The organism is Leucobacter viscericola (assembly GCF_011299575.1).
Lineage (GTDB): Bacteria > Actinomycetota > Actinomycetes > Actinomycetales > Microbacteriaceae > Leucobacter > Leucobacter viscericola.
This window is the reverse complement of record NZ_CP049863.1, coordinates 1,781,569-1,838,450: the sequence shown is the minus strand read 5'-3', so window position 1 is coordinate 1,838,450 and position 56,882 is coordinate 1,781,569. Positions and strand designations below refer to the sequence as shown.

Below are 56,882 nucleotides of genomic sequence, written 5' to 3'. Positions count from 1 at the left end.
CATTGCTGATGCGGCTGTAGTGTCCGAATTTGCCGAGGGGGTGAGCGCGACTGCCGAGGCTATACGGGTTGAGGCTGAGGCTGCCAGGAACGCGGCGAGCTTGGCGCAGCGAGAAGCTGCTGAAGCGACACAATCCGCCATTGATCGGGCCGCCGAAGCTGAGAGGGCGGCTAAAGAATTTGCCGAGGCTCAAGCAGAGCAAGCAAGGTCAGATGCAAATGATGAGACCGCACGAGCTGTAGCTGAGGCGAAGGCCGCTGCGGCCGCTGACGCGAAAGCGAAAGCCGATACGGCAGAGTTGGCGGCAAAGACTAAAGCTGCTGAAGCTCTGGCCGCGGCGGATGCGGCGGCCCTGGCCGCAGCGCAGGCAGATTCGAAAGCGACTCAGGCTCGTGAGGATGCACTGCGTAATGCGCGTTATCGGATGGGTCCGGATGCAGTTTACGCACCTCCGATGCCAGAAGGAGGGTTTCGTCTCGGAGCGCAGCTTGTTCGAGTGGACGAGGGAGGGCGCCCATTTCAGGTAGATCGCTGGAATGGAATGTCGTGGGTACGCGATCAGATACTTGCAGATCAAGTTCTAGTCGCTGGTGAAGGAGGCACCGTTCAAATTGCTGACGGAATGGTGACTGCTGAAGCTCTTGCTTCATCAGCTATTGATGGCAAGGTCATCACCGGAGCAACAATTCGAACTGCCGAATCTGGACAGCGTCTCCAGCTTGACGTCACTGGACTAAGAGTGTTTAAGGCAAAGGATATTGTGACCGCGGCACTCTCCTCTGAAGAGGGAGGCTTGGCGCTTACGGGCGCTCTTTCTAGCACGAATGGCAAGAACACGACCACTTTAGACAGCGGTCTAATTTCGGTCAATGAAACGATCAATAAGAAGACTGTAGAAACGCAATACAACTCAAGCGGAATAGTTCGGTTTGTTGGGCTAGGTGCTGCGAACAGTAACATCACTTTCGACATTGCGACGCCTCGGGGAGCATCAAATCGAATCAAGCTGGACTCGGAAGCAATCGTGCTCGACTCGACTGGAATCTCGTCAACTCGCGGTTTGAAGAGTCTCTGGACCGGTGCGTCGTACATGAGCGGGACGCAAGCGGTAAATCTTTTGGAGAACATAAACGCTCAACTCACCGGCGTCGTGCTCGCTTGGTCTGCATATGCGGACGGTGTGGCAGCAAATTCATCATGGAACTATGTATTCGTGCCAAAGTCGCATGTTGTGGACGCAGCTGGTTCTGGTGTGCTGCAAACGATCTACGGCTGGAAATCACCGGTTTGGAAATACGTATATATCAGCAACAACAGGATCACTGGGCACGCGGACAATACTGTCGCACCCGCAAACACCCAGGTGCTTCGTGCGGTCTACGGGATCTAGGAAGGAAAAGTAGAATGAGTTATCTTGCACAGGCACGTCTCACCGAGGACAGTTTTCTGATTGACCGAGTGGGAGCGTGCGCTGCCGGTCTTGGGGTCCACGATGCAAGGTTATGGGCGGTGGGCCACATGTGGGCGCTTTCGGCGCAGCCGGGTTGGAGCGACTCCTACGGGAAAGTGCTCGACGGAGAAACAGTCACTGATCCCGCAGCATGGGCAGGCTCGGCAGGCGCGGATCCGGCAGTTATCACCGATCGGATGATTCTCCATGGAGTGACTGCTGTACTTGCGGAAAACGCCGCCAAAACCGAGACCGAAGCCACACAGGAGGCGTCTGAAACTCTGAAACTTCGGACTCAATTGCACGAGACACGAACTCAAGTGCAGCTACTTACTGAGGCGATGAATCAGGTCATCGTCACTGAATAGGGTAGTTCCCAACTTTTTCTTAAGCCTCGCCCCAACCGGCGGAGCTTTCGCGCTTAAGGAGGCCCATGCCCTACAAAACGCTGGTAATCCCGAGCTACGCCCACCACGAGTACGCGGGTAACTGCCTCCCGATGGCACAAAAGGCCGTGGGTGCCCCTGGAGGCCCGCACAGCGCTACCGCCGCCGCCAACGCGACCAGGCACCAGCACCACGACCGGGCGCTTCCCGGCGACGCACCCGCCGTGGTGTGGCTGTCTCACTGGGGCACCTACACCGATTACCGTGACGGGCAACACAAGTATGAGGACTGGGGGCACGTCGTCATCTGGGAGCCCACCGCGTTCGGCGGGGCGGGTGGGCTCTTCTCATCACGGCGCAGCGGCTATGGAGTGGGGGAGTGGTTCCGCACCATCGCAGACATAGAACGCGCATTTGCCGCGAGCTATCGGTTCTGGTCTGAAGACATTAACGGGGTCAGGATCATCCAACCCGTCCCCAAACACGCCGCACCCGCAAAACCCGCGGCGCAAAACAGAAAGGAGCACAACTTGTTGATGGCATTTTACGAGCATGCAGCGGGCAAAGGTCAGGGCCGCTGGCTCATCTTTGGCCCCAAGTTCCAGATGGAGCTCACGACGCAGCGGGCGGCCGATGCGTTTGCAAAACAGCTGGGCGTCACCCCGTTCGTCACTGACGGAGGAGGCTGGGCGAAATTCAAACGAGTCTCGAAATGATTGCGGCCCCGCCCGGAGACGTCGGCATGGCTGATCTCTGGAAGCAAGGCCAGAACACCCAGGAGCGGCTTGCGAAGCTTGAAGTGATCGTGGAACGTCTCGCTAAGGTCGACGAACGGCTTGACTCGCACTCCAGCAGGTTGCGCAACATCGAGGGGGCAACGATTCGGCAGGAGGGCGACGCTGCTGACATTCGCTCGCTCGATGCTCGCGTGACGGCGCTCGAGACGCAGCAGGGTGCACTCGGCAACCAGGTCTCGCGGTTGACCTGGTTGCCGCCCATCATCGTCGGCGTCATTGGCGCTGGCGGTGCAACCCTCGTTGGACGACTCATTAACGGAGGCTGACAGTGTTTACGAAACTGTTCTGGAAGGACGCCGGGGAGCGGGCCGTGAAGACCTTCGCGCAAGCCGCGGTTGCGCTGCTCACAGCGGGAGCCACCGGGTTGCTCGGGATCGACTGGCCGCAATTGCTCTCGGTCGCTGGGCTTGCGGCGCTCGTGTCGATCCTCACCTCTGTGGGATCAGACTCTGTCGGTGATCGCGGCACCGCCTCACTTCTGGTGCTGAGCGCTGAAGACAGTGTGTGACGGCTAGAAAATGAAAGCGGCGGGTGGATCCAAATCTCATGGATCCACCCGCCGCTTTTGTCATGCGCGCTGGTTATTCAGCCGCTGCGCGCCTCCGACGCAGGAACACAATGCTGCCCGCAATCATCAGCCCCGCGAGGAGAAGAGCACCGGTGATGGCCGAGCCTGTCACCGCGAGCGCGGGTACCTTGACCCCGCCAATCTCGATCACTGCGGCTTTTGACTGCAGCGTGACCGTGGCGTCGTCCGAGGCCTTGAGTTCTTTCCCGCTCAGCGAGGTTCCCGTCACTGTTGCCACGTTCGTGAAGGCTTCGGTGGTCGCCTTCTGCGTGAAGACGAAGGTCTTGCTCGCGCCCGCGGCGAGGTTGTCGATGTCGACTGACTGGTTGATCTTCGGATCCTTCAGCTTCACTCCGGTCAGCGGCGCATTGCCGGTGTTCGTGACGGTGATCTGCCAGTAGGAGGCACTACCGTCAGCGACCTGAGTGGTTTCCTTCCAGGGCCCGTTCTTCGACGCGCTCACCTTCTTGTCAACCGAGAGGCCAGGAACCTCACCGAAGTACCAGGAGTCGTCAGCGGCGGTCAACGCTTGCGAGGCGCCGGCAGGATCTGCCGCAGTTGCGGTGACGGTGTTGTGGTACTGGCCGGTGATTGCGGTTCCCGTTGCCGAAAGCTCCACGGACTCACCGGGTGCAAGCGACGGAATCGTGTGACTGTACACGGTGTTTCCGCTGGAATCCACGTCGGTCACGAGCACATCGGTCAACGCGAGCGTGCCGGTGTTGGTGACCTTGTACTGCCAGGAGACGTCTGCACCAGGGGTGAGGGGCAGTCCGGGAGCGCTATCGACGTCCTCATTATTCGTCGTTTTCACAACGGTGAGGCCGCTGTCTCCCGCGAAGTACCACGAGTCGTCAGTTGCAGACGCTGGCTGGGTTGGCAGGGCCGTTCCCGAGTCGTCGACCGCGGTTGCGGTTGCGGTTGCGGTGTTTGCGTATTGACCCGCGACTGCGGTTCCGGTCGCAGTGAAGGTGCGGGTTTCCCCTGGCTCCAGTGGGCCCGAAGTGCTCGACGAGGGGGTGAGGGAACCAGAGGTGCCAGCGCCATCAACAAACGCGTCACTGACCTGAACCGAATCCAGTGCAGTGTTTCCGGTGTTCGTGACGTCGTAGGTCCAGGTCACGGGAGAGCCGACGGCGACGGTTGCGCCGGGGGCCGCAGCGTATTCAACACCGTTGGTCTTCTTAACGAGCGTGAACGCCGGGGCAGCGAGGGGAGTGATGCTCGCCTCGTTCGACTGGAAGCTCACCGCATTTCCCTCGTAGGTCGCGGTTGCGGAGACCTGGTTCACATCGGTAGTGCCAAAGCGTGTGTTGCCCGAGGAGGCGGTGGGCACGATAAGCGTGAAGTTCTGGCCAACGCTCATGCTCGGCGAGACTACACGGAACGCGGTTGCGCCGGCAGGATCAGCCGACCAGTCTCCGCTCGTCGCGCTTGTGGCATTGCTTGAGTACTCCGCGGTTGCGCCAGCGGGCAAACCGGTCACCGCACCGGTGAGGTGCGTGTCAAAGCCATCACCATCGGCAATGCTCGGGAGCTTGTCGAAGAAGGTGATGCCGCTCACGGGGTTCGGCAGAATATCGCTGACATAGATCTGCCAGAACGCGTCTGTGTCAACCTGCGAGGAAAGTGCCCAGGGGCCGGTGGCTGAGGCGCTCGAGAGCTTCGAGATCAAGAGACCGCCCGCTGTGTTCACGCTCGTTTGCGCCTGCGCCACAGCAACTGTTGTGCGGGCCGGATCAAAATCGTGATCGTCGTCGCCAAAGAAGACGGGGTTGCCGGTCATCTGAATGGTGTCAGACGCGGTGCCACCATCCGCAGTGGAGAGGAAGCGGGGGTCGGAAACCGTGGCGTAAGACTTGGTTGCAACCGAGGTTGTGTTCGGGTCGAATGATTGCGCGAGAGCCATTACCGGAATCTCATAGTTCCAACCGTTCCATTCCGCCCAACGGTAGTTTGCCGTTGCAGGTGCTCGCATTGGAGGCAGGCTATCGAAGGAGAATTTCAGCACCTGCTGTTCACACCCGTTTGCGTCGGTCACTCGAAGTGACGCGTCGACGGTGGCACCCGCACCTAGTGCAGGCGCTGTGGGCAGACCGGCATCCGTTGGCATTGGCGTAATTGGCTGCGAAGTATCGTAGAAGATACCGCAGGGCAACACCACCGAAAGGGCCGAATCAGAGTAGGTCTCGGAGGGGTTTTGATTGACAATCCCAGCGTGAACCGTTCCCGTTGATCCAACCGAGATCGAGCTTGGAGCGTCTACGCGGGTTGTGACATAGATCCCATCCTGCGGCGTGTAGCTATGCGAAGCGCTCTCATTCAGGGCGCCGCCCGTTACGGTGGCCGTGTTCGTCAGTGGGCCGGGAGATACAGCAGCCGGGGCAGAGGTCGGTTGAACCCCTGCGGTTACCTCACGGAAGACGGGCTGAAAACCCATTCTCATGTTGGCTTGAACTCCCGCAGGAACCGTCTCGGCTCCCGGAGCGATGGTGAGTCTCCAGCCCGTCAGAGTTGAGCCCACCGGAAGATTCAGCACGTCTTGTTCCGTGGAGCTCTGCCAGCCCCTTGAGCCCGTGTTTTGCACGGCAACGATAATGTACCTGCCAGTGCGCCCGGTTGCGGCCGTGTAGTTGGTGAACTCGTTCCAGGTGGACTCTCCGTTGATCTGGTACTCCAGTTTGTACGGGAGATTCATCGCCGTCAGACCCGTTGAGAAGGTGGCGTAGAGCTGCGTGATATCGGCGTGGTTAAACCAGGAAGCGTTAGGCCCACCTGTTGCGCCGGAGTCGGTGACGACGAGCTCGTCAATGTTGGGGGTGCTCGTATCTCCAACATACGAAGCGGCAACGGAGGTGTAGTGCATGAGATAGCCGGGAGTAACGGCACCAGAATCCCACTTGAGAACCGAAACAGCCGGATCGCCTGGAGCACCGAAGACGGGACTCTGCGTCGTCGCGGGGGCACCGGGATGTGTTACCGCATTTGCGTCTTTAGTTTCAAGAGTCACGGTGTTTGCGGGTGGTCGCTGACCTGTCTCCCAGCCCGGGACGCTTGCGGGATAGCGCACGGTGAGCCAGATTTGGGTTCCGGTGGGGTCCACTGAGTAGAAACCTGAACCCAGTGCACCGGTCCGCGTCCAGACGGCCTTTGGCCACGCCGAGGTGTCCCAGCTGCCCCCAGAAAATGCTGGCGATGCGGCCACAAGTTCAGCGCCCGCAGGAAGCATGTCCGTGAGCTGCTGGCCCGCAGTCGTAAACGTGGTGGAAGAACCCATGCGTTCAGGTGAGACGTTGAATCGATAGGTCACCAGGCGGTTATCGCTACCGGTGATGACCTCATAAGACTTGTTGGCGACGTAGTCGTTGTCGCCCTCTACGACGGTGGTCACGTCGGCAGACGTGACAGTTCCGCTTGGTGCGCCGGTCCCAACGATGTTGGTCGTGAGGGGCATGCCCTCGTACTTTGATTCGTTGCTCACCTGCTTGACCGAATACACGATCGTGAGAAGCGCCTGCGTTGTGTCTTTCAGCGTGAGAGTCAGCGTGCGGGTAGCTGCGTCGTAGGTGTAGGTGCTTACGGGCGAGCTTGGCCCGGTTGGTACCGAGTCGAAGCTGATGCCCGCGGGAAGCACCGTTGTGAGCTGCACGCCACTGGCTGGTTGGGAACTGTCGACCCCTTCAAACTCGAGTGTTGCTGAGTAGTTGTAGGTCTGGCCGAGCCCAATTGTGGCCGGTGCTGACAGCGAGAGCTTGAAGTCGCCGGTGGCAGCCTGCGCGGCTAGCGGTGTGGCTAAGAAGCCAACCAGCGCCACAAATATGGTGAGCACCCCCGCTAAGAACGGTTTGATCCGTCCTTTGTTATGTTGAGGTTTCGTGAATCGCACTTAATTGCCTCCCAAGGCAGATGTCCAGTCGTTGTCATCTCATTGCGGGAGAGCGGTGTGTCACGGCACCCCTCAGCCGCGAACAGTTGACCCGAGTTTTTCATCTGATGATGTGATTGGGAGAGCATACGTACCGATGTACGTACCTGGGTTGCTTAAAGTAAGCGTTGGCCAAATGGTAGTAAGTGGAATTCCTTCCACTGTGAAGTGGACGACCCGAAAATCAGTACGCGAGCGCCTCGAGATCCCGTCCCGCGTACTCGCCAGTCAGCAAAGTGGCAGCCGCATCATCAATAAACCAGTGCACGTTGGGGTGACCCTGCAGCAGGCTGGCCGGCAAATCTTCGGTGACTGGGCCCTCAAGCGCGGCGGCAACGGCCGCGGCCTTGGCCGATCCTGTAGCGATCACCACAAGCTCGCGTGCCTCAAGGATCGTGCCGAGGCCCTGGGTAATCGCCGTCGTGGGAACCTCTGCAGAACTCGAGAAGAACCGCGCGTTGTCGGCAATCGTCTCGGCCGTGAGATCGATCACGTGCGTGCGCGAGTCGGCAGCCGTTCCCGGCTCGTTGAACCCGATGTGGCCATTGCGGCCGAGGCCGAGGATCTGCACGTCAATGCCGCCGGCCTCGCGGATCGCAACGTCGTATTCATCGGCGGCTGAAGCAGCGCCGCCGCCGTTTGGAACGCGCACAAGACGAGGATCAAGCCCAACGACGTCAACCGCATCGTGTCGGATGACGCTGTGGTAGCTGCGGGGATCCTCCGGGCTCAGCCCAATGTATTCGTCAAGCGCGAACCCGCGCACGCGGCTCTGATCCAGTCCAAGCTGGGCCGCGCGGCGCCCCCAGGCCTCGTAGGCAACAAGGGGGGAAGAGCCGGTGGCGAGACCAATGACGGCCTCAGGTTTTGCCTGTATCGCAGCGACGATTCGCTGGGCAAGAGCGTCACCGAGCACCTCGGCATCTGGGGAGATGTGGATCTGCACGGGAGAACCTCTTCCGTCTGTTGCGAAGGAGCGGGGAGAACCTTCCCCTAGAGAATAACCCGAATCTCTTTGCTCCCAGTCCACACTCACTAGACTGGAGCCTTGTGGATCGTGCCAAACGGCAGTGATCCCAATGCCCAAGATCCCCGCTTGCACCTTGGAGTGAATGCAAACATGGCTGAACAATCCCGACTCGACAAAGTCATCGCCCTCGCCCGCCACCGCGGCTTCGTGTTTCAAGCGGGTGAGATTTATGGCGGATCGCGATCCGCGTGGGATTACGGCCCCCTCGGCACCGCGCTGAAAGAGAACATCAAGCGCCAGTGGTGGAAGACCATGGTGCAGAAGCGCGACGACGTTGTGGGCATCGACTCCAGCGTCATCCTGCCGAAGCAGGTCTGGGAGGCCTCCGGCCACGTTGAGGTCTTCAGCGATCCGCTCGTTGAGTGCACGCAGTGCCACAAGCGCTACCGCGAAGACCACCTGATCGAGGCCTTCGAAGAGAAGAAGGGCCGTGCGCCCAAGGACGGCCTCGCCGAGATCGTCTGCGCCAACTGCGGCACCCGCGGCCAGTGGACCGAGCCGCGCGCGTTCTCGGGCCTGCTGAAGACCTTCCTCGGCCCGGTCGACGACGAGGCCGGCATGCACTACCTGCGCCCCGAGACCGCGCAGGGCATCTTCGTGAACTTCGCGAACGTGCTGCAGGCAGCTCGGATGAAGCCGCCGTTTGGCATCGGCCAGATCGGCAAGAGCTTCCGCAACGAGATCACCCCCGGCAACTTCATTTTCCGCACCCGCGAGTTCGAGCAGATGGAGATGGAGTTCTTCGTCGAGCCCGGCACTGACGAGGAGTGGCAAGAGTACTGGATGGCCGAGCGCATGCGCTGGTACACCGACCTCGGCATTGACCCCGAGAACCTGCGCTTCTTCGAACACCCGCAAGAGAAGCTGTCGCACTACTCGAAGCGCACCGCCGACATCGAGTACCGCTTCGGCTTCACCGGCAGCGAGTGGGGCGAGCTTGAGGGCATCGCGAACCGCACGAACTTCGACCTGTCGACGCACTCCGAGAAGTCGGGCAAAGACCTGAGCTTCTTCGACCAGACGAAGAACGAGCGCTACACGCCCTATGTCATCGAGCCGGCCGCTGGCCTGACTCGCTCGCTGATGGCGTTCCTCGTTGATGCCTACCGCGAAGAAGAGGTGCCGAACGCCAAGGGTGGCACCGACAAGCGCACGCTGCTCGCACTTGACCCGCGCCTCGCCCCAATCAAGGCCGCGGTGCTGCCGCTGTCGCGTAACGAGGCGCTGTCTCCGCTCGCTCGCGAGATTGCTCAGGATCTTCGCGACGATTGGAACGTCGACTTCGACGACTCGGGGGCCATCGGCCGTCGCTACCGTCGCCAAGACGAGATCGGCACCCCGTTCTGCGTGACCGTTGACTTCGACTCACTCGACGACAACGCCGTGACCGTGCGTGAGCGCGACACGATGCAGCAGGAGCGCGTACCCCGCGCTGAGCTGCACGCCTACCTCGCTGAGCGACTGCGCGGATCCTAACCGCCCACTACCCAGCCACCCAACATGTCAGCCGGTTCTGGCAAGCCAGCCGGTTCAGATGCCCACAAAGCGTCCGGCTAAGCTGCCAGCACCGGCTGATGTGATTTTGGAAGGACCTCAAGTTGACGAGCAACACTCCCGAACAGCCCGAGGGCCACGCGACTGAGCAGCCTGCGCAGGTGCCGGCGGCTCAGGATCCGCAGATTGCTCCGCAGGCTCAGCCACCAATGCCTGCGGCCCCACCCGCCTGGGCATGGGCGTCACAACCGCAGCCCACACAAACGGTCGAGACCGAACCGCTTGAGTACCACCGGCTGCTCCGCGGAGCGCAGGGGTACAAGTGGTGGAAACCGCTGTTGGTAGTGCTCATCGCCGCTGGCATCTACATTGTGCTGTCGATCATTATCAGTGTGATCTGGTTCGCGATCATGGCCGTGGGCAACCCCGACCTCTTCACGAGCAGCGATGCGACCGCCATGAGTCAAACCCTGGTTGATCAGCTCGCGCTCGACACCCAGAACCCCCTCTCGGTGTTCATGAATCTGCTCACCATCGCGCTGATGATTCCCTCGGTGATCCTCGCGATGCTTGTCATGGGCATGCGGCCGGTTGGTCGAGTGTGGTCGGTTGCGACGCGGATTCGCTGGGGTGCGCTCGGACGGTTTACCGGGATTGCGGTGCTCGGGGTTGTTGTGATGAACGTGACCGGCACTCTGCTTGAGATGCTGTTCAGCCTCGCTGTGCCTGTAGAAGCTGTCGCGCCCGCTGTGTCGAAGGATTTCGATGGCAATGCAGCGCTGCTCTCGTTTGTCTTTGTGTTGATCCTCGTGCCGATTCAGGCAACCGCTGAAGAGGTCGTGTTCCGCGGGCTCTTCATGCAGGTGCTCGGTTCGTGGTTGAAAAACCCTTGGTTCGCGATCCTGATTCCGACGGTGGCGTTTGCCGGGGCACACATCTACGACATGTGGGGGCTCGCGGCGGTTGGCTTTATGGGCCTCACCGCTGCCTGGCTGACTTGGCGCACGGGTGGCCTTGAAGCCGCGATCGCAATTCACGTCATCAATAACATCGCAGCCTTCGGCGTGATGGCCTCGGGGATCGGCGGCTCCACGGCACAAACGGAGTCTGCTGGCGGCCCCGGATCCCTAATCGGTGAGGTCATCGGCCTTTCCCTCTTCACCTGGCTGGTGGTGCGCTCCTTCAAGAAGCGCGGCTACGGCCGCACGCGCATCGATCTGTTGCGTGTGCCGGTTGCCCCGCTACAGGCGCAACCACTTCAGTAGACCGAACAACAGGAACCTCACGTGATCGACGCGTATGTCATAGGAACCACTCTCCCCGCCCTCGCGGCGGCTCTCGAGCTGGCGGAAGTAGGGCTTAGCGTTCGTGTGTCAGTTGACGTGCCTGCCCCCGCTCTCACCGAGCTGGATCGGGGTGGTGAGCTCGATCCTGAGAGCACTCTCGCGGAGTTTCTCGAGCACCTCGCGCAGCCGATCGGCGAGCATGGCACGGGCAACCCCGGCGCCGAGCCGGTGCGGCGTGACCCGCGCCCCGTTCAATTGCGCGGCACAAAGGGGGACTGGACACTGCAGCCGACCCCGTCTGTGTGGGGCATTCCATCGGTTCCCATGGCAGCGCAGTCGCTCGCCATTCTCGGCGGGGGTGCTGCAACACGCGCCTCTCTCGACCGGGTGAAGCCCGTGCTCACGATTGGCAAGACCCACGAGCTTGGTGCGCTGGTGCGCAACCGGATGGGTAAGGGCGTCGAGACGCTGCTTGTCGATCCTCTCGTGCGCGAGCGCTACGGGGTTGCGCCGGATGCGGTCGACGTTGCGCTGGTTGCGCCGGGGCTGAACGAGGCGCTCACACGAGCCGGTTCGCTCTCCGGGGCGGCGCTCGCCTACAGCGAGCGGTACGTTGCACGTGAAACCCGGGTTGCCCCGGCAGGCGGGTGGCCCGAGCTGCAAGCGATACTCGTCGAGCGGCTGAAACTCTACGGAGTGGAGTTCAGTGAGCTGCCGGTGCAGGAGGTTCGTGCCGACGAGACGCAGCAAGACACCTGGCTCGTCAGCGAGTTCGGCGACGAGCAATTCGCTACACGAGCAGTGGTGCTGGATCCGGCGACCCATCTTCCCGCTGCGTTCGAAGCGGATCTTTTGCCGCTTGCTCCCGAAGTTTGGCGGGCCCAGGCTCGTGTGCGGGTTGAAAGCCCCGAAGCACTCGACGAAGACCACCCAGCCTTGCGAACAGTGGAGGTTGCGGGGCAGGATCCTTGGAGCTTGCGGCTCGACCGCGACGCGAACTCCCAGTGGTTCGCCCTGCTCCGAGGGCCGCGTTTTGTCGCTGAGGGGTGGGCTCAGGATCGCGGCGCCGACCTCGCGGAAGCCGCTCGGATTGCCGGTCAGGTGCTCGAAGTGGCTGGCCTGCGTGCGACCTCGGAGTGCGAGGTGACGGTGGCTGTTGCCCCCTACATCTCTACTGCGCGCCGAGACGCCGAGTCTGATCGTCTTATTGAGCAGCGGGACAGGGATCACACGCTTTTGCCCGTTGGCGTCTCCTTTCACGGTGGTGAACTCTCTTCTGCGGTCGCTGACGCCCGTGATGCCGCGATCGCGCTGCGGCGCAGGCTTACCGGTATCGCGGAGTAGTCGCTCTACCGGGGCAATCTGGGAGATATATAACTGAAGGGGTATGTAGGCGAGGCTGAGCGGAGTAGGCTTAGCGAGGATCAAGAGAACGCCATTGGCTGGAGGCAAGATGAAGGGCAAGATCGCATTCGTGCTTGGTGCCGCGGTTGGCTACGTGCTGGGCACGCGGGCCGGTCGGGAACGCTACGAGCAGATCAAGAGCGGAGCCCAGAAGGTGTGGAACACCGAGCCCGTGCAGCGCGGTGTTGAGGCTGTTCGCGGCGCGGCGCAGGGTCGTGTTGACGATCTGAAGGAGTCGGTCTTGCGAGCGGGCAAGGAAGCGTACACGGCTTTCACTCGCGCGCCAGAGACGCGGACGCAGCCGACACCCAGCACCGAAACGGGAAGTGTCACGCTGGCGGGTCAGGGGCCCGACGAGGTCGTTGAGAAACCGGACACTGCGTCATGAGCAAAAAGCGGGATCAGGCCGGCACGTTTGAGCTACTGACTCGACTGCCTCAGCAGATCGTCACCCTCGCGAAGCTTGAGTACGACAACGCGAAGCGTGAGATCGTCTCAAAGGCAAAGAAGGCGGGGATCGGCGCTGGTGCGATTCTCATCGCGCTCTTTTTCCTCTTCTTCATGCTTGAGGCCCTGGTCATTGCTGCAATAGCCGCCCTCGCGCTCGTCTGGCCATGGTGGCTGGCTGCTCTGGTGGTCGCGGCGGCGCTGTTGCTGCTTGCGGCGGGCGCAATCTTTGCGGGAATCAGGTTGATTAAGCGCGGAAACCCCGTTCCCGAGGAGACGCTTGAGCGCGTCGGTGGTGACATCGCGGCTATGAGCGAGGTTCGAGTGAACGCGGAGACACCCCGCCCGGGTGGCACGCAGATGCCGCAGGCCGGAGAAGAAGGGAACTGGCGATGACCCTCAATGAGAAACAGCAGGGGGTCGCAGACGCCGCGAAGGCCCGCGCAGAGCTCTACGGCACGCTGTCGCAGCTCAAGGACCGCCTGAACTACGCGCAGCGCATTGACGATGCCGTAGACGACGCGCGGCATAAGATCGCTGAGCAGAAGCGGCAGAACCCCGTTGCCTTCGTGGCCGGGGTTGTGGGTGCCGCTGCTGTTGCTGGTGCTATCGTCTGGGGTATCGCTTCCGCGGCGGCAAAACGGCTTCGTTGATCCGTCCGCGGCGGCAAAACGTCGTTTTTTGTACATCACATTTCGGTTTCGTTCTGACGCTGCGCCCCTCTCGTTTTGCGTACGAGGGCCAGCAGGGTAAGAATAGGGGAACCGGGTTTACCGTCAGGAGCCAGACAGTGCAACACGTGAGTGTTGAGAGGGCTGGCCTTTTGTGTTGTCGAGTGAGTGGGGTATATGTCGGCTGAGTCGAAACCGCTCAGTGGCCTGCGCGTGCTCATCCCTAGGGGAGGCACCTGGGGTGACTTGGTTGCACAGGCTCTACGCGAGCAGGGCGCGCACACTGTGATCGCGCCACTTGTTGACTTTGCTCACACGAGCGAAGAAGACAAGCTTGTTGAGGCGCTCAAAGATCTTGAGGCTGGACGCTTTGACTGGATGACGGCGACAAGCTCAACCGTCGCTGACGTCCTGACGCATCACAATGCAGTGATCAATGAACGAACACAGGTTGCCCTCGTGGGCGAGGCAACCGCTGTTGCCTTCCGTAACGCCGGGTATCCGGTGACTCGCACGCCGAGCCAGGAGAACAGCACACACGCGCTGCTCGAAGAGTGGACCGAGACTGACACCCCCGAGGTGCTGAAGGTGCTTACCCTTCGCTCGGATGTGGCCGTGCCGGTGCTCACCGAGGGGCTGATTGGCCGCGGGCACAACGTGACCCAGGTGCTCGCGTTCCGAACCGTCGGGGTTCCCGCCTCAGTGCACATTCGTGAAGACATCGAGTCGGGTCGTATCAACGCGATTCTGGTGGCGTCGACGAAGATCGCAGAAGAGGTCGCCTCGCAGTTCTCGAACCTGCCTGATTCGACTCTCGTTGCCTGCGTCGGTGCCAACGCTCGAAAGGCTGCCGCCGATGTCGGGCTGCGTGACGACCAAGATTCACCGCTTACGCAGGCGTTGATTGACACGGTCGAATCAGTCATCGATCAGAGTGACATGCTGGACTAAGACCATGGCTAGAGTCGAGATTCACGGTGAGCGGATCGTCATCCGGCTCACACCCGCGGAAAAACTTGCTGCGATGCATCGCCGCGACCTCACCCTGAGCAGGGATGCGATCACGTCGGCCATCATCACTGATGATCCCTGGGTGTGGATCCGAGGAGTACGCTCTCCCGGCACCCACGTGCCGGGCAAGCTTGCCCTGGGCACCTGGCGCAGCCTGGGCGGCAGAGACTTTGTGCTTGCACGGGCTGGCCGCGATGCGGTTGTGCTCGACTTTGAGACGCAGGAACACGCAGCTGAGGATCGTGGCTGGGTGGGCGAGTTCGAGCACTACTCACGCGTGATCATTTCTACCGTACACGCGGCCGAGCTCGTTCGGGCCCTGCGTCTCGATGGCCCCCAAGAAGACGTCGTTACGGTGGACACCGCCTCCTAGTCGGTAACCTCGCCGGTCGCCGGTCGCCGGTCGCCGGTCGCCGGTCGCCGGTCGCCGATCGACTCCTGGCCCGCTAGCGCCCACGTAAACACCGAATGCCCACCTTCCGCGCATGCAGCGAAGGTGGGCATTCGTCAATGAGGTGGGCACTCGCCGGGGGCGGGGCAGTATCCCCGAGCCCGACGCGCGCGAGGCGAACTAGTCGCGCAGTAGCACGAGGTCTTCGAGCGGCATCCGAACGCGAGGGGCCGCCTCGCGTTCGCGCAGTGCCTCGGGAAGCTGCTCGAGCGAGCCAATGGCGCCGATGGCGGTGACCGAAACCGGCAAGAAGCGAGCTTCGAGCTCGAAGGCCGTGCGGATCGCCTCGCGGTCGAAGCCGCCCATCTGGTGCAGGTGGAGACCCTCACTCTGCGCCTGAACGCTGAGGTGCGCGACTGCCTGGCCGAGGTCGTACTCGGCCCAGGGGCGAGCCTTGCCCTCTGCATCCTCGGTCTCGGCGATGTTCACCACGAGGGCCGCAGCGTTGCCCGCCCAGGTCTGGTTGAAACCGAGCAGGGAGGACTCGATCTTTGCGAAGCTCTCGCTGCCGCGACGGGCAATGATGAAGCGCCAGGGCTGTGAGTTGTTCGCGCTCGGCGCCCAACGCGCCGCTTCAAAAATGCCACGGAGCGCGCCCTCGGGGAGCGAGTGCTCGGTGTCGAAGGATCGCGGGCTCCAGCGTTCTGCGAGCGTGTCGATGAGCGGGGCGCTGGTCTGGGCAATGCGCGGATTCACGGGGTGGTCTCCTACTTTAATGTTGTGCGGGACGTGCTGTCCGCAGGGGTAAAACGGCGTGAACGGAACAAATATTCCCGCGCATCTACCCGCCGAGCAACCAGGCAACACCGGCAATAACCGGGATCGAGGCAAATGTCGTCAAAAACACCGTGTCGCGCACCATCGTTTCGGCACGGCGGTAGGTCGCGGCGTAGTTGTAAACGTTCTGGGCCGTCGGCAGAGCTGCGATGGTGGTCGCCACGAAAACCTCGTGCGGGCCGAGCCCAAACGCGGTGCCGATGCTCCACGCCAGGAGCGGCATTAGCAGCACCTTGATGCCCGACGCCGTGAACACCGCCCCGCGACCCGACCCGGGCTGCAGTGCGCGCTGCCCGCGAAGCGAGATACCGAAACTCATGAGCACCATCGGAATCGCAGCCTGGCCCAGCATGTCGATCGGGCCCATGACAATACTCGGAATCGGCAGCTGCACGAGCGCGACCAAAAACCCCAAGACCGAAGCCACGATGATGGGGTTGCGGGCCGCGCGACCGAGGGCAACCAGGCCGCCACGCGCGACGCCGCCTCGATCGGCACGGTTCGGCTTTGCGTCACCCCGCGTGGTTTCAAGAATGGCGAGGATCGCCGGCGCAAAGACAACGAGCTGCACGAGCAGCAGGGGAGCGACGTACGCGGCGTCGCCGAGAATGTAGACGGCGACCGGCAGGCCTAGATTATTGGAGTTGACGTAGCCCGAGGTGGTCGCGCCGAGGGTGGTGCTCGCGAGGTCGCGTTTGAACCAGAGTCGCGAGGCAATAATAAACACAGCGGCGGCGAGCAGGGCCGCCGTGCTGGTCACGAGGATCACCGGTGACAGCAGCACACTCGGGTCACTCGTGTGAAGCACTGAGAACAGCAGCGCGGGGGTTGCGACGTAAAACGCCATGTTGTTCAGTACGCGGCGCTGATCCCCCTCGACAATGCCAAACCGCGCGGCAAGGTATCCCGCCCCGATGATTCCGAGGATCAGGGTGAAGCCCTGCAGCACGCCCCACATCAGTGTTCGCCCGAGTCGGAGACGGCGGCCGCCGCACGGAGGCCGGCAATGAGAGCGTGAAGCCCAAATTCAAATGAGCTCTCGGCGACGGTTTCACCCCGCGCCGCAGCGTGGTCGCGAGCGGCGCTCTCGGCCGCGGCCAGGGTCTCTGCCTCCGCGGGTTCCCGTGAGGGGCGCAGGTTATCCTGTGGCGCGAGGGCGTCAAGAGCCGACCCGATGATGAAGGATTCGAGCGCGATGATGGCGGGCACGATGCGGTGCTCTGGATAGTTGTCTCGACGAAAGGCTGCCGCGATGCGGTTGTAGTCGGCTATGGACTCGGGCTCGCCGTCGACGGGGAGCGTTGCGAGCGCTGCGATGATGCCGGGGTGTTGACCGAGGGTTTCGCGATACGCCCGGGCCCAGGGAATCATTGCCTCGTGCCAGCTCAGCGAGTTGAAGCCGTGCTCGCCAACCCGCAGGGTGAGCTGCCCGCGCATGCCCGCGATGAGGTCTTCGCGGCTCGAAAAGTAGTGGTGCAGTGCCGAGGCTCGCACGCCGAGGGAACGCGCGAGCGCGGCAAGTGTGAAGTCGGATCCTCGCTCATCTGAGAGCGCAAACGCGGCTTCGAGGATGCGCTCGCGAGACAGAACGGCGGATCGGGGGCGGCCCGCAGAACGTCCTGTGGGCTGAGGCGTCTCGATTGCTGAGGACATGGGCCTTCCTGGGCGTTTTGCAATAATAATTGAATGAGCGTAAATTAACAGCTGGTCCGTGGGGATCGTCGCGGTATGAGGGGAGCGCGCCAATGACGTCAGCCGACATCATTTTAGAGGGGGCCCGGGTTCGGAGTCTCGTTCCGGGCGACGATTGCCTCGAAGTGCGCTCCATTGCGATCGCTGGTGGCCGGGTCGTCGGGCTGGGTGACCGGGCAGAAGTCGCCCAGGCCTTTGCCGGGCCGCACACCCGTGTCGATGATGTCAGCGGTGCCACGATGACGCCCGGGCTGATTGACGCGCACCTCCACCCCATTCAGGGGGTGGAGCTCACGCAGGGTGTTGACCTTGGCGGCGTTCTGGATCTGCGCGAACTGCTGAATCTGCTCCGGCAAGAAGCGGGACGAGTGCGCCGCGAAACCACCGACGGTTGGGTGCGCGCTTGGAATCTCGACTACGCCGCGTTTGACGGCGAACGCCTTCGCGCCGAGCTCATTGACGACGCGGTCGACGGGCTGCCAGCCCTGCTGTTCTTCTTCGACTTTCACACGGCGCTCGCGAGTTCCGAGGGCCTGCGCAGGGGCGGCGTCACCGGCGCCCGCGGCTTTGAAGACACCTCTGAGATTGTGGTGGACGATCTGGGGCGCCCAACCGGGGAGCTGCGCGAAGACAGCGCGTACCAGCCGCTACTCGCGACGATGCCCGAGCTGAGCCGCCGCGAGACTCTCGACTCGGCACGCCGCACGCTTGCGCGCATGCGGCGATCCGGCCTCACCGGCGGCATGATTATGGACGGCAACTCGGGCACGCTTGATCTGCTCGAAGAACTCGATAGCTCGGGATCGGGCCTGCCTGTGCGCATCGTCAGTGCCATGGACGTGAAGCCCTCGTACACCCCCGAGGAGCGGGCCGCGATTCGTGCCCAGCGTGATCGCGCGGGCGCGCGCTGGCGGGGTGGCGTGATCAAGCTCTACGCCGACGGTGTGATCGACACCGGAGCCGGTTGGCTGTACGAGCCCGATGCTGACGGCGACGGCACCACCGGGTTCTGGGGTGAGCAGGCGGCGTTTGTAGAGGCGGTGCGCGAATTCACCCAGGCCGGGTTTCAGATCGCGACGCACGCCATCGGTGACCGTGCCGTCGGCGAGACGATCACGGCGTATGAGACCGCGGGATGTAGGGCAACCGGTCTTCCGACCCACCGCATCGAACATCTCGAGTGCCTCGACCCGAGTGACATCGTGAGGCTGTTTGCGAACGGCATCACGGCGTCGATGCAGCTGCCGCACATGCAGTGGCGCATTGCCGATGGCAGTGACGAGTGGGCGCGACGGCTTGGCCCCGAGCGCGCGGCACGCGGTTGGAACGCCGGTTCGGTGCTGCGGGCGGGAGCGTCGCTCGCTCTCGGCTCTGACTGGCCGATTGCCGACCTCGACGCGCGCCTCGGGCTTGCGTGGTCGGTGCTGCGGCGAAACCCCCGCGATCCAAACGGCTTTGTCTACGAACCACACGAACGGCTCACCGCCGCGGAAGCGCTCCACGGCTACACCCGCGGCGCTGCGCTCGCCCAGGGTGACACCGACCAGGGAGTGATTCGCGAGGGATCGCGCGCCGACCTGGCGGTCTGGGCAGCAGACCCTGCTACCGCTTCTGGTGACGAGCTGCTTGACCTGCCCGTGCTCGCAACATACCTCGGCGGCATCCGCGAGGATCACGCCGCCTAGCTTCACCTCAATCCGACCCTCACGACCCGGTGCCGCGCTGACGCAGCACCCCGCCCGAAGGAAACCAATGATAGAAAACACCGCGCTGGCACTGCTGCCGGTTCTCACCGTTCTGCTTGTATCTGTTTTCACGAAGCGCGCTCTGCTTGGCCTCTTTGCGGGCACCATCGTCGGTGCGATTCTGCTGGGCGGCTGGGGGTTCTTCGACACCCTCGTCTCGACGTTTGGTGCATCGCTGTCGAACGAGACCGTGCACTGGCTGGCGCTTGTGGTGGTGCTGTTTGGGATCCTCATCGCGTACTTCAACGTCTCGGGAGCGGTGAGCGACTTCGCGAAGTGGACCGAGCGCTTCGTGAACTCGCGGCGCAAGTCGCTGGTGCTGACCTGGCTGCTCACGGTTGCGCTGTTTATCGATGACTACCTCAACGCGCTCACCGTCGGTACCTCGATGAAGCGCGTTACCGATCGCTACGGTGTGCCGCGCACGCTGCTCGGCTCGATCGTGAAGCTGACTTCTGCGCCGATCGCCGTCATCATCCCGTTCTCGACCTGGGCGGTCTTCTTCGCCGCACTGCTCGAGCAAGACGGCGTGACTGTCAACGGTTCTGGCTTCGGGGCCTACGTACAGGGCCTGCCGTTTGTGTTCTTTGGCTGGTTCGCGCTGATTATCGGCCTGCTACTCGCGCTCGGTGTGCTGCCGCTGGTGGGGCCGCTGCGCCGCGAGCAGCTGCGCGTGGATCGCACGGAAGACACACTGCCCGAGGGGCTCACCCCCGAGGAGCGCGCGTTTGAGCTCGCCGATTCAGACACCGAGGGTCGGCGACCGCTGCCCTACAACTTCTTGATCCCGATCATCACGCTCGTGACCGTCACGATCCTGACCGAGGTCGACATCGTGAAGGGCTCCGCTGCAGCGGTTGTCGTGGCCATCATCCTGTACCTGGCGCAAAAACGCATGCGCATCCGTGACGTGTTCGAGCAGGCCTTCGAGGGCATCATGAGCATGGGCTACGTCATCATCCTGTTTGTGCTGGCTTTTATGGTGCAGCAGATCAACACGGACCTGAAGCTCGCCGAGTGGGTCATCGGTGCCACCGAGCCGGTCATGCACGGCGCGCTGCTGCCCGCGATCGTCTTCCTGGTGTGTGGCGTCTACGCCTACGCGACCGGTGCGTTCTGGGACCTCGCCGCAGTCATCACGCCCGTTGTGCTGCCGCTCGCGATTGCGGTCGGGGTGGATCCGGTGCTCGCCGGCACTGCGGTGTTCTCTGGCGCCGCACTCGGTTCAACGACCTGCCTCTACGGTGACGGCATCATTCTGGCCTCGAAGTCGGTCGGCGTGAAGCCGCTCAACCTCATGCTGTCGATCCTGCCCTACGCGGCGACCGCCGGTGTGCTGTCGTTTATCGCGTACCTGATCGCCGGGTTCGCGATGGCGAGCTAGCGCTCAGGGTCTGGCGCTCGCCGCCGTCGCGCTAACCGAGCGCGGCGGCCGCTTCCTCCGCGATGATTGCGGAGAGTTGGTCGAGCACGGGGGAGCGCAGGTTCCAGCGCTGCCAGTAGAGCGGCAGCTCGATCGGGGCGCCGGATCCGAGCGCGACGAGGGTACCGGCCTCGAGGCACGGCGCTCCCTGTAGCCGCGGAACCATGCCCCAGCCCATGCCGAGCTCGATCGCGCGCACAAACTCCGCTGATGACGGGATGAAGTGGCGGGGCGGGTCGATCCTTGCCCGGGTAACTCTGCGAATGAAGCGCGCCTGAAAATCGTCGTGGCGGTCGAACTCGACGACGGGCGCTTGGGCGAGGGTCTCGGCCGAGAGTCCTTTGGCAAAGTAACGCTCCACAAACTCGGGGCTCGCGACAGCCTGGTAACGATCCACGCCGATGCGCGTCGAGGTGCAGCCGGGCACCGCCTCGGCGGTTGCGGTGAGTGCCGCCATCGATTCGCCGCTGCGCAGTCGCTCGGTCGAGACGGACTCGTCGGCGCGCAGCACCTCAAAGCGCGCGCCGGTCTCGCGACTAGCGCGGGCGAGCGCGGGCACAAACCAGGTCGCCAGGGAATCAGCGTTCACCACGATCGGGATCAGTGCGCCACCAGACGGACCCTGCTCAAGCTCGGTGGCGAGATCCCCAACCACTCGCTGCACCTGCCGTGCGGCGCGCAGCACATTCGCGCCAGCGCTGGTGGTTGTAACCGGGCGACTTCGGCGCAGCAGCACGGATCCTGCGCGTTCCTCCATCGCGCGCACGCGCTGGCTGACGGCCGACGGCGTGATGTGGAGACGGCGCGCGGCGCCCTCGAAGCTGCCCTCTTCGATGATGGCCGCGAAGGTCTGCAGGTGCTCGACAGGAAGGTCCATGTTTATAAGTTAAGCACTACTAATGAAGCTGAAGAATAATTAGCCCCTCTGAACTCGCAATTGTGTGCCCGCTGGCCGTAATGTCGGAGAAATGATCCTCCCCTTTCTTGTTGGCATTGGCAGCGGCCTCTCGCTCATCGTTGCGATCGGCGCGCAGAACGCGTTTGTGCTGCGACAGGGGATCCGGCGCGAGCACGTGTTCTGGGTGGCGCTGATCTGTGGGCTCACGGACGCGGTGCTGGAGTTGCTCGGGGTGGCCGGGATCGGCTTCGTCGTGCAGAAGGCCCCCGTGGTGCTCGAGATCGTGCGCTGGGGTGGTGTTGCCTTCTTGCTCTGGTACGCGTGGTCGGCCGCGCGGCGGGCGATGAAGCCGGAGGTGCTGGTTGCCGGAGACGGGTCGGGTGGTTCACTGAAGCGCACGATCCTCGCCTGCCTCGCCATCACGTACCTGAACCCGCACGTCTACCTCGACACGATGGTGCTGATGGGTTCCATCGGCAACGCGCAGGGCGACCCGGGTCGCTGGTGGTTTGTGGCGGGAGGCGCGCTCGCGAGTATCGTGTGGTTCTTCGTGCTGGGCTACGGAGCGCGGATGCTCACGCGGTTCTTCGCGACACCGCGCTCCTGGCAGATTCTCGACGGGGTGGTCGCCGCGGTGATGCTGGTGATCGCTGCGCGGCTGGTGTTTGGGGGAGTGGGGGTCTAGTTGCGCCGGCTGTCAGCCGGTACTGGCACGTCAACCGGTGAAAAATCTGCCGGTTTCACCGGCTGAGTTCTAGGCACCGGCCGACACGCGAGGGAAGACAATGCTGCGCCAGCCTACTTTTGGGATCAGCTCCAAAGGGCCGCTCAACCTTTCATCGCGACACCCTGCCGCCAATAGCCCATAAAGGCCACCTGCGCGCGGGCGATGCCGAGGTCTTTGACGAGGTGCCTGCGCAGTGTGGTGACCACACGACTCTCGCCTGCGATCCAGTAGTAGCAGTCGGCGGAGTGACCTTCGTCGTCCGCAACAATTTCCTCGCCCGATCCCGAGAACCCAGGGGTCTCCCACACCAGGTTCTCCGTGCCGTCATCGGCAATGTGCACGTGCGACTGCGCACCCAGGTGGCCGAGCACCCGTGGGATCAGCTCGGCGCCATGAGTGCTGGCCGAGCGGGGTAGCCAGTGCACCTCAACGCCCGGAGGCACCCGGATATCGAGCACGTCAGACGGGTCAGGTACCTCGATGAATGCAACCCCTCTGGTTGAAGGGTCAACATCCTCAAGGATCCGCGCGATCGCCGGTGCCGCCGTCTCGTCACCAGCGAGCAGAATCGTCTTCGCCGATCCCGGATCGAACTCAATGCCACCGCCATCAAACCGCCCGCGGCGAGGCCCCACCAGCAGCAGCTCGTCTCCGACCTTCGCTTGGCTCGCCCAGAGCGAGGCCGGTCCCGTCTTTCCGGGCGCGAGGTGGAGCACAAAGTCGATAATGAGCCGCGTGTGGCCGCCGATCACCTGCAGCTCGCGGATCGAATACGTGCGCATCGCGCCGCGCCGGGTCGACGGCACGGCGAGCCAGGCCTGGTACCAGTCGCCGTCTGCCCCGACGATGTCGGGAAGGGTGCCGTGGTCGCTTGGAAAGATGAGCTTGACCCGCTGGTCGAGGGTTTTGCCGGGGGTGCCGACCCCGTTAATGCCGGGGCCGACGAAGTGCACCCGCACGAAGTTGGGGCAGGGTCTCTCAACAAGATCCACCCGTGCGGTGACCACGGTAAACGGCGCCTCTAATGCGGTGTCCGAGGAATCTGCACCCTTGATTGCGGTCTCCTGCGACTTACTCAGCATGGTGCCTCCCGACCGGAATGACGAGCGGGGTGCCAGACACGGGATCCGGAATCACCCGACTCTCTAGACCAAACACGTCGCGCACCAGCTCCGGGGTGAGAATCGCTCCGGGCGATCCCACCGCTTGCACCGCTCCGTCGCGCAGCGCAACAAGCACATCGGCGTACCTTGCCGCGAGATTGAGGTCGTGCAGCACCATGACGATCGTCGTGCCGCGGTCGCGGTTGAGATCGGTGAGTAGGTCGAGCACCTCGATCTGGTGGGCGACGTCCAAGAACGTTGTCGGCTCGTCGAGCAGCAGCACACTCGTCTCCTGTGCGAGCGCCATGGCGATCCACACCCGCTGCCGCTGCCCGCCCGAGAGTTCATCGACGGGGCGATCCGCAAACTCGCTCATGCCGGTTGCCTCAAGCGCCGAGGCGACAACCTCGTAGTCGCGGGGGCTCCAAGAGCTCAGCAGTCCCTGGTGGGGGTGACGACCGCGGCCCACCAGATCGGCGACGGCGATGCCTTCTGGCGCAATTGGGCTCTGCGGCAGCAGGCCCAGCACGCGGGCGACCTTCTTCGACGAGGTATCTTGCAGGGCGACGCCGTCGAGGGTGACGCGACCGGCCCGCGGCTTGAGTAGGCGCGCGAGCGCTCGCAGCAGGGTTGATTTGCCGCAGCCGTTGGCACCCACGATCGCGGTGATGGCGCCAGGCGCGATGTTGAGGGAGAAGTCCTCAACGATCGTGCGATCGCCGTAGCTGAGCGTGACAGACTCCGCCGCCAGTTGGTGAGTGAGAGTCATCGTTTGCTTCCGGTGCGGTTCATGCGAATAAGGAGGAGGAGTAGGTAGGGGGCGCCCAGCACACCCGTGATCACGCCAACAGGGTATCTTGTGTCAACAAGAAACTGCCCCGCAAAGTCAGAGACGATAACGAGCAGCGCTCCCACGCACCCCGCTGGAAACAATAGCGAACCGCTCGAGCCCACCAGGCGTGCCGCGATCGGGCCCGCCATAAACGCCACAAACGCTATGGGGCCGGTGGCTGCGGTCGCAAACGCGAGCAACACAACGGCGGCGAGGATCAGGGCAATGCGCGCTAGCTGCACAGGCACACCTAGCCCGCGCGCAGTGTCGTCGCCCAGGCGAAGCGTGCCGAGGCTGGAGCTGCCGAGCAGGAGAAGTGGCACACACACGGCGCACGCGAGCAGGAGCGGCAGCACTCGCTCCCAGCTCGCCCCGTTGAGGCTGCCCGAGAGCCACTGCATGGCCGATTGAATGTTCCAGTCAGACGCGCGAGACAGCACGTACGAGGTCACGCTGTGCAGCATCGCGCCGATCCCGATGCCGATCAGAATGAAGCGGATGCCCGAGAAGCCGCCGCGGTGCGACAGCAGCGCGATCGCTCCGGCCGTCACGAGTGCGCCGAGCAGGGCCAAGAACGAAACCGCGGTCTCGTTGAGTGAGAGGGTGACCACACCGACGACAGCCGCGGCGCTCGCGCCGGCTGAGATGCCGATGACGTCGGGGGAGGCGAGCGGGTTGCGCAGCATGGTCTGGAACGTCGAGCCGGCGGCGCCAAACGCGAACCCAGCCAGCACACCGAGCACCATGCGGGGGAGTCGAAGTTCTCCGATGGTAAAGGATGCGCCGGGTACGGTGTCGCCCATGATGACCGAGAACACGTCCGCTGGGCTGTAAATCGTGCGGCCCAGCATGAGGGTGGCCATGCACGCCGCGAGCGTGATGACCACAAGTGCGAGCATAATGAGCGTGCGGCGGCGCTGACGCTGGCGGCGGCCCCGGAGGATGTGGGAGGCCGCGGCGGTTGGTGCCGCGGGGCTTGGGGTCTTGGGGCCGCGCTTTGCGGTGCCGCGCTCAATCGTGCTCACAGCTCACGCACCTTCTGTCGCCGCACGATCCAGATGAAGAACGGTGCACCGAGCAGCGCCACGACGATGCCCACCTCAATCTCTTCCGGGCGAGCAACGATGCGCCCGAGAACATCGGACGCCAGCAGCAGCGCTGCGCCAACGATCGCCGAGAAGGGGAGCAGCCAGCGGTGATCCGGACCCACAAGCAAACGGCACAGGTGGGGGATCACGAGTCCAACGAACCCGATCGGTCCGGCAACCGCCGTTGCGGCGCCGCACAAGATCACGGCGCCGAGCGACGACACGAGGCGCGCGCGACCGACCCGCACGCCGAGTCCGACCGCGAGGCTGTCACCCAGTGCGAGCGAGTTGAGGCTTCGTGCGCAGAGGATGCACACGAGGGCCCCGATTCCGAGCAGCGGCAACACGGCGCCGATGCTCTCCCAGTCTGCGCCGCCCACGCCGCCGATGATCCAAAACTGGAAGGTGCGCAGCAGGTCAACCCGGGGCAGCATGATCGCGCTGGTGAGCGAAATAAACGCGGCGGAGGTGGCGGCACCCGCGAGTGCGAGTCGCAGGGGGGTCGCGCCGCTCCTGCCGATCGAGCCGATGGCGTAGACAAAGACGGCTGCGAGGGCGGCTCCCACGATTGCCACCGCCATGAAGCTCATGGGCTGAGCCAGCCCGAAGAAGCAGATGCCAATAACGACCGCCAGGGATGCCCCGCTCGATACTCCCAGCAAGCCGGGGTCTGCGAGAGGATTGCGCGTGACGCCCTGCATTACCGTGCCCGACATCGCGAGCGCAGCGCCCACGAGCAGGGCGAGAACGGTGCGCGGGATCCGCTTCGCAACCGCCGCCTCGCCGATTGAATCGTGAGATCCCTGCAGCGCAGAAACAACGTCCGAAAACGACACCTCGCGCGCACCGAGCACCACCGAAGCGACGATCAACACCACAACGACCGCGACACCGCAGCCGATCCACACGCTTTTGCGTAGCGCGGAGCGGCGCAGCCGGTCAATGTGGGGCGATGCGCTCGGTGGGCTCAGTAGGGTCACGCCGCGGGAATGGCGCTCGCGAGCACCGCGAAGTAGTCGTCGATGCCCCAGCCGATGGAGAGCGGCGACGGGTTCGCGGAGGCAGCGAGCGGGGTTGCGTCTGGCAGGATCGCGATCTGTCCCTTTTTGACCGCGGGGATCTGCGAGAGCAGCGGGTCTGCCTGGGCCTGTTTGATCAGATCGCCGTCGGGATCGCCGTAGGTTACGAGAATGTCGACGTCGTCAAAGCGGTCGGCCGATTCTGCACTGACCTCTGTATAGAACTCGTCGGTTTTTGCTGACGCCTCTTCGACCGCCTTTGGCTGTGGCAGGCCAAGGCTCGCGAGGAAGCCAGGGCGGGTGTCGTGCACCGTGTAGAACCCGATCTTCGAGAAGTCGGAAGGATCGAGGAAGGTGAACAGTATCTTCTTGTCTTTGAGGCCTGCGTGCGCGTTGAGGGCGGTATCGATCTCGCCGTGAAGCTCTTCAATGAGCTTCTTAGCTTCCGCGTCTTTGCCCAGTGCCTTCGCGTTGATGGTGATCATGTCGTCGAGTGAGGTGCCCCAGGGGGTGCCTGGGTAGGCCACAACCGGAGCGATCTTCGAGAGAGTGGTGTACTCCTCTTTGGTGAGTCCTGAGTAGCCGGCGAGGATCACATCGGGTTGCGTCTCGGCGACGGCCTCAAAGTCGATGCCGTCGGTCTCGTCGAAGAGCACGGGGGTCTTGGCTCCAAGGTCTTTGAGCTTGTCTTCGACCCAGGGCAGAACGCCGTTGTCGTTGTCGTCGCCCCAGGTTGCCTTCGCCATGCCGACCGGCACGATGCCGAGCGCGAGCGGCACCTCGTGGTTCGCCCAGGCGACGGTCGCGACGCGTTCCGGCTTCTTCTGAATGACGGTCTCGCCGTAGGCGTGTTTGATGGTGACGGGGAACCCGGCGTCCGAGCTCGTGGTGTCGGGTTTGTCTCCGCCAGTGTTGGGTGCGCATGCAATGAGGGACGCGGCGAGAATGGCGGCGACGGCAGCGCCGAAGATGCGGGAGGAGCGCAAGCGAGTTCCTTTGGGTTAGGCGGGCAGGCATGCCAGGGTGTTCTCGCTTGAACACCTCATCACACGTTAGTAAGGCTAGCCTAAGTTAGAAGGTGGTGTGAGTGCAAGCGCGAGTGCCATCGCTGCGTCCCCTGAGTCGAGCTACGCGTTGCAAGAACCACGAAACCCATCAACGGCCAATTTCTCTACCAGCCAGTCTGCAGCAGGCTCTGTAAAAGAATCGCAAAGACAACCTGCACAACAAGCAACCACCGAAGCGTGCGCTCGCTGAACACAGTCGCGCCGAGCAACACCCAGGGGGCAAAAGGTAACCAAATGCGCTCAACTTCCGCGCGGCTCATGTTCGAAACGTCGGCGAGAGCGATCATCATCCAGCCGGCGGCTGCGAGCAGCAGCACGACCCGCATCGAAGTGCCAGCACTTTTTCGTCCAGCTTCACCCTGAAGCGTGGCACTGAGCGGAGCAAACCGAGGCCGCTTGCGGAAGGTTGCAATTCCTCCACTCACCACGCCCATCAATGAGGCGCCTATTGCCGGGCCGGCACTCATCGCGAATGCGGCCAGGTTTCCCCACATCCAGTACTCAGGAGGCCGCCTCGAGGCGATGCCGTCCCAGTAGCGCTGGTGCACCACCGGAAACGCCTCCCACCAAGCGAATCCATTCGCGGCGAAGACGCCGACGACTCCCAACCCAAAAACCGCCGCTACAGGGAGCGGCCACCAGCTACGAGCAACAACAAGTACCGTGACCGCCAATACTCCGAGAAGCAACAGTCCATACGAGAGCATGACGCAATAGCCAAACAGCAGCCCTGCAACCGCCGCCCAAACCACCATGCGGACCCAGGGGCGACGAATGCCAACCTTGGTCTGGCGAGAACGCGCAGTTGCTGATCGGGCCAGCGCGTAGGCTCCCCAGGCGGCAAACGCGCTAAACATTCCGTCCCCCGAGACCGCGATCCAGATTGCAGCAGGCGAGAACACGAGGAGCGGGGCCGCCTTGCGTGCGAAATCCTCCGCTCCCAGTAGCCGCACGGTCCCGAGCACGGCGACGGGGATCGTCGCCCCGAGTACGGTCACCACAAGACCGGCGGCAAGACCACTTCCCAACCCGAGCCGCACCAGAACATAGAAAAACAGCAATGCGCCCGGCGGGTGGCCAGCGATATGCACGGGCCAGTTGTTCTCGTGCTGGAAGGGGATGCGCGCGACGTACTCATTCAGTGTTGCCCCAAAGTCCGTGACTTCACGCGCCGTTCCGAGGTATTCGTAGCGGTGGTTGAGGATCGTCCCGATCCCGTTCCAGCCGTCGACGAGCGCGAGTGACAGGAGCCACCCAAGCGCAACCACAAACACCACGATCTGCAGACGCCGCCAGGTCAGCTGCTTCGCAACGCGTTGCCCGCGCCAGATGACGAGCGCTCCCAGCAGCACCGCCGCGGGCAATCCGAGCCCGACTCGAGGCGTCCACTCAGCGTGCAGGGGAGGAAACGACCGAACGTGCACATTCCAACCGGTGAGTGCGGGGATCGCGATGGCCGCGGCTATCAGCGCAAACGCTCCCAGCACACCACCTACTGCCCAGGTTCCCGACGGAGTCCATGTTCTGCGAGTGTGTTGAGGCGTCATCGATCGCTCACTCGCTTGCGCATTGTTTCTCGCGCGAACTGGGCAACGCCGCCTTGAAATGGAATGCGCGGCATCCAGCCGAGCTCATTCCGAGCACGGTCAGAAGCGGCGGTGATGTGCCGAACGTCGCCGAGCCGATACTCGCCCGTAATGCGGGGAGCGGGGCCCGACATTGCCGCGGCAAGTGCGGTCGCGAACTCTCCAATCGAGCGCACCGTTCCGCTGCCGATATTGAAGGCTCGCACCGTCCCCGGGATACTCGTACGACACCAGTTCAGTGCGGCCAAGTTGGCGGAGGCAATGTCTGCTACGTGGATGAAGTCGCGGCGCTGCTTCCCGTCTTCGAAGACTCGCGGGGCCTCTCCTCGCTCCAGTGCCGAGCGAAACAGTGATGCGACTCCCGCGTAGGGAGTGCCCTGCGGCATTCCGGGACCGTACACGTTGTGATACCTCAGGAGCGCCGCGTGACCCCCTGTGCTGCGGGCCCATTCACGCGCGAGCAATTCCTGCTCAAGCTTCGTAGCGGCGTATGTGTTGCGCGGGTCGCACGGCTGGTCCTCGGTGATGAGTACCGGAGGCAGCGGGATTCCGGTGCGTTCCGAACGCGGCTCAAACTGGCCCGCTTCTAGGTCGTCGGCTCGACGCTGCGGAGGCTGCACGAGGCTACCCCCGTCGTCATAGAGACCTTCGCCATAGACAACCATCGAAGATGCGAGGCAGAGGCGAGTAATCGCGCGGTCTCGCATCGCCGAAAGAAGCACGGCAGTACCCAGGGAGTTTGAGGCAACATAGTCTGGTGCGTCACCGATGTCGACGCCAAGACCGACCTTGGCGGCCAGGTGGCAGACGGCATCCACACCATCGAGACTCGCTGCAACAGCTTCCGAATCTCGCACATCCCCGATCAGAACTTCGACACCGCTGCGTTCGAACTCTGAGACCGTATCCGGCTCGCAGGCGTGCACATCCGTGCGTAACGAGTCCAGCACACGAACCGACCAGCCAGCGCTGAGCGCTTGCCGCACCGTAACCGTTCCAATGAACCCCAAGCCGCCAGTGACCAATAGTTTGGGGGCTGAATCTCTACTCACCCTTTCAGTTTCCACGGACGGACCTGCCGCAGGAGGCGGAAATTGTTACGACCCGGTGACGCAAGTGATCCGTCATGACTCTGTAATGTCATCGCAGCGTGTGACGGCCGAGCGGTTTGCATACTGGGTACATGAGTGACCACGGAACTCGCAGCCGGTTCACCGACCGGGTCGCAGCGTATGTGCAGCCGCGAGCGGACTCGCTGCAACGAGCGCTCGGCTCTCCGGTGCGCAACACACGCATGACTGTTGTGCTGGGCCGGATTCTTGGTGTCGCACTACTCGTTTGTTTTGCCACTGGCCTGTACAGTCACCTGCTGCAGAGTCCGGTTGGATGGTTGGTGACTTCACCCGAACCGAGCTACCTGTATGCGTGGACACAGGGCAGTCACGTTGTCATCGGCAGCATGCTGATCCCGCTGGTATTAGCGAAGCTCTGGACGGTATATCCCCGGCTTTTCAAGTGGCCCCCGGTTACCGGGCCCGTGAACTTCTTGGAGCGAGTCTCCGTGGCGGCAATGGTTGCCTGTGCGCTCATCGTGCCGGTTTCAGGGGTGCTGAACGAGTTGCAGTGGTACCCATGGGAATTTTCGTTCCGGCGCACTCACTTCGCGCTGTCGTGGGTGCTTATCGGCGCCATGGTGCTACATATTTCCGTGCATCTCCCCTCGATCTGCAAACACTGGCGACGCCAGGTATCTGAAATGGCCGAAGCAGAGACGGCCGAAGCGGGGATGGAGAAATCGCAGATGGACAAAGCGCAGGCCAACGAGGCTCAGGGGGTTCGAAATGACAAACAGTGACCATCTGGCACGGCGTCGATTCTTAACCGGTGTTGGCGTGGGGTCTGCCCTTCTCGGTGTCGCTGCGCTCACACACAGTGCCCTGCAGCCGGGGCCATACAGCCTGGCGCACCCGCGAAGCAGGCTCGATAGCCCACAAGATGTTCCTGTGAACCGGTCAGCGCGGCAGGCTGGAGTCGTCGATATGGCCACCGACTCGAGGTGGCGGCTCCGCGTTCGAAATGATGCGGACTTCGAAGAGCTAACGCTCACCGACCTGGACGCCATGCCGCAACGACGCGAAGTTCTACCGATTGCTTGCGTCGAGGGGTGGACGGTCAGTGCAAGCTGGGAGGGGGTGCGGCTTCGAGATCTGCTCGACCGGGTCAACGTCCCGGCCGATGCGACTGTACGACTGCGCAGTATGCAGCAGCGCGGGGCCTTCTCCACCACGCTCATGGAGCCGCAATACGCTCGTCACCCGAAAACGCTGCTGGCGCTTCGACTCAACGGTGAGCAGCTCGACTTGGACCATGGTTACCCGGCGCGAATCATCGCTCCGGGGCGCCCCGGAGTCTTGCAAACCAAGTGGCTCCAATCGATCGAGGCCATCTGATGAGCGCGGTAAGGATCATGCTCGGTGTCCTCGGCGTTGGAGGTTTCGTGTGGGGGCTCTGGCTGCTCTCAACCACGCAACGCATAGAACAAACTGTCAGTGCTGTGATTTGGCTGGTCGGAGCGGTGGCCGTACACGACTTTCTGTGGGTGCCCCTGCTGGAGCTGGCGCGGAGGAAAAAACGAGTGCGGCAACTGGCAGCCGAAATCGACTGAGCGGTCAGCAGCTCAGTCTGAGGAACGACCGGTCACTGTGTGTCCAGCTTTCTGCCGGGGTGAATCCCAGCGCAGTGCCAACTCGAACCAGTGAGGCAAGTCCCAGCTCGCACCACGGGAACGGGGAACTGGAGCGACCAAAATCATCGACCAGTGTCGCCTGGAAGGCACGGTCTCGAAGCGGATCCGGGTGCGTCTCAATAACGATGGATCCCTGCGGGCCCATTACCTCTGCACACCGAGCCAGGAGCCGCGACGGGTCTCCACCGATACCAATATTGCCGTCAAGCAAAATAATCGTGTTCCACTCGCCTTCGCGCGGGATCGCATCAAAAATGGAGCGCAGCAAGACCGGCAGACCATTGGCGTGCGCGTGCTCCACCGCGGCAGGAGATACGTCGAGGCCGAGGCTGAGGTGTCCACCCGCGATCGCCGCTCGCACCATACGGCCGGGTCCGCAGCCAACATCGAGTACCGGGCCGTTCACGCGGGCAAGAGTCGACATGTCGGCTTCGTCAGCGGCCGACAGAAAGCGCGACAAATCGAGGTGCGCGATTCCACCACGCGCCGCATTCACATCGACGACACGCAACGTGCCGCCGCCTGCTTGAAGTGCAGCCTCATAAGGGGTGTCGCAACCGAAACCGAAGTATGCCTGTCTGTTATCGTCCGTGTACATCAGGCCACCGATTCTGCTGCACTGGTGAGGTACCGAGTCAGTGTCGTCCACGTTTCCAGCTCGGATAGCACGCTCAAGAGATGAGAGCCGGGAGCGAGGTGCTGACTCACCTGCAGCAAGCTAGCGGCGTCATCGATGTCGGTGAGCTCGGGAAGATCCAAGATGCGCAAACCGGCGGCAGAGAGACGCGACCGCTGCTGCTCACCCGTGTCGGGTTGAGACATCGGTACTCCACGCACCAGATCCCCGCGAGTCAGCCCTCCCTCAAGGCGCGGCTCAAGGCGCTCCTGAGCATCGAGCCCGAGTAACCAGAATCCACCATCGGTCGCTGCCCCGAAGCAGGCGTCCATGTTGGTCGGCCATCCCTTCGCAAGGGCCTGGAGGAGGCGGGTATCCAGTTGCGGGGTGTCCATGCCGATGAGCAGCACCCGGCCCTGCACCGTGTCAAGCACGTCAGCAATACGCGCATCCAGACCCCCGGTGGTCTGTGGAATCTGCGTGAAACCCTGAACCGGGGCGAGCAGACCTTGTACACAGAGCACGCGGTGAGCATCGACTTGCAAAAGGCTCGCCATCGTATCGTCGAGAGATGCCTGCGCGATGCGAGCTGCCTCCTCCAGAGAGAAGGGAGGGTGCATCCGAGTTTTCACGTGTCCGCGAACGCATTCCTTCGCCATAACAATTACCGTGACCTGGGTCATGAGTACCTCCGCAGCATTCGAAGCATGTCTGTGATGGCCTGCACTGTTCCGCGCAACGTTCCAGTCACCTTGGATTGGCCAACACGTGCCTGGTAGTCAACAGGAACCTCCGCTATTCGCCAGTTGTTTCTGCGAGCGCGCAGAAGCAGCTCAAGCGGGTACCCGCTGCGCCGATCCTGCAGGCCCAGGCCAAGCAGCGCGTCGCGCCTAGCCGCCCGCATCGGGCCGAGATCCTCCACAGGCACTCGGATCTTCCAGCGCACGAACCGTAACAGCACCCAGTTCGCAAAACGGGCGTGTATCGGCCAGGCAGACGCTGAGCTCGGAACGCGGCGCCCGAAACATAGATCCGCTTCTCCTCGCATGATCGGGTCAACGACACGACCCAGTTGGTGCATGTCAAACGAACCGTCTGCGTCGCAGCACACCACAATTGGTGCAGTTGCGGCCTCAAGCCCCGCGTGCACGGCGGATCCGTAGCCTCGCTCGGACGCGTACACGACGGTTGCGCCAAACCGACGTGCGATCTCTGGGGACCCGTCAGTGGAGCCATTGTCCACGACGATCGCCCGGTAGGAGGGTGCGATCGCGGCCAGCACCGAGGGAAGCGCGCCCGCTTCATCCAAACAGGGGAGGACAACGTCAACCGGAGAACTCATACCGAAACCATACGAACCATCACGGGGTGCAGACGGCGTCAAGTTCTTACAATCCCAGGAAGAAGTGCCGTATCCGCCCTCGTGACAGTTTCGCCCAACACGCTATGAACTACGCTGAACGGCATGACAGCCTTTGTCTCAGATGCAAGCAATGCGACCGATCCCGATGCGGGTGGGCAAGAGGCTGAGTTTGCCGACCGGCGTGTACTCATCATCGACGACGACGCGACTGTACGAGAGGTCGCAGCGACTTACCTGCGGAAAGCCGGCTTCCTGGTCGACACGGCATCAGACAGTTTCAGCGGACTTGAAGCGATTCAGTCCGTTCGACCAGACCTCATCGTGCTCGACCGGATGCTTCCGGGGATTGACGGCATTGAGGTTTGTAAGCGGATCCGCAGCGAATCGAGCACATCGATCATCATGCTCACCGCTCTCGGCGCATCTGAAAACCGAATCGAGGGGCTTGAAGCGGGCGCCGACGACTACCTCTCAAAGCCCTTCTCTCCAAGGGAGCTTGTACTGCGAGTGCAATCCGTGTTGCGGCGCAGTCTGGAGCAGTTCTCTCCTGAAGCCCCCTTTGCCCTCGGACCCTTCTGGCTCGACTCGTCTGCAAGGATCGTGCAGCGTGACGGTGTCGAGCTAGAGCTCTCCATCCGCGAATTCGATCTTTTCGCGTTCTTTCTTAAACATCCCCGCCAGACGTTCGACCGCCCGACTCTGCTGCGTGCGGTGTGGGGATGGGAGCACGGTGACCTCTCCACTGTCACCGTCACAATGCGCAGACTTCGCGAGAAGATCGAGCAAGATCCGGCGCATCCCGTGCTACTCGTTACGGTGTGGGGCGTGGGATATCGACTCGACCTGGGAAAGTAGTTATGCCCCTTCCGGATTCCTTGGCAATCATCGGCATGGCGCTCGGTTGTGCTCTCGTGATTGGCGCCCTCGGTTTGCTCGCGCTTCGTGTGCTTCGCAAACGCCAGCTGATTGCCCAGCTCGTTGTTGTGGTGCTCGCGCCCGTATTGTCGCTCGCATCCGGTGTGCTCGCGGTGGCCTGGGCCATGTACATTTCCCCACACGACCTGGTTGTTGTTGTCGTGGTGACGATCGTCGCCGCGTTCGTATCGACCGGGGTGGCCCTTCTGCTCGGGGGGCGATGGGCTCGCGCCGCGGCAGAGCTGCGGAAGCTCACCCATATCGTGGGGGACGGCGAGCTCGTGACAACCCACACGCAGGTCCCCTCCAGTTCTGAGTTTGATCGGCTGGTTGCTGAACTCTCGGCGACGAGTCAACGGCTCGCCCAGGCCCGCGCGGAGGTGCAGGCTATCGACGCGTCCAGGCGAGAACTCGTGGTCTGGATCTCGCACGACCTTCGATCACCTCTGAGCGGACTCCGGGCAATGACCGAGGCACTCGAGGACGGATTGGCTGAAGACCCGAGTAGGTTTCACCGTCAGATGCGACTCCAGGTCGACCGGCTCACGGCCCTCGTCGACAACCTCTTTGAACTCTCGAAGATCTCTTCCGGCACCCTCACTCTGAACCTGCAGAACCTGTCATTGCACGACCTGGTCAGCGATGCTGTCGCGGAGATCATCGCCGTCGCCCGTGCGAAAAACGTACACCTGCTCGAACGCACCAGCCCCGACCACACGATCATGGGTGACCCGCGTGAACTCTCACGCGTTATATCCAACCTCCTCGCGAATGCGCTCGAACACACCCCCGAGGGCGGAGAGATTCGAATCAGCACCGTGCGGGACATCGCAGGAGTCACTCTCACGGTTCACAACTCCGGGACGGGTATCGCCCCCGAAGATCTGCACCGGGTCTTCGAACCGGGGTGGCGAGGTGCCTCCGCACGCCCACCGGGCGACATGACGCCCCACACCAGCGGTGCCGGGCTCGGGCTCGCGATCGCACGTGGCATCGTGGAGGCCCACGAGGGCAACATCGAAGCAAAGAACGAAGCGGACGGATGCCGATTCGATGTCCTGTTCCCGCTCGCCTGAGGTACTGCGAAAACCGTTACATCACTCAAACGCGTGCCCCGAGCACGACACGTGTGCCAAGCGGCAGGAGACTAGATCGATCCCGGAGGCCTCTGTTGAGCCTGACAGCTGGTGGAGCCGCGATACGATTGAGTTCATGCCCTTAAGCCCCACGCTGAACACCGCGGATCGTAAGTATCTTGACCTCGCCATTGAGCAGGCACAACTCGGTTGGGACGAGGGCGGGGTGCCGATTGGCGCCGCTCTTGTGCACCACGGCCCCGACGGCGACAAAGTGCTCGCGGTCGGCCGCAACCGACGCGTACAGATGGGCAGTGTTATTCGTCACGGCGAGACCGACTGCCTCGAGCGCGCAGGCCGCCTGCCCGCGAGCGTCTACCGCGAGTGCACGCTCTACACAACACTTTCCCCCTGCACCATGTGTGCGGGCACGGCGATCCTCTACGAAATCCCGCGCATCGTGATCGGCGAGAATCGCAGCTTCGAGGCATCGGAGTCGTGGCTGGAGTCGAAGGGCACCGAGCTCGTCATCGCCGACGACGCCGCGTGCATCGCGCTGATGGACCGCATGATGAGCGAGCGACCCGAGGTGTGGGCCGAAGACATTGGTGTTGAGGCGAGCGAGCTCAGTGTTGAGGCGAGCGAGCTCGGCGCGTGAGCGCGGAGCCCGCGGTGACCGCCGCTGATCCCACCCCGCAGATCCCCGAAGAGGTTGTTGACCGCGACTATCCGGTCACCCCTGTTCCGCAGCACGCGCGCAAGGGCGTCTTTTCGCTCATGGTGGTGCTGCTCGGGTTCACCGTGTTCACCCCAACAATGCTGGCGGGATCGTCGCTGGGTGAGGCGTTTGGCCTGAGCGACCTGGTGCTGGTGATCGCGGTTGGATCGCTCGTGCTCGGCACCTATGTCGCGTTTCTCGGCTGGATCGGTGCTCGCACCGGGCTCACAACCGTGGTCATGGCGCGCTACACACTTGGCACGCGGGGCTCGAAGCTGGCCTCGATTCTGCTCGGCGGCACACAGATCGGCTGGTACGGCGTTGTCATCGGCATGATCGGTGAGCTGACGGCGCAGGCGTTCGGGTGGGAGACCTACGCGGCAAAGGCCGCCGTTATGGTTGGCGTGAGTGCGCTCATGTGTGCGACAGCTTGCTACGGCTACAGGGGCATGTACTGGGTGTCGCTCATTTCGACGCCGCTCATTCTGGTGCTGGCATTCTGGGTGATGTTCCGCTCGCTCGACGAGGTTGGCGGCTGGGCGGGGCTCGCGGCGATCCACCCCGACGGGCAGATGACCTTTGCGGTCGCGATTACGACCGTCGTTGGTACCTTCGTGTCGGCGGGTACACAGGCTCCCAACTGGACGCGCTTCGGTCGCACCGGGCGGCAGGCCGTGTGGGCGTGCCTGATTGGCTTCCTGATCGGCAACGCACTCATGATCTTCTTTGGCGCAATCGGCGCCATCACCTTCGGCGAGGGCGACTTTGTGCTGGTGCTCTACCAGCTCGGCCTTGTCGGCTGGGGACTGTTCCTGCTCTTCGGCAACCTCTGGAAGTCGAACGCCGACACCGCGTACGCGTTTGGTGTTGCTGGCGCCGAGCTGTTCGAAAAACCCAGCAAGACTCGCTTTGTGATCATCGGATCCGTCATCGGCACCGTGCTCGCGCTCGTCGGCGTGCAAGAGCACCTGCCGCAGTATCTCGGCCTGCTCGGCACGTTTATTCCGCCCCTCGGCGGCGTGATTATTGGCGACTACCTCGCAAGGTGGCGGCGCACGCAGATGCCCGTCGGCGAGATCCTGCCCAAGTTCAACGTGATCAACCTCGGCGTCTACGTGCTGGCGTGCGCGCTGGCCTGGGGCGCGGGTCAACTCGGGATCGGCATCCCTCCAGTCATCGGCATCTTGACGGCCCTGGTGCTGTCTGTGGTGCTGTCACGCCTCTCACCCCGCAAGGTGGCGGCTTAGCTGTGACGGACCCCGCTGCCGCTGCCGCTGCCGCTGCCGCTGCCGCTGCCGCTGCCGCTGCCGCTGCCGCTCGCGGTTTTGGGGTCAGTTTTAGGTACTAAAACCTGGTTTGGTACCAGAAACTGACCCCAAAATGCCGGGCGGCAGGGCAATCCGGGGCAGGTGCCAAATGCCGGGGAAGGATCGGGATCAGCCGGCGAGTGCTGCGAGCAGACCGTCGACGTCTTCGGGGGTCGTGTCGAAGGCGCACATGAGGCGGCGCACGTGCTCGCCCGAGGGCCAGTCTGCGAAGGTGTATTTCGCGCGGGCCTGTTCTGCGATCTCGGGGGGGATCACCGCAAAGACCGCGTTCGACTCAACCGGGTAGGCGATCCTCACATCGTTGCCGTTCGCAGCCAGGGCCTCGATGCCCTCCGCGAGCCGCGCAGCCATGGCATTTGCGTGGGACGCCGACTCGCGCCACAGCTCACCCTCGTACAGCGCCAGCAGCTGTGCCGACACAAAGCGCATCTTTGAGGCGAGCTGCAGGTTGATCTTGCGCAGGAACGGCATGCCGGGGGTGGATCCCGGGCGAAGCACCACGACGGCCTCCGCACCCATGAGGCCGTTCTTCGTGCCGCCGAGGCTGAGCAGGTCGACACCGACGTTGCTGGTGATGTCGGCCAGCGAGACGCCAAGGTGAGCCGCCGCGTTGCAGAGCCTGGAGCCATCAACGTGCAGCAGCATGCCGCGCTCGTGTGCGTAATCGGCGAGGGCGCGAATCTCATCGGGGGTGTAGCAGGTGCCCGTCTCGGTGACCTGCGCGATCGAGATCGCGAGAGGCTGGGCGCGGTGCGGGTTGCCCCAACCCCACGCTTCCTGCGCCACGAGTTCGGGGGTGAGCTTGCCGTCCGGTGTCTGTACCGGCAACAGCTTCAGGCCGCCGGTCTTTTCGGGGGCTCCCGTCTCGTCAAAGAAGATGTGGGCTGACTGCGCGCAGATCACGGCACCCCAGCGTGGCAGCGCCGCCTGCAGTGAGAGCACATTCGCGCCGGTGCCGTTGAAGACGGGGAACGCCTCGGTGTCTTCACCGAAGAGGCGCTTTGCGAGCTCGTCGAAGCTCGCTGTCCACGCGTCGCCACCGTATGCGGGGGCGTGGTCGACGTTGGCGGCTGCAAGCGCGGCCATAACCTCGGGGTGCACGCCAGCCCAGTTATCTGAGCCGAAGGCGCGAGAGACGGGTGCGGGGGTGAGGGGGGTGCGGGGCTGATTCACGTCTCTAGCTTACGGCTCCGGAAACTTCGGCACGGCAAAAAATCGGGTGTGACGAATGTCGTATCTCGGCGGATAAACACTACACACGTAACTTTGTAAAAATGAGCACTACATTCGGCACTATGCGCGAATAGTGGACTGATTTCGGATCCAAAATTGAGATTGAACACCCGAGTACGCGAGGCGTATATCGATCGGATGCACTCAGCGCTCAGCTGAGCTCAATGGCGAGAGCTGGGCTTCATGGGGGCTTTTTGCTGTCGCAAGAAAGGACCGCCTGTACATGTACCCGATGAGAAAAGCGCTCAATCATTCAGGTCGAAAAGAACCCTCTCGAATCCGTGGCCGGATTCGCTCGGTGCTCCGGGTGGCGCTTGCTGCTGGAGCTGTTGCCTTACTTGCGGCTGGCCTCATTGTGAAGGCGCCGACTCTTGCAACCGCGGCGCCGCAGGGGTGCGGCTACGGGACCGGTGGGCCGCACGCCAGTGTGCTGTGCTGGATCGACATGAGCGGTTTCAATCCGACTCTCGCTGAATCCGCTGCCGGGCAGCGCTTGACCATTGATCTTGGCAGTGGAACGGCACTGAGCTTTACCGTAAAGGTGTCCGCTGGAGAAGACGGGCTTCGCCCGATAGCGGCAGACGCCCTGCCGACCTATTCGACCGCGGTGCTCGGCAACGGATACTACCGAAATGTGCCGGGCAAACCGGCGTTGTACACCGCGCTCGGATCCGCAACGGGCGCAGTCACAAAGGTCAGTCTCTCGAACATCTCGGCGACTCGAAACGGGGTGCCGATTACGAGCAACTATTCGTTTGTGATGGCCGATGCTGAGACAACCGAACAGGGAGAGGGGTTCGTCTGGGCTTCCTCTTCAAACCTGAAACTGCTCGCCGAGGCGATTCCAGCCGGGTGGTCCCAGGCATGCGATCTGACGGGGATCGGCACCAAAACGATTACCTGCGACTCACCGAGCACTGCCACCAACAGGCCCGGTGCGATGCTGGTCTACGCCGACAGCCCCGGTGAAATCTCTTCAACCTTCAAGACGAGCAGCACGACTTCGCGACAGGCCGTTGCGTTCGCGGTAATGGTCTCTTCGGTTGACGCTCAGGCCACCGTAGCCAGCAGGCACGCGCCCACCGACTCGTTCTCAGTGAGCGCCTCTTCTGCAAACATCTCGTACGGCCAGAAAGCTACCGGCAGCACCAACACCGCTCAGACGGGGGCACAGCCCGTGCTCACTGACAACAGCGGATCCTCAATCACGTTCCGAGTTGATATGGATGCCGGATCGCCCTCCACCTGGAGTGACTACAGAGTCGCCTGGGCCTGTAACAACGCTGCAAAACCAAGCGAGACGGTGAGCGTTACGACGGCACCGGATGGGCGGTCGGTAACGACCACCGTCAAGGCGTCCGATGAGATTCGATGCAGCGCTGCGATCACCTCGCGCATCGCGACCCTAACCCTGCAGCAATCGGTGACCCCGCCGGTGGCGACGGCCGTGGGGCAAACGGAAAGCTACGCGTTTGACGTCACTAACACCGGTGACGAGACGCTCACTAACCTCTCGATCGTGCAGGGACCGTTCACCGGAAGCGGTAAGGTTTCGGCAGCGATCTGCCCCAGCACGCCGCTGCTTCCCGGAGCCTCTGCCCGCTGCACGGCGAACTATACGGTAACCAGGGCAGACATGGCTTCGAGCCCGATCCGCAACACCGCAACAGCGCGGGCCGTGCCTGCGACGATGAGCGATCCCTATGTCCTCTCGAACGAGTCGACCGCCACGTTCGAGGTCGTGGTTCCCGGCCTTGAACTGGTGAAGAACTACGTCGTGGTGAACGACACAAACGGCAACGGAATCAACGACGCCGGCGACGTGATTAAATGGACGTTTGATGTGACCAACTCGGGCAACATAAGTTTGAACAACATCGCAATTACCGACGAGCTGCTAGAGGGACTCGGGATCGCGGTGAGCTGCGCGGCCACACCGCTGGCGGCTGGTGCAACGGTGACGTGCGGGTCGGGTCACTACACAATCACGGCGGCTGATGTGCTGACCGGCCAGATTCGAAACGTGGCGACAGCGACAGGGCAGGTGCCTGATGGTACCCCGGGGAGCCCGGCGAACCCGACCTCAGTGCCGGCCGAGGCTACCACGTCGATCGAAGCGACTCCCGTGCCGGGGCTCGCGATGGTGAAGAACTTTGTTGTGGTGAGCGACGCAAATGCCAACGGGATCAACGACCCCGGTGATGTGGTGAAGTGGACGTTTGATGTGACCAACACGGGCAACACGCCCCTGAACACTATCTCGATCACAGATGACCTGCTCGACAGTCTGGGATTGTCGACGAGTTGCGCTGCCGGGCCCCTGGCGGCTGGTGGCTCAATGACGTGCGAGTCTGGCGAATACACGATCACCGCGGCCGATGTGCTGGCGGGCGAGATCTACAACGTGGCGACCGCGACCGGGCAGGTGCCAGCTGGCACCCCTGGAAACCCGGCGAACCCGGTTTCCGCATCGTCGGCGGTGACGATTCCCGTGGAGGCCACCCCTGCGCCGGCGCTTGAGCTGGTAAAGGACTACGTGGTGGTTGACGACACCAACGGCAATGGGATCATCGATCCCGGTGATGTGGTGAAGTGGACGTTTGAGGTGACCAACACGGGCAACACGAGCCTGAACGACGTCACCATCGGCGATGACCTGCTGGATGAGCTCGGGATCCCCGTGACTTGCGCCGCAACCTCGCTGGTGGCGGGGGCCGCAACGATCTGCGAATCGGGCGACTACACGATCACCGCGGCCGATGTGCTGGCTGGCGAGATCCTCAATGTGGCGACCGCGACCGGGCAGGTGCCAGCTGGCACCCCCGGAAACCCGGCGAACCCGATCTCGGGGTCTTCGGAGGTGGCCATCCCGGTGCAGGCGACCCCTGTTCCCGGGCTGACCCTGGTGAAGAACTACGTTGTGGTCGATGACGCCAACAACAACGGCATCAACGATCCGGGGGACGTGATCAAGTGGACCTTCGAGGTCACCAACTCGGGCAACGTCACGTTGAACGGTGTGGGGGTCATCGACGATCTACTCGCCGAGATGGGTGTCGGTGTGAGTTGTGATCCTGCTCCGTTGGCTGCAGGATCGTCCGTAACGTGCGATTCTGAGGAGTACACCCTCACCGGTGCCGATGTGAAGGCCGGAGCAATCCATAACGTGGCGTCGGCGACCGGTCAGGTGCCGGCTGGTACCCCCGGAAACCCAGCAAACCCGACCTCTGCCTTCGCCGAGGTCACGGCACCAATCGAAGCGACTCCGGTTCCGGGAATCGAGCTGGAGAAGAACTACGTCGTGGTGAATGACGCCAACACGAACGGCATCAATGATGCTGGTGACGTGATCAAGTGGACGTTCAAGGTGCTCAACTCTGGCAACACCACGTTGAACGATGTGGCTATCACGGACGAGCTTCTTGACGGCCTGGGCGTAGATGTCACGTGCGACACCGCACCGCTGGCCGCCGGGGCATCTACCGTGTGCGAGTCGGGGGATTACACGATCACCGACGCTGACGTGCAGTTGGGCAAGATTCGTAACGTCGCAACGGCGACCGGGCAGGTGCCGGCGGGCACTCCGGGAAGCCCAGCGAACCCGACCTCCGAGTCGGCCGAGGTTACGGTGTCCCTCAACCCACTGAATGCTGCGCTCGATATGGTGAAGACAGCTCACCCGAGTGGCAATGCAAAGAAGGTGAAACTTGACGACACCATCGACTATTCGTTCAAGCTTACGAACGTGGGGTCGGCCAGGTTGACCGGGGTTTCGGTGAAGGATCCGCTGCTCGAAAAGGCGGGCATCGCTGTCATCTGCCCGGCCACAGAACTGGCGCCGGGGGCTAGCGTGACCTGTCGCTCTGAGAAGGGCTACAGAGTGACGGCAAAAGATGTTGCCAACGGCAAGGTGCTGAACCGGGCCACGGGGCATGCCACACCGCCACCGCTTCTGGATCCGATCGCGCCAGCTGCGAGTGAGGCAACCGTAAAGACGGCGCAGGCAGACACCGTGGCCTTATCGAGCACCCTCGCGGTGACTGGCGCGGGGACGCCACTGCTGCTGACTATGGGTGGGCTTGCAATGGTGATGCTCGGGGTCATTGCAATGCGCACGCGCAGGCGGGTGCGGTAGTCGGTGGCGGGGCTGTACCCCGGCCCCAGCCCCAGCCCCAGCCCCAGCCCCGGCCCCAGCCCCAGCCCCAGCCCCCAGCCCCGCATGTCGGCCGGTGTTGGCATGTCAGCCGGATGGAAAGGTGGACTTCCATCCGGCTGACGGGTGAGTACCGGCTGGCGTGGCGGAGTGCGGAGTGCGGAGGGCGGAGGGCGGAGGGCGGATTGCGGAGGGCGGAGTGCGGGATGCGGGATGCGGGATGCGGCTGACGGCACAAAAACACCGCATCCACCGATCGGTGGATGCGAAGATCCCTCCACCGGGGGCTGTCGCCGCGACACGTAGCGCGCGATCCTTGTAGGTATGACAAGAACAACTGACTCAGGTGCCGTCGTGCGGGTGCGCGGGCTCACCAAGCACTACAACGGGCGCGAGGTGCTTCGCGGCATCGACCTCGACATCGCTGCGGGCGAGACCTATGCGCTGCTCGGGCCGAACGGGGCAGGCAAGAGCACTTCAATCGAGATTCTCGAGGGGCTGCGCCGCCGTGATTCGGGCGAGGTGACGGTGCTGGGTGAGGATCCGCTGAGCGCTCCTCGTGCCTGGAAGTCTCGACTTGGTTTTGTGTCGCAGGGCACCGGGGACTTTGGCCCCAACACCCCGCGCGAACTGCTGCGCCACTTCGCAACGATCTATCCAAACCCGCGCGGCGTCGACGAGGTGCTCGAGCTAGTCGGTCTCACTGAGCAGGCGGGCATTCGCGCGAACAAGATGTCGGGTGGTCAGCAGCGGCGACTCGATGTGGCGCTCGGGATCGTCGGGCGGCCCGAAATGCTCTTCCTCGATGAGCCGACGACCGGCTTTGATCCCGAAGCCCGGCACCAGTTTTGGGGCATGCTGCGCGGCCTCGCCAGTGATGGCACCGCGATCCTGCTCACCACCCACTACCTCGACGAGGCTGCGCAACTGGCCAATCGGGTCGGGGTGCTCACGGGCGGCAGGATCGTCGCGGAAGCTCCCCCGGGAGAACTGGGTGGTGCTGAAGCGCGAACTCCGATCGTGAGCTGGAGCGACGAGGCGGGGAAGAGGCGCGAGCAGCGCACCACCGAACCCGCCCGCCTGGTCACTGAACTGGTTGCAGCGGGAGGTGGCGTGGAGCCCCGCGAGCTCGAGGTTCAGCGCCCCGTGCTCGAAGACATTTACCTCGGCCTCATCGCGAAAGACGCGGCGCACGAAGGAGTAACAGCATGACCACCATCGCCCCGGTCAGCACGGCTATAGCGCCCAAGGCGCCCGGGATCCTGCGCTGCGCGCTTTCGGCCGCCCACATGGAACTGCGCGGTTACTTTCGTACCTCCGACACGGTGTTCTTCACGTTTCTGTTCCCCATCATGATGCTCGGCATCTTCGGCGTCGCCTTCGAGTCGCAGGGCGACATTGGCACGCAGCCCGATGGCACGGGTGGCATCAGCATGGCTGCCTACTATCTGCCGGGTATGGTCGCGGCGGGCATCCTGCTCTCGGGCCTGCAGAACCTCGCGATAGATATTGCGCGCGAGAAGAGCGAGGGCTGGCTGCGCAGACTCGGCGGAACGCCACTGTCGCCCGTCAGCTACTTTCTTGGCAAGGCTGGGCAGATCCTGGTGACGTCGCTGCTGCAGCTCGCGCTACTGCTGGCCTTTGCGCACTTTGCGCTCGGGGTGGAGCTGCCCACTGACCCCGCACTGTGGCTGCGCTTCAGCTGGATCTTTGTGCTCGGCATCGTCACCATGACGCTGCTCGGGATCGCGCTCTCGGCGCTGCCCCGTTCTTCTCGAAGCGCGACCGCCGTGGTGATTCCGATCGTCTTGATCTTGCAGTTCGTATCGGGTGTCTACCTGCAGTTCTCGATGCTGCCCGAGTGGCTGCAGAACGTTGCAGGCATCTTCCCGCTGAAGTGGCTCGCGCAGGGCATGCGCTCGGTGTTCTTGCCGGATCACTTCGCGTCGCAAGAGATCGGCGGTTCGTGGGATCTTGGCCTGGTCGCGCTGAACCTTGGCATCTGGCTCGTGATCGGGCTCGTGGTGAGCCTGCTGACGTTCCGGTGGCAGCGGCGGTCGTAGGCCTTTCGGCAGCAGTCGCGTCAGTGTCCGAGGTATGTGGAAGGCTTGAGCCATGAGCAACACGGTGCACGACCCGACCAGGGGTGAGGCTAGCGGCGGCAACGGTCGCCGCTGGCCCACTCGCTGGTGGGATCTTGGTGTGGTCGTGGGGCTCCTAGCAATGTCTATGCCCGGGGCGATTGGGGCGATCGACTGGGGCAACACCGGTTCTATCGGCGGAGTAAGTCTGCCAACACTCTCGATAGTCATGCTTCTTGGGTTTGCGCTGCTTTATGTTGCGCTTGGTCGAGCAGCTCTGCGCCGCACAACTCTTCAGCATTTTGCGCCACCGTTGCCTCGGGACATTGTGTTCCTTTCACTCTGGATCTTGTTACTTGGAGCAGCAACGGCCATCAACTCGAGCTTCGCGAGTTTGCAGTTCCTGGCATATCCAATGGTCTGGTCGATTCTTGATGAATACTGGCAGGCCTTTCTTGCTTCAATTGTGCTTTCTGCACTGGTGGCAGTCGGATCAGCGATTTCGTTTCTGCAGAGGGAAGTGCCAAACGCTCTCTGGATAGCGGGCGCAATCGGGGCCATATCGTTTGTGTTTTCGGTGGCCATGGGCACGTGGATCACCCGAATTTACGATCGCGGAGAAGAACAGCGTCAACTGGCCGAGAAGCTGCAGGCCACCCAGCACGAGGTTGCGGTCCTGTCGAAAGAGGCGGGTGTCTCCGCTGAGCGCGAGCGGCTCTCGCGTGAGTTGCACGACACCCTCACTCAGACCCTCACCGGGCTGGTCATGCTGAGCGAACAGGCTGAACGCGCGCTCGCCGCAGGTAACACTGAGTTGGTTCAGGATCGGCTGAGCCGTGTGCACTCCGCCGCGCTTGAATCGCTGACCGAAGCACGGGCCCTCGTCGCGACGACGCAGCCGCTCGGTGACGGTGGCCTCGAGGCTGCGATTGAGCGAGTGGTTGCCCGCCTGCGCGCCGATACCGGACTGAAGGTGAGCTGCTCAATTGAGCCGCTGGCTCTAGATCGCGAGCAGCAGGTGGTCCTGCTGCGCGCTGTGCAGGAGGGGCTCGCCAACGCGCGCAAACACGCCCGTGCGTCGTCGGTTCGTGTGACCCTCAGCTCCGATCATGGCGCCGAGGCAGCATCGCGCAACTTCGATGCGCCTGCAGCCGAAGGCGGCTCTCGCGCAGACCTCCCGTGCGTCGCTGTGTTGCGGGTCGAAGACGACGGCCTCGGGCCCGGCGGCGCCGCGACGGAAGCCTCGGGGTTTGGTCTCACTGGGCTGGGCGATCGCCTCAGGGCTGCCGGCGGCGAGGTGAGCTTCGGCGCGAGTGAACGCGGTGGTGCCGTGCTTGAGGTTCGACTCCCGTTTGCAGGGGTTGCCGCGGGTAGCGGGGTCGCAGATGGAGGGGGATCACAGTGATTCGTGTGCTGGTTGTTGATGATCACCCCATCGTGAGATCAGGGATCGTGGGTCTGCTCGATACCGAGCCCGACTTCGAGGTGATCGGCGAGGCGTCCTCGGGCGAAGAAGCGGTTGGGCTGGCCGCCGAACTCGACCCCGACGTGGTGCTGATGGACCTTCGTATGCCGGGCATGGGCGGAGTCGCGGCGACCGGCAGCATCGCCCGATCCGGTGGGCCGCGAGTGCTCGTGTTCACCACCTACGAAGATGACGACCAGATTCTTGCCGCCATCGAGGCGGGCGCGAGCGGCTACCTGGTGAAGGCCGCCCCCGCAGAAGAGCTCGCGGCGGGAGTGCGCGCTGTCGCGGCGGGGCAGACCGTGCTGGCGCCGTCGATCGCGGCGCAGTTGGTCGCGCGGGTCGCAGCTCCTCGCGACGCCGCCCCGCCAGAACTCACCCCGCGTGAGCACGAGATCCTCACCCTGGTCGCAGAGGGCCTCAGCAACCCGGCGATAGCCGAGCGCCTGTACATTGGCGAGTCGACGGTTAAAACGCACCTGATCCACGTCTTTGAAAAGCTCAAGGTGAGCGACCGCACCCGCGCCGTGACCCGAGCGATGGAGCTCGGGATCCTGCGCTGAGCCCGCCCCAACACCCTCTCCCTCTCCCCTCCCACCCCGCCAAATTGGGGTCAGTTTCAGGTACTAAACGACGTCTTGGTACCTGAAACTGACCCCAATTCTGCTCGCGGGACTTGACACGAGCCCGCGAGGTGTCTAGGTTCATTAGTGAAGTAACTAACCAAGGAACTTCGGCACGTGAACAAACAATCGAAAGCGAGGTGGGGAGTGTTCGACGACACACGCCCGATCTTCCTCCAACTCGCAGAGCAACTCGCAAGCGATATCTTGCGAGGCAGGTACGCGGAGGGGGAGCAGGTCCCCTCGACCAACGAGCTCGCCGCGTACATGCGCATCAACCCCGCGACGGCGGGCAAGGCTCTGAATCTTCTGGTTGACGAGGAAATCCTCTACAAAAAACGCGGCATCGGCATGTTTGTTTCAGACGGAGCGAAACAGCGCATCACCGCCGAGCGGCAGCAGGGCCTCACCGAAAGCTACGTGAAACCACTGCTCGCAGAGGCCCGAGTGCTCGGGCTCACCGCAACAGACATCATCCGGCTTATTGAGAAAGAAACGGAACAATGACCACCCAGATTGCCATCGAGACTCGTGGTCTCACTCGCCGATTTGGCGGCGCGACGGCGCTCGAAGACGTCACACTTCAGGTTCACGCCAACACCATTACTGGGCTCCTCGGCCGCAACGGTGCGGGAAAGACCACCTTCATGTCGCTTGTGACGGCTCAGGATCAGCCGAGTGCTGGCACCGTTCGGGTAGACGGCCGGGAGCCGTTCGAGCACGCCGACATTATCGAACAGATGTGCTTTGTGCGCGACAACCAGCGCTATCCCGACGACTACAAACTGAAGCACGCGGTGCGAGCAGCGGCCATCTTCTACCCGAACTGGGATCAGGCCACAGCGGATCGGCTTATCGAGGCGTTTCGGATCCCGAGCAAATCCGTCGTAAAGAAGTTCTCGCGCGGTCAGCTGTCGGCCCTCGGTATTGTGCTGGGGCTCGCCTCGCGCTCGCCGATCACCTTCTTCGACGAGCCGTACCTTGGGCTAGACGCCACCGCACGAGGCATCTTCTACGACGAGCTGCTCCGCGATTATGCCGAGCACCCGCGCACGATCATCCTCTCGACACACCTCATTGATGAGATGGACAGGCTGCTTGAGCGAGTGATTGTGCTCGAACAGGGCCGTGTGGTGCACCACGAAGAGGTTGATGCGCTTCGAGGCAGCGCCTTCCAGGTCGCCGGCAGGTCAGCTGCGCTTGAGAGTTTCGTCAAGGGACGCAAGGTGCTCTCGCAGCGCAGCATCGGTGGCCTTGCGACCGCCGTTGTTGGTGAGGCGCCAACGGCTGAGGATCGCAGCGCGGCTGAGGCCGCCGGTCTTGAAATCTCTGCGGTGTCGCTGCAGGATCTCGTAGCTGCCTACGGGGTCGGCGACACCGCGACGGAAAACGACACAACGGAAACAGCGGCGCGAGGAGCGTCGCGCACTGAACGGAGCGCAGCATGAACCGCACACTGAAGGTGACGCGACTGCACCTCAATAAACTCAGCACGTTTGTTGTCGCACCGCTCAGCATTGTTGGCCTGGTTATGGTGGTGAGTGTCATTATCGCGCTGGCGATTCAGCGCAGTGGCGCGAGCACTGACATGGCCTCTTACATTGAGGGCGCCCGCTACAACAGTGGGATCGTGTGGTCGCTGCCCGGCTTCCTCATCTACTACGGGGTGCAGGCCGTGGCGACGACCTATCCGTTTGGTCTCGCTCTCGGCACCACGCGTCGTAATTTCATCCTGGGAACGATGATCGCGAACGCGCTGCAGGCCGCCTACATTACGGTGGTGCTCTTGATCCTGCTCGGTCTTGAGCTGGCGACCAACCACTGGTTCATGTCGGTTTACGTTCTCGACGTGAACGCGCTCGGCGCGGGTAACCCGCTCATTTTGGCGGCCACGGCGTTCCTCGGAGTGATGTTCTGCCTCACCATTGGTGGCTTCTTTGGTGCCATCTGGGTACGGTTTGGCGCTAAGGGTCCCGCGGTGGTTGCGATTGGACTCGGGCTTTTGCTCGCCATTACGATCCTGATCCTCGCCCCGAACCTTGGCACGATCTTCACCGGAATCACGGGCCTCGGTGTGGCCATTACCGCGGTGATTGTGATCGTGGTTGCGCTGGCCGTGACCTGGCTGGCGATGCGCCGCGCTTCGGTGAGGTAGCTGCCGCCGCGGCAACCCGTCAGCCGGTGCACGCACAACAGCCGGTCAGGATCGCGGGATCCTGACCGGCTGACGCATGTGTACCGGCTGGCCTGCTGAGCGGGGCTGCGTTACCCCTTCTCAGCCTGCTCCATCCACTCCTTTTCCTTCTGCACCCACTCGTTGTCCTGCGGAAAATCCTCAACGCCGTGGATGCACCGCACCTCAAGCTTTGAACCTGGGCCAAGCGGGCACTTCTTCGCCCACTCCATGGCCTCCTCGCGCGAGGCAACCTCGAGAATCCAGAACCCGTTGAACAGCGACTCGGTCGCGCCGTAGGCTCCCTCGGTGACGCTCGGCGGATCCGCCGCAAAATCTACAACGAACCCCTCTTCGGGCTCGGTGAGTCCATCGCCGCCAGCCATCACCCCGGCGTTCACGAGTTCCTCGTTGTAGCGCCCCATCGTGGCGATCATCTCTTCAAACGGGATCTCTTTTGAGGCCGCAAGTGCCTCGTCAGTGGCCCGCATAATCAGCATGTATTTCATCGTGTGGCTCCCTGCAGTTGCTGTCTGTGCATAACAGCGTACGCCGCTCGTGGAAGCACAGGTATCATTCCCGAGATTCACAGCCAGGTGGAGCTAAGGCCTGTAAAATTGGAAGTTCTGGAAATTGGGGGGAAAATTACGGGCTGGGGGGTCCGTTCTAATCTCTAGGGAAACATCTTGAAGCGTCACTTTGCCGCGCGCAATATTTGTGCTGCGCTCCTACTGGCTTTGCCCGTCATACTCGTTGGAGGTCTTGGCTCCGCTACCGCGGCGTACGCCGCCGATGATAACTACGCAGCTGGTTGGCCCACCATCCCGGCGGGTGAAGGCGGGCCTCACATTAACGTCACAACACGCCATGACGGTGAGTGGACTTGGCACGACCGCAGCAATCCCGAGCCGATTGCGGTCAAAACGGAATACCAGATGCGGATCCGGGTTGAGAACTTCACCTACGCGCCGCTGTGGTCTCCGACCATGACCACTGATGGTGATCCATCTGGCGGTCAGGATCTGCGGTGTGACTTCTCTCCGTTCGGCGGTCCGACCGGTGTGGCCTCGTGGCCCGGCGGCTCGATCCCGCACGGCGGTGTTGTCTACTGTCTTGCCACCGCGCCCGGTCGCGCGGACGCTGGGACCATCTACTCGGACTACAAGATGACGGGTGAGATTCGGCCCACGGATGGTACCGCTCCCTATACCAAGTGGGGTGCCGACTGGTGGTGGGGCAAAGTCGAGGCAAAGCCGGCGATTGATATCGAAAAATGGTCTACTGTCGATGGGCCAAGTGGCGGGGACTTTGACGAGGCGCCTGGAAAGTTGGTTCCGGCCGGATCCACGACCCCTATCACGTTGACGGTGACGAATACCGGAAACGAGACCCTGATGGACCCCACTGTTACCGACACCACCCTTGAGGGTGCAGCGATGACAGATCTTTCTTGCGACTTCTCCGCCCTCGGCGGTCCCGCCACAGGAACCCTGTCCGGCATCACAATGAAGCCGGGTGATTCTTTTACCTGCACAGGACTCATACCGGCGCTCGCTGCGGGAGAGCGGCACTCGGATATGGCACACATCTCGATCTGGTCTAACTCCAAGCTCGGAGAGATTACGGATGAGGACCCGTGGTACGGCGTGGGAAATGACGAGAAGCCGGTTGCGCCAGTGGGTCCGGGTGGGGGCGTCCCGGGAGAGCCCGTCCCGGCAAAGCCTGCACCGGGGCTTCCTTCCTCAGAAATGCCCTCTGAGCGGGCAACGCTTTCCGTTCCCGCGGCAACCGCCACGGCTAGCCGATCCGTGCCTCAGCTGGCTACCACGGGATTCGACTCGAGCGATGAACTGCGACTCGTAACGTTGTCCCTGGGTGCAGGAACGGCTCTGGTGGCTTCTGCCGCGTTGGTTCGCCGTCGCGTGCGCCGGGGGTAAGTTCACACCGCTTCGTTAATACGCAAAGAGATGGCACCTCAGTGGGACGGATTCAACCGAATCCATCTTTCAGAAGTGCCATCTCTCAGCGGGGTGGCCGGTGCAAGACCCCGCCGCGCTCTATGACTAGAGCGCTACGCCTTCGCGGCTAGCTCAGGATCGCGGGACTCATCGGCCGAATCAACCGAATCAACCGAATCGTTCGATTCCGTCGACTCGGGCGCATCGGCGTCGTCACTGTTGTCGAACGCGAGTCCCTTGCGGGGTGCGTTGTAGCGATCCAGCACCAAGATTCCCTCGCGTTTTGCCACGATGGTCGGCACGAGTGCCTGGCCGGCGACGTTGACCGCGGTGCGGCCCATGTCGATGATCGGATCAACGGCGAGCAGCAGACCCACACCCTCAAGCGGCAGCCCGAGTGTGGAGAGCGTCAGCGTGAGCATCACGGTCGCGCCGGTCGTGCCAGCGGTCGCGGCCGATCCGACCACCGAGACGAGCGCGATGAGCAGGTACTGCACGAGCGTCAGCTCGATCCCGAAGAACTGCGCGATGAAGATCGCTGCGACTGCGGGGTAGACCGCGGCGCAACCGTCCATCTTGGTGGTCGCACCGAGCGGCACGGCAAACGAGGCGTAGCTGCGGGGCACGCCGAGGTTGCGCTCGGTCACGCGCTCGGTGAGCGGCAGGGTGCCGATGGACGAGCGGCTCACAAATCCGAGCTGCACCGCGGGCCACACGCCCGAGAAGTACTGGCGGGCCGAGAGTCCGTTTGCCGTGATGAGCAGCGGGTACACCACAAACAGCACCAGTGCGAGGCCGATGTACAGCACCGCGACGAACCAGGTGAGCGATCCCATCTTGTTCCAGCCGTACTCTGCGACCGCGTTACCGATCAGACCGAGTGTGCCGAGTGGTGCGATACGAATGATCCACCACAGCACCTTCTGGATGATCGCGAGGGCAGACTCGGTCAGGCGGATGAACGGCTCAGCCTTTTCGCCCAGCTTGAGAGCGGCGATGCCGATCGCGACCGAGATCACGATGACCTGCAGCACGTTAAAACTCGGGTTGGCGGTGACAGATCCTGCATCAGCATCAAACGAAGCGCTCACGTTGAGGCCGAGGAAGTTTGTGGGAACAAGCCCGATCAAGAAGTTCCACCAGGTGCCAACCGCGTAGGGGTCGGCGGGCTTCAGTGCGGAGTCACCGGCGGCCGAGGCTCCCGGCTGCAGCGTAACGCCGAGCGCGATACCAATGCTCACGGCGATGAGCGCGGTGATCCCGAACCACAGCAGTGTCTGGCCTGCGAGGCGGGCAGCGTTGGTGACCTTGCGCAGCCCCACGATGCTCGACACGATCGCGGTGAAGATCAGCGGCACAACCGCGGCGCGCAGCAGCGCAACGTAGCTGCTGCCGATGGTGTCGAGGGTGGCCTGGAGGCCGTTGGGGTTGTCTTCTGCGTCGGGTCCGATGGCGAGTGCGATCGCACCGAGTGCAAGACCAAGAACCAGGGCGGCGAGGATCTGCCAGCCAAACGAGGTCATCCACTTTGGAAGGCGACGCTTCCGCGGCGCTGTTGCGGCGTTGTTCTGCACCGCTGGTGTTGTTGACACGGTGATCCTTTCGAGTGTGGTGAGTTTCATATTCGGGCTAGAACTGCGGAACGTGCACAGAACACCCGGGCCGTCGAAGAGCATAGCAAACTATTCGCTGTGGTTATGTGACACATTGCGTAATGTTGCATTGATTGATTCAGGATCGCCGTTTGCTCTGGCGAGCTGCGGCGCTCCGCGGGCAGTGCGGGTATGGTGGAGGGCATGGCTGATTCTTCATTTGACGTAGTGAGCAAGGTCGACTCAATGGAGGTCGAAAACGCAATTAACCAGGCACGCAAAGAGGTCGAGCAGCGCTACGACTTCAAGGGTGTTGGTGCCGACGTGTCGCTGAGTGGCGAGACGATCATGATCAAGGCGAACACCGAGGAGCGCGCGAACGCGGTGCTCGACGTGCTGCAGTCGAAGTTCATCAAGCGAGGCATGTCGATCAAGGTGCTCGACACGGGCGAGCCCTACCCGAGCGGCAAGGAATACCGCATCGAGTCGAAGCTCAAGGAGGGCATCGACCAGGCGACCGCGAAGAAGCTGAACAAGCTGATTCGTGATGAGGGCCCAAAGTCGGTCAAGAGCCAGATTCAGGGCGATGAGCTGCGCGTCAGCTCCAAGAGTCGTGACGATCTGCAGGCGACGATGGCGCTGCTCAAGGGTGCCGACATCGATGTTGCCCTGCAGTTTGTGAACTACCGGTAGTTCGCCCACCTGGGCGATGTGGTGAGGGGGCTCGGGGTGCGTAAAGTCGTTGCTGCTGGACTGGTGATTGTGGGCCTGCTGGCGGGGGCGGTCGGGTGTGCGGCGCAGCCGGATCCCGCACCCTCAGCCAAACCCACAACCACGGTGAAACCCACGGCTTCGCCGACGCCCACCCCTACGGTGACGCCGAGCCCGACGCCAACCCCAACGCCCGAGCCGTGGCAGCGCTTCACTGACGCGCGCATGCCCTACTCGTTTGAGACACCGCCCGGTTGGTCAGTGGTGGAGCAGCCCTCGCCCTACGGCAATCAGGGAATGCTGCAGTTCCTGGTGAACGACGCGGCGGGCAAGCAGCAGCTGGTGTTCTCGGCTCAGGCGTCTGGCCTGGGCGGTAGGTGCGGTGATGCGGCCCCTGTTGCGGTCCAGGAGCTTGACGCGGAGTCGGTATCGATCCCGGGTTACACGCCGCAGGCCGCTGCCGCCGGTCAACTTGTCGCGCCACGATTTGTGTATCGCGCGATGCAGACCGATAAGGGCATCGTCAGTAGCTTGGCGCTCAATGACCAGGTCGCACCCGAGTCCTGCTACTTCTACAACCTGCTGCACCCGGCTGCGGGTCCGATTGTGTTTGCGGACGCGGCGCAGGTGAGTGCTGACTATCCGCCCCACCTGTTCGCCTCGATTGACGAGGCGAAGGCCTATGTTCAGAGCGATGAGTACAAGACACTGAAGCGGATCCTGCTCTCGCTGCAGATCGCGGCGTAGGGTTCGTGGATGGTCCCCGCAACGTAGACTGGCCGCATGATCGGCACGAATCTTCTTGGACCAGAACCCACCCTGCTCGCAGCTGAGCCCGAGGTAGAGGCGGCCCTCGCTTCTGGGCAGCCGGCGGAGCAGGTGGTTCGGGATCACCCGGAGTCGCCCCTCGCCTGGGCAGTTCTGGCTGACGAGGCTGATGCCGCGGGTCGTGAGATCGAGGCGTACGCGTTTGCGCGTGTGGGGTATCACCGTGGCCTCGACAGGCTGCGCAAGTCGGGCTGGCGCGGTGCGGGACCGGTCCCCTGGTCGCACGAGCCCAACCGCGGAGTATTACGCGCGCTTTACGCGCTGCGCCGCGCCGCCGCGACCATTGGCGAGCAGGCGGAGGTTGACCGCCTGACGGAGTTCTTGGATGGAGCTGACCCCGAAGCGATTGGGGCCATCGAGGCGGCTTAGCCCCTGCCGCGTTCGTTCGCTCGCTCGCTCCGCCCGCTCCGCCCGCGGGCTATGGTCACCCACCCACCCGCCTCACCCGGCCAATCCGCCCAACCCGGCCAACCCGCGCCGGCACGCCCCACCCGCTGCGCTGAGTGGCCATGAACTCGCCGAGAGGCCACCGTAGACGATGGCCTCTCGACGAAACCATGGCCTCTCGACGGCAGGAGCGAGCGGCAGGGGCCGAAAAACAGGGGCGAACCCGCGTTGTCGGCGGTCCTCGCTAGACTAGGCCGGTAACTGCCACCGTCAAAGGAAGGGGCTGAAATGCCCGCAGTGCTCATCACCGGTGCCCAGTGGGGCGATGAGGGTAAGGGTCGAGCAACCGACCTGCTCGGAAGCCGAGTCGACTATGTCGTCAAGTTCAACGGCGGTAACAACGCCGGTCACACCGTTGTCGTGGGGCAAGAGAAGTACGCGCTGCATCTGCTGCCGTCCGGCATTCTGACCCCGGGTGTCACACCCGTCATCTCGAATGGCGTCGTCGTTGATCTTGAGGTGCTCAAGGGGGAACTCGAAGCTCTCGGCGGTCGCGGCGTCGACGTTTCCCGCCTCAAGGTGAGCGCCAACGCGCACGTCATCACGGCCTACCACCGCACCCTCGACAAGGTCACCGAGCGCTTCCTTGGCAAGCGTCAGATCGGCACCACCGGTCGCGGCATTGGTCCTGCGTACGCCGACAAGATCAACCGAGTCGGCATCCGCATCCAAGACATCTTCGACGAGGGCATCCTGCGCCAGAAGGTCGAGGCGGCGCTCGAGTTCAAGAACCAGGTGCTCGTCAAGATCTACAACCGCAGGGCTATCTCTGCCGACGAGGTCGTAGAGGATCTGCTGAGCTACCGCGAGATGCTCGAGCCAATGGTGTGCGATACCGCGCTGCTGCTGCACAACGCAATGCAGGACGACAAGACCGTGCTGTTCGAGGCAGGTCAGGCCACCATGCTCGATATTGACCACGGCACCTACCCGTTTGTCACCTCGTCGAACGCAACAGCGGGCGGCGCAAGCACGGGATCGGGGCTGCCGCCCCACCAGCTAGATCGCATCATCTCGGTCATCAAGGCCTACACGACGCGCGTCGGCGCGGGCCCGTTCCCGACGGAGCTCTTCGACGAGTCGGGCGAGTACCTGCGCAAGCAGGGCTTCGAGTTCGGCACGACCACGGGTCGCCCGCGCCGCTGCGGCTGGTACGACGCTCCGATGGCGCGCTACTCGGCCCGCATCAACGGGGTCACCGATTTCGTGCTCACCAAGCTCGACGTGCTCTCTGGTCTCGACACGATCCCGGTCTGCGTCGCCTACGACGTGAACGGGGTGCGCCACGACGAGATGCCCGTCAACCAGAGCGACTACCACCACGCGACGCCGATCTACGAGGAGTTCCCGGGCTGGTCCGAAGACATCTCGGGTGCTCGCAAGTTCGAGGATCTGCCGAAGAACGCGCAAGACTACATTCTCGCGCTCGAGGCGATCAGCGGATCCCGCATCTCGGCCATCGGTGTTGGCCCCGAGCGCGAACAGGTTGTGGTTCGCCACGACCTGCTCGGCTAGGGCGTGCTCGTGAGTGCCGAGCAGGATCCGCAGCAGCGTCTCAATCGTCTGCGTTCGAGCATCGACAACATCGACGCTGCGCTTGTCCACATGCTCGCCGAGCGGTTTCGCTGCACACAAGAGGTGGGCGAGCTGAAGGCGACGAACGACATGCCGGCCTCGGATCCCGCGCGCGAGGCCAGGCAGATTGCGCGACTGCGTAGCCTCGCCGAAGAGTCGCACCTCGACCCCGAGTTTGCCGAGAAGTGGTTCAACTTTGTGGTCGCAGAGGTGATCCAGCACCACAATCACATCGCGGATCAGGCACGGCCCACCGCGTAACAAACCACGACAACCCCTTGCGATTTATTCGAACATATGTTCGAATGGTCGCGTGAGGTGGAGCGGGCAGAGTGTAACGGGGGTCGCTGACCCTGCGCTGCCCGGACTCGGCCTCGCCGAGGTCGCGGCGGTCCCCGGGCACC

At 63.0% G+C, this 56,882-nt stretch carries 56 protein-coding genes (2 of these 56 only partly in view); 37 read left to right on the top strand and 19 right to left on the bottom strand.

Features of this window, described 5'->3' with window-relative positions:
* From G7068_RS08275 to G7068_RS08255, 5 genes are all read left to right on the top strand, one after another.
* Positions 1 to 1,390, top strand: partial view of a hypothetical protein gene (locus tag G7068_RS08275; protein ID WP_166291023.1) — the 3' portion only. The gene continues 335 nt to the left of window position 1, outside the view; 1,390 of the gene's 1,725 nt are visible here — the last part of the coding sequence; its start codon lies beyond the left edge, outside the window; it ends in the stop codon at positions 1,388 to 1,390.
* 14 nt (positions 1,391 to 1,404) lie between these two features.
* Positions 1,405 to 1,818 carry a hypothetical protein gene (locus tag G7068_RS08270; protein ID WP_166291021.1) on the top strand — a complete coding sequence of 138 codons (414 nt, stop codon included), beginning with the start codon at positions 1,405 to 1,407 and terminating at the stop codon, positions 1,816 to 1,818.
* 65 nt (positions 1,819 to 1,883) lie between these two features.
* Positions 1,884 to 2,552 carry a hypothetical protein gene (locus tag G7068_RS08265; RefSeq protein ID WP_166291019.1) on the top strand — a complete coding sequence of 223 codons (669 nt, stop codon included), beginning with the start codon at positions 1,884 to 1,886 and terminating at the stop codon, positions 2,550 to 2,552.
* Positions 2,549 to 2,899: a hypothetical protein gene (locus tag G7068_RS08260; protein WP_166291017.1), complete on the top strand. Its 351-nt coding sequence runs from the start codon at positions 2,549 to 2,551 to the stop codon at positions 2,897 to 2,899. Before G7068_RS08265 ends, G7068_RS08260 begins: the two co-directional genes overlap by 4 nt.
* Before the next feature lie 2 nt (positions 2,900 to 2,901).
* Complete coding sequence (locus tag G7068_RS08255) at positions 2,902 to 3,141, top strand: holin (RefSeq protein ID WP_166291015.1); 240 nt, start codon at positions 2,902 to 2,904, stop codon at positions 3,139 to 3,141.
* Between the two features lie 73 nt (positions 3,142 to 3,214).
* Here the strand turns inward: G7068_RS08255 and G7068_RS08250 are convergent, their stop codons facing one another.
* Positions 3,215 to 7,030 carry a DUF7507 domain-containing protein gene (locus tag G7068_RS08250; RefSeq protein WP_166291013.1) on the bottom strand — a complete coding sequence of 1,272 codons (3,816 nt, stop codon included), beginning with the start codon at positions 7,028 to 7,030 and terminating at the stop codon, positions 3,215 to 3,217.
* 280 nt (positions 7,031 to 7,310) lie between these two features.
* Complete coding sequence (locus G7068_RS08245) at positions 7,311 to 8,072, bottom strand: glucosamine-6-phosphate deaminase (protein WP_166291011.1); 762 nt, start codon at positions 8,070 to 8,072, stop codon at positions 7,311 to 7,313.
* Positions 8,073 to 8,246: 174 nt separating this feature from the next.
* Between G7068_RS08245 and G7068_RS08240 the strand changes: the two genes are divergently transcribed.
* The 8 genes from G7068_RS08240 (at position 8,247) to G7068_RS08205 (ending at position 14,842) form a co-directional block, all read left to right on the top strand.
* On the top strand, positions 8,247 to 9,632 hold the full coding sequence (locus G7068_RS08240) for a glycine--tRNA ligase (protein ID WP_166291008.1): 1,386 nt from the start codon (positions 8,247 to 8,249) through the stop codon (positions 9,630 to 9,632).
* Between the two features lie 122 nt (positions 9,633 to 9,754).
* Positions 9,755 to 10,915: a CPBP family intramembrane glutamic endopeptidase gene (locus G7068_RS08235; protein WP_244304793.1), complete on the top strand. Its 1,161-nt coding sequence runs from the start codon at positions 9,755 to 9,757 to the stop codon at positions 10,913 to 10,915.
* A gap of 21 nt (positions 10,916 to 10,936) precedes the next feature.
* Positions 10,937 to 12,280 (top strand): hypothetical protein, encoded by a 1,344-nt coding sequence (locus tag G7068_RS08230; RefSeq protein ID WP_166291006.1) that lies wholly within the window; start codon positions 10,937 to 10,939, stop codon positions 12,278 to 12,280.
* A gap of 109 nt (positions 12,281 to 12,389) precedes the next feature.
* Positions 12,390 to 12,728, top strand: a complete 339-nt coding sequence (locus G7068_RS16460; RefSeq protein ID WP_244304792.1) for a YtxH domain-containing protein — start codon at positions 12,390 to 12,392, stop codon at positions 12,726 to 12,728.
* Complete coding sequence (locus G7068_RS08220; protein ID WP_166291004.1) at positions 12,725 to 13,183, top strand: phage holin family protein; 459 nt, start codon at positions 12,725 to 12,727, stop codon at positions 13,181 to 13,183. The genes G7068_RS16460 and G7068_RS08220 overlap by 4 nt, the downstream gene beginning before the upstream one ends.
* Entirely contained in the window at positions 13,180 to 13,440 is a 261-nt protein-coding gene (locus G7068_RS08215; protein WP_166291002.1) for a DUF3618 domain-containing protein, read from the top strand. Before G7068_RS08220 ends, G7068_RS08215 begins: the two co-directional genes overlap by 4 nt.
* Positions 13,441 to 13,635: 195 nt before the next feature.
* Positions 13,636 to 14,409 (top strand): uroporphyrinogen-III synthase, encoded by a 774-nt coding sequence (locus G7068_RS08210; protein WP_166291000.1) that lies wholly within the window; start codon positions 13,636 to 13,638, stop codon positions 14,407 to 14,409.
* A gap of 4 nt (positions 14,410 to 14,413) precedes the next feature.
* A complete protein-coding gene (locus tag G7068_RS08205; RefSeq protein WP_166290998.1) occupies positions 14,414 to 14,842 on the top strand; it encodes a hypothetical protein in 429 nt (142 codons plus the stop codon).
* Positions 14,843 to 15,040: 198 nt separating this feature from the next.
* Here the strand turns inward: G7068_RS08205 and G7068_RS08200 are convergent, their stop codons facing one another.
* From G7068_RS08200 to G7068_RS08190, 3 genes are all read right to left on the bottom strand, one after another.
* Complete coding sequence (locus G7068_RS08200; RefSeq protein WP_166290996.1) at positions 15,041 to 15,616, bottom strand: nitroreductase family protein; 576 nt, start codon at positions 15,614 to 15,616, stop codon at positions 15,041 to 15,043.
* Positions 15,617 to 15,701: 85 nt separating this feature from the next.
* Positions 15,702 to 16,655, bottom strand: coding sequence for an AEC family transporter (locus G7068_RS08195; protein ID WP_166290994.1), 954 nt, complete (start codon positions 16,653 to 16,655; stop codon positions 15,702 to 15,704).
* On the bottom strand, positions 16,655 to 17,350 hold the full coding sequence (locus tag G7068_RS08190) for a TetR/AcrR family transcriptional regulator (protein ID WP_166290992.1): 696 nt from the start codon (positions 17,348 to 17,350) through the stop codon (positions 16,655 to 16,657). The genes G7068_RS08195 and G7068_RS08190 overlap by 1 nt, the downstream gene beginning before the upstream one ends.
* A 92-nt stretch (positions 17,351 to 17,442) precedes the next feature.
* On the opposite strand from G7068_RS08190, the gene G7068_RS08185 reads away from it, so the two are divergent.
* The gene (locus tag G7068_RS08185; RefSeq protein ID WP_166290990.1) at positions 17,443 to 19,074 is read left to right on the top strand and encodes an amidohydrolase; all 1,632 of its coding nucleotides are present in this window, start codon (positions 17,443 to 17,445) and stop codon (positions 19,072 to 19,074) included.
* A gap of 67 nt (positions 19,075 to 19,141) precedes the next feature.
* The gene (locus tag G7068_RS08180; protein ID WP_166290988.1) at positions 19,142 to 20,518 is read left to right on the top strand and encodes a TRAP transporter large permease subunit; all 1,377 of its coding nucleotides are present in this window, start codon (positions 19,142 to 19,144) and stop codon (positions 20,516 to 20,518) included.
* A 31-nt stretch (positions 20,519 to 20,549) separates the two neighbouring features.
* Here the strand turns inward: G7068_RS08180 and G7068_RS08175 are convergent, their stop codons facing one another.
* Positions 20,550 to 21,434, bottom strand: a complete 885-nt coding sequence (locus G7068_RS08175; RefSeq protein ID WP_166290986.1) for a LysR family transcriptional regulator ArgP — start codon at positions 21,432 to 21,434, stop codon at positions 20,550 to 20,552.
* A gap of 91 nt (positions 21,435 to 21,525) precedes the next feature.
* Here G7068_RS08175 and G7068_RS08170 point away from each other — a divergent pair, with 91 nt between their 5' ends.
* Positions 21,526 to 22,140 (top strand): LysE/ArgO family amino acid transporter, encoded by a 615-nt coding sequence (locus G7068_RS08170; protein ID WP_166290984.1) that lies wholly within the window; start codon positions 21,526 to 21,528, stop codon positions 22,138 to 22,140.
* 143 nt (positions 22,141 to 22,283) lie between these two features.
* Here the strand turns inward: G7068_RS08170 and G7068_RS08165 are convergent, their stop codons facing one another.
* From G7068_RS08165 to G7068_RS08135, 7 genes are all read right to left on the bottom strand, one after another.
* Entirely contained in the window at positions 22,284 to 23,264 is a 981-nt protein-coding gene (locus G7068_RS08165) for a siderophore-interacting protein (RefSeq protein WP_166290982.1), read from the bottom strand.
* Positions 23,254 to 24,054 (bottom strand): ABC transporter ATP-binding protein, encoded by an 801-nt coding sequence (locus tag G7068_RS08160; protein ID WP_166290980.1) that lies wholly within the window; start codon positions 24,052 to 24,054, stop codon positions 23,254 to 23,256. Before G7068_RS08160 ends, G7068_RS08165 begins: the two co-directional genes overlap by 11 nt.
* Entirely contained in the window at positions 24,051 to 25,133 is a 1,083-nt protein-coding gene (locus tag G7068_RS08155) for a FecCD family ABC transporter permease (RefSeq protein WP_425280503.1), read from the bottom strand. The genes G7068_RS08160 and G7068_RS08155 overlap by 4 nt, the downstream gene beginning before the upstream one ends.
* Positions 25,134 to 25,138: 5 nt before the next feature.
* On the bottom strand, positions 25,139 to 26,185 hold the full coding sequence (locus tag G7068_RS08150) for a FecCD family ABC transporter permease (protein ID WP_205881371.1): 1,047 nt from the start codon (positions 26,183 to 26,185) through the stop codon (positions 25,139 to 25,141).
* Positions 26,182 to 27,210, bottom strand: coding sequence for an iron-siderophore ABC transporter substrate-binding protein (locus G7068_RS08145; protein ID WP_166290977.1), 1,029 nt, complete (start codon positions 27,208 to 27,210; stop codon positions 26,182 to 26,184). The genes G7068_RS08150 and G7068_RS08145 overlap by 4 nt, the downstream gene beginning before the upstream one ends.
* Before the next feature lie 185 nt (positions 27,211 to 27,395).
* Positions 27,396 to 28,838 carry a hypothetical protein gene (locus G7068_RS08140; protein WP_205881370.1) on the bottom strand — a complete coding sequence of 481 codons (1,443 nt, stop codon included), beginning with the start codon at positions 28,836 to 28,838 and terminating at the stop codon, positions 27,396 to 27,398.
* Complete coding sequence (locus G7068_RS08135; RefSeq protein ID WP_166290975.1) at positions 28,835 to 29,929, bottom strand: NAD-dependent epimerase/dehydratase family protein; 1,095 nt, start codon at positions 29,927 to 29,929, stop codon at positions 28,835 to 28,837. Before G7068_RS08135 ends, G7068_RS08140 begins: the two co-directional genes overlap by 4 nt.
* A gap of 131 nt (positions 29,930 to 30,060) precedes the next feature.
* On the opposite strand from G7068_RS08135, the gene G7068_RS08130 reads away from it, so the two are divergent.
* Both G7068_RS08130 and G7068_RS08125 read left to right on the top strand, forming a co-directional pair.
* Complete coding sequence (locus G7068_RS08130; RefSeq protein WP_166290973.1) at positions 30,061 to 30,732, top strand: cytochrome b/b6 domain-containing protein; 672 nt, start codon at positions 30,061 to 30,063, stop codon at positions 30,730 to 30,732.
* On the top strand, positions 30,719 to 31,327 hold the full coding sequence (locus tag G7068_RS08125; protein ID WP_166290971.1) for a molybdopterin-dependent oxidoreductase: 609 nt from the start codon (positions 30,719 to 30,721) through the stop codon (positions 31,325 to 31,327). The genes G7068_RS08130 and G7068_RS08125 overlap by 14 nt, the downstream gene beginning before the upstream one ends.
* A 219-nt stretch (positions 31,328 to 31,546) precedes the next feature.
* Here G7068_RS08125 and G7068_RS08120 read toward each other — a convergent pair whose 3' ends face one another.
* From G7068_RS08120 to G7068_RS08110, 3 genes are read right to left on the bottom strand one after another with little or no spacing between them, the layout of a single operon-like run.
* Entirely contained in the window at positions 31,547 to 32,221 is a 675-nt protein-coding gene (locus tag G7068_RS08120; protein WP_166290969.1) for a class I SAM-dependent methyltransferase, read from the bottom strand.
* A complete protein-coding gene (locus tag G7068_RS08115; RefSeq protein WP_166290967.1) occupies positions 32,221 to 32,922 on the bottom strand; it encodes a TIGR04282 family arsenosugar biosynthesis glycosyltransferase in 702 nt (233 codons plus the stop codon). The genes G7068_RS08120 and G7068_RS08115 overlap by 1 nt, the downstream gene beginning before the upstream one ends.
* Positions 32,919 to 33,581: a glycosyltransferase family 2 protein gene (locus tag G7068_RS08110; RefSeq protein WP_166290965.1), complete on the bottom strand. Its 663-nt coding sequence runs from the start codon at positions 33,579 to 33,581 to the stop codon at positions 32,919 to 32,921. Before G7068_RS08110 ends, G7068_RS08115 begins: the two co-directional genes overlap by 4 nt.
* A gap of 123 nt (positions 33,582 to 33,704) precedes the next feature.
* Here G7068_RS08110 and G7068_RS08105 point away from each other — a divergent pair, with 123 nt between their 5' ends.
* From G7068_RS08105 to codB, 4 genes are all read left to right on the top strand, one after another.
* Positions 33,705 to 34,457 (top strand): response regulator transcription factor, encoded by a 753-nt coding sequence (locus G7068_RS08105; protein ID WP_166290963.1) that lies wholly within the window; start codon positions 33,705 to 33,707, stop codon positions 34,455 to 34,457.
* Between the two features lie 2 nt (positions 34,458 to 34,459).
* A complete protein-coding gene (locus G7068_RS08100) occupies positions 34,460 to 35,593 on the top strand; it encodes a sensor histidine kinase (protein WP_166290961.1) in 1,134 nt (377 codons plus the stop codon).
* Between the two features lie 136 nt (positions 35,594 to 35,729).
* Positions 35,730 to 36,251, top strand: coding sequence for a nucleoside deaminase (locus tag G7068_RS08095; protein ID WP_166290958.1), 522 nt, complete (start codon positions 35,730 to 35,732; stop codon positions 36,249 to 36,251).
* The gene (gene codB / locus G7068_RS08090) at positions 36,248 to 37,558 is read left to right on the top strand and encodes a cytosine permease (RefSeq protein WP_244304791.1); all 1,311 of its coding nucleotides are present in this window, start codon (positions 36,248 to 36,250) and stop codon (positions 37,556 to 37,558) included. The genes G7068_RS08095 and codB overlap by 4 nt, the downstream gene beginning before the upstream one ends.
* Positions 37,559 to 37,747: 189 nt before the next feature.
* Here codB and G7068_RS08085 read toward each other — a convergent pair whose 3' ends face one another.
* Positions 37,748 to 38,812 carry a threonine aldolase family protein gene (locus tag G7068_RS08085; RefSeq protein WP_244304790.1) on the bottom strand — a complete coding sequence of 355 codons (1,065 nt, stop codon included), beginning with the start codon at positions 38,810 to 38,812 and terminating at the stop codon, positions 37,748 to 37,750.
* A gap of 367 nt (positions 38,813 to 39,179) precedes the next feature.
* On the opposite strand from G7068_RS08085, the gene G7068_RS08080 reads away from it, so the two are divergent.
* The 8 genes from G7068_RS08080 to G7068_RS08045 all read left to right on the top strand — a co-directional run bounded on the left by G7068_RS08080 (position 39,180) and on the right by G7068_RS08045 (position 49,349).
* Complete coding sequence (locus tag G7068_RS08080) at positions 39,180 to 43,007, top strand: DUF7507 domain-containing protein (RefSeq protein ID WP_166290956.1); 3,828 nt, start codon at positions 39,180 to 39,182, stop codon at positions 43,005 to 43,007.
* A gap of 342 nt (positions 43,008 to 43,349) precedes the next feature.
* On the top strand, positions 43,350 to 44,237 hold the full coding sequence (locus tag G7068_RS08075; protein WP_166290954.1) for an ABC transporter ATP-binding protein: 888 nt from the start codon (positions 43,350 to 43,352) through the stop codon (positions 44,235 to 44,237).
* Positions 44,234 to 45,088: an ABC transporter permease gene (locus tag G7068_RS08070; RefSeq protein WP_166290952.1), complete on the top strand. Its 855-nt coding sequence runs from the start codon at positions 44,234 to 44,236 to the stop codon at positions 45,086 to 45,088. Before G7068_RS08075 ends, G7068_RS08070 begins: the two co-directional genes overlap by 4 nt.
* 52 nt (positions 45,089 to 45,140) lie before the next feature.
* A complete protein-coding gene (locus tag G7068_RS08065; protein WP_166290950.1) occupies positions 45,141 to 46,511 on the top strand; it encodes a sensor histidine kinase in 1,371 nt (456 codons plus the stop codon).
* Positions 46,508 to 47,134, top strand: coding sequence for a response regulator (locus G7068_RS08060; RefSeq protein WP_166290948.1), 627 nt, complete (start codon positions 46,508 to 46,510; stop codon positions 47,132 to 47,134). Before G7068_RS08065 ends, G7068_RS08060 begins: the two co-directional genes overlap by 4 nt.
* 177 nt (positions 47,135 to 47,311) lie before the next feature.
* Positions 47,312 to 47,701 (top strand): GntR family transcriptional regulator, encoded by a 390-nt coding sequence (locus G7068_RS08055; protein ID WP_244304789.1) that lies wholly within the window; start codon positions 47,312 to 47,314, stop codon positions 47,699 to 47,701.
* A complete protein-coding gene (locus G7068_RS08050; protein WP_166290946.1) occupies positions 47,698 to 48,642 on the top strand; it encodes an ABC transporter ATP-binding protein in 945 nt (314 codons plus the stop codon). Before G7068_RS08055 ends, G7068_RS08050 begins: the two co-directional genes overlap by 4 nt.
* Positions 48,639 to 49,349: a hypothetical protein gene (locus G7068_RS08045; RefSeq protein ID WP_166290944.1), complete on the top strand. Its 711-nt coding sequence runs from the start codon at positions 48,639 to 48,641 to the stop codon at positions 49,347 to 49,349. The genes G7068_RS08050 and G7068_RS08045 overlap by 4 nt, the downstream gene beginning before the upstream one ends.
* A gap of 110 nt (positions 49,350 to 49,459) precedes the next feature.
* Here the strand turns inward: G7068_RS08045 and G7068_RS08040 are convergent, their stop codons facing one another.
* On the bottom strand, positions 49,460 to 49,876 hold the full coding sequence (locus G7068_RS08040; protein WP_166290942.1) for a YciI family protein: 417 nt from the start codon (positions 49,874 to 49,876) through the stop codon (positions 49,460 to 49,462).
* A 177-nt stretch (positions 49,877 to 50,053) separates the two neighbouring features.
* On the opposite strand from G7068_RS08040, the gene G7068_RS08035 reads away from it, so the two are divergent.
* A complete protein-coding gene (locus G7068_RS08035) occupies positions 50,054 to 51,304 on the top strand; it encodes a hypothetical protein (protein WP_166290940.1) in 1,251 nt (416 codons plus the stop codon).
* Between the two features lie 134 nt (positions 51,305 to 51,438).
* On the opposite strand, the gene G7068_RS08030 is transcribed toward G7068_RS08035, so the two are convergent.
* Positions 51,439 to 52,848, bottom strand: coding sequence for a dicarboxylate/amino acid:cation symporter (locus G7068_RS08030; RefSeq protein WP_166293069.1), 1,410 nt, complete (start codon positions 52,846 to 52,848; stop codon positions 51,439 to 51,441).
* Positions 52,849 to 53,121: 273 nt separating this feature from the next.
* On the opposite strand from G7068_RS08030, the gene G7068_RS08025 reads away from it, so the two are divergent.
* The 6 genes from G7068_RS08025 to G7068_RS08000 all read left to right on the top strand — a co-directional run.
* Entirely contained in the window at positions 53,122 to 53,610 is a 489-nt protein-coding gene (locus G7068_RS08025; protein WP_166290938.1) for a YajQ family cyclic di-GMP-binding protein, read from the top strand.
* Positions 53,611 to 53,646: 36 nt separating this feature from the next.
* Positions 53,647 to 54,375: a hypothetical protein gene (locus G7068_RS08020; protein WP_166290935.1), complete on the top strand. Its 729-nt coding sequence runs from the start codon at positions 53,647 to 53,649 to the stop codon at positions 54,373 to 54,375.
* A gap of 36 nt (positions 54,376 to 54,411) precedes the next feature.
* Positions 54,412 to 54,825: a DUF3151 domain-containing protein gene (locus G7068_RS08015; RefSeq protein WP_166290933.1), complete on the top strand. Its 414-nt coding sequence runs from the start codon at positions 54,412 to 54,414 to the stop codon at positions 54,823 to 54,825.
* A 306-nt stretch (positions 54,826 to 55,131) separates the two neighbouring features.
* Positions 55,132 to 56,418 (top strand): adenylosuccinate synthase, encoded by a 1,287-nt coding sequence (locus G7068_RS08010; protein ID WP_166290931.1) that lies wholly within the window; start codon positions 55,132 to 55,134, stop codon positions 56,416 to 56,418.
* Between the two features lie 9 nt (positions 56,419 to 56,427).
* The gene (locus tag G7068_RS08005; RefSeq protein WP_166290929.1) at positions 56,428 to 56,739 is read left to right on the top strand and encodes a chorismate mutase; all 312 of its coding nucleotides are present in this window, start codon (positions 56,428 to 56,430) and stop codon (positions 56,737 to 56,739) included.
* Between the two features lie 52 nt (positions 56,740 to 56,791).
* Positions 56,792 to 56,882: the 5' portion of an Rv2578c family radical SAM protein gene (locus G7068_RS08000; RefSeq protein WP_166290927.1), read on the top strand. Its footprint extends 950 nt past the window's final position; 91 of the gene's 1,041 nt are visible here — the first part of the coding sequence; its start codon is at positions 56,792 to 56,794; its stop codon lies off the right edge, out of view.

What these genes read in the sequence shown, in the direction of transcription:
- G7068_RS08015 (WP_166290933.1), top strand. Translation starts at nt 54,412, where the DNA reads ATGATCGGCACGAATCTTCTTGGACCAGAACCCACCCTGCTCGCAGCT.
- G7068_RS08140 (WP_205881370.1), bottom strand. Translation starts at nt 28,838, where the DNA reads ATGACGCCTCAACACACTCGCAGAACATGGACTCCGTCGGGAACCTGG.
- G7068_RS08240 (WP_166291008.1), top strand. Translation starts at nt 8,247, where the DNA reads ATGGCTGAACAATCCCGACTCGACAAAGTCATCGCCCTCGCCCGCCAC.
- G7068_RS08025 (WP_166290938.1), top strand. Translation starts at nt 53,122, where the DNA reads ATGGCTGATTCTTCATTTGACGTAGTGAGCAAGGTCGACTCAATGGAG.
- G7068_RS08175 (WP_166290986.1), bottom strand. Translation starts at nt 21,434, where the DNA reads ATGGACCTTCCTGTCGAGCACCTGCAGACCTTCGCGGCCATCATCGAA.
- G7068_RS08010 (WP_166290931.1), top strand. Translation starts at nt 55,132, where the DNA reads ATGCCCGCAGTGCTCATCACCGGTGCCCAGTGGGGCGATGAGGGTAAG.
- G7068_RS08165 (WP_166290982.1), bottom strand. Translation starts at nt 23,264, where the DNA reads ATGCTGAGTAAGTCGCAGGAGACCGCAATCAAGGGTGCAGATTCCTCG.
- G7068_RS08215 (WP_166291002.1), top strand. Translation starts at nt 13,180, where the DNA reads ATGACCCTCAATGAGAAACAGCAGGGGGTCGCAGACGCCGCGAAGGCC.
- G7068_RS08075 (WP_166290954.1), top strand. Translation starts at nt 43,350, where the DNA reads ATGACAAGAACAACTGACTCAGGTGCCGTCGTGCGGGTGCGCGGGCTC.
- G7068_RS16460 (WP_244304792.1), top strand. Translation starts at nt 12,390, where the DNA reads ATGAAGGGCAAGATCGCATTCGTGCTTGGTGCCGCGGTTGGCTACGTG.
- G7068_RS08095 (WP_166290958.1), top strand. Translation starts at nt 35,730, where the DNA reads ATGCCCTTAAGCCCCACGCTGAACACCGCGGATCGTAAGTATCTTGAC.
- G7068_RS08110 (WP_166290965.1), bottom strand. Translation starts at nt 33,581, where the DNA reads ATGAGTTCTCCGGTTGACGTTGTCCTCCCCTGTTTGGATGAAGCGGGC.
- G7068_RS08220 (WP_166291004.1), top strand. Translation starts at nt 12,725, where the DNA reads ATGAGCAAAAAGCGGGATCAGGCCGGCACGTTTGAGCTACTGACTCGA.
- G7068_RS08265 (WP_166291019.1), top strand. Translation starts at nt 1,884, where the DNA reads ATGCCCTACAAAACGCTGGTAATCCCGAGCTACGCCCACCACGAGTAC.
- G7068_RS08050 (WP_166290946.1), top strand. Translation starts at nt 47,698, where the DNA reads ATGACCACCCAGATTGCCATCGAGACTCGTGGTCTCACTCGCCGATTT.
- G7068_RS08040 (WP_166290942.1), bottom strand. Translation starts at nt 49,876, where the DNA reads ATGAAATACATGCTGATTATGCGGGCCACTGACGAGGCACTTGCGGCC.
- G7068_RS08115 (WP_166290967.1), bottom strand. Translation starts at nt 32,922, where the DNA reads ATGACCCAGGTCACGGTAATTGTTATGGCGAAGGAATGCGTTCGCGGA.
- G7068_RS08190 (WP_166290992.1), bottom strand. Translation starts at nt 17,350, where the DNA reads ATGTCCTCAGCAATCGAGACGCCTCAGCCCACAGGACGTTCTGCGGGC.
- G7068_RS08130 (WP_166290973.1), top strand. Translation starts at nt 30,061, where the DNA reads ATGAGTGACCACGGAACTCGCAGCCGGTTCACCGACCGGGTCGCAGCG.
- G7068_RS08180 (WP_166290988.1), top strand. Translation starts at nt 19,142, where the DNA reads ATGATAGAAAACACCGCGCTGGCACTGCTGCCGGTTCTCACCGTTCTG.
- G7068_RS08065 (WP_166290950.1), top strand. Translation starts at nt 45,141, where the DNA reads ATGAGCAACACGGTGCACGACCCGACCAGGGGTGAGGCTAGCGGCGGC.
- G7068_RS08210 (WP_166291000.1), top strand. Translation starts at nt 13,636, where the DNA reads ATGTCGGCTGAGTCGAAACCGCTCAGTGGCCTGCGCGTGCTCATCCCT.
- G7068_RS08070 (WP_166290952.1), top strand. Translation starts at nt 44,234, where the DNA reads ATGACCACCATCGCCCCGGTCAGCACGGCTATAGCGCCCAAGGCGCCC.
- G7068_RS08125 (WP_166290971.1), top strand. Translation starts at nt 30,719, where the DNA reads ATGACAAACAGTGACCATCTGGCACGGCGTCGATTCTTAACCGGTGTT.
- G7068_RS08195 (WP_166290994.1), bottom strand. Translation starts at nt 16,655, where the DNA reads ATGTGGGGCGTGCTGCAGGGCTTCACCCTGATCCTCGGAATCATCGGG.
- G7068_RS08170 (WP_166290984.1), top strand. Translation starts at nt 21,526, where the DNA reads ATGATCCTCCCCTTTCTTGTTGGCATTGGCAGCGGCCTCTCGCTCATC.
- G7068_RS08045 (WP_166290944.1), top strand. Translation starts at nt 48,639, where the DNA reads ATGAACCGCACACTGAAGGTGACGCGACTGCACCTCAATAAACTCAGC.
- G7068_RS08100 (WP_166290961.1), top strand. Translation starts at nt 34,460, where the DNA reads ATGCCCCTTCCGGATTCCTTGGCAATCATCGGCATGGCGCTCGGTTGT.
- G7068_RS08030 (WP_166293069.1), bottom strand. Translation starts at nt 52,848, where the DNA reads ATGACCTCGTTTGGCTGGCAGATCCTCGCCGCCCTGGTTCTTGGTCTT.
- G7068_RS08105 (WP_166290963.1), top strand. Translation starts at nt 33,705, where the DNA reads ATGACAGCCTTTGTCTCAGATGCAAGCAATGCGACCGATCCCGATGCG.
- G7068_RS08185 (WP_166290990.1), top strand. Translation starts at nt 17,443, where the DNA reads ATGACGTCAGCCGACATCATTTTAGAGGGGGCCCGGGTTCGGAGTCTC.
- G7068_RS08260 (WP_166291017.1), top strand. Translation starts at nt 2,549, where the DNA reads ATGATTGCGGCCCCGCCCGGAGACGTCGGCATGGCTGATCTCTGGAAG.
- G7068_RS08270 (WP_166291021.1), top strand. Translation starts at nt 1,405, where the DNA reads ATGAGTTATCTTGCACAGGCACGTCTCACCGAGGACAGTTTTCTGATT.
- G7068_RS08205 (WP_166290998.1), top strand. Translation starts at nt 14,414, where the DNA reads ATGGCTAGAGTCGAGATTCACGGTGAGCGGATCGTCATCCGGCTCACA.
- G7068_RS08160 (WP_166290980.1), bottom strand. Translation starts at nt 24,054, where the DNA reads ATGACTCTCACTCACCAACTGGCGGCGGAGTCTGTCACGCTCAGCTAC.
- G7068_RS08120 (WP_166290969.1), bottom strand. Translation starts at nt 32,221, where the DNA reads ATGTACACGGACGATAACAGACAGGCATACTTCGGTTTCGGTTGCGAC.